Origin of the sequence: Cupriavidus agavae (assembly GCF_004217045.1) — a bacterium.
In the GTDB taxonomy this organism is placed as follows: Bacteria; Pseudomonadota; Gammaproteobacteria; order Burkholderiales; family Burkholderiaceae; genus Cupriavidus; species Cupriavidus agavae.
On record NZ_SGXM01000004.1, the window covers coordinates 1 to 57,671 of the forward strand.

At 68.2% G+C, this 57,671-nt stretch carries 47 protein-coding genes, 2 pseudogenes and 1 riboswitch (1 of these 50 running past the window's edge); of the genes and pseudogenes, 31 read left to right on the forward strand and 18 right to left on the reverse strand.

The features are described 5' to 3' along the window. Positions 1-257 precede the first annotated feature (257 nt). On the forward strand, positions 258-1,487 hold the full coding sequence (locus EV147_RS16125) for an MFS transporter (protein WP_130392240.1): 1,230 nt from the start codon (positions 258-260) through the stop codon (positions 1,485-1,487). 46 nt (positions 1,488-1,533) lie between these two features. Continuing rightward, positions 1,534-2,010, forward strand: a complete 477-nt coding sequence (locus tag EV147_RS16130; RefSeq protein ID WP_130392241.1) for a nucleoside deaminase — start codon at positions 1,534-1,536, stop codon at positions 2,008-2,010. Positions 2,011-2,047: 37 nt separating this feature from the next. On the opposite strand, the gene EV147_RS16135 is transcribed toward EV147_RS16130, so the two are convergent. From EV147_RS16135 to EV147_RS16155, 5 genes and pseudogenes are all read right to left on the reverse strand, one after another. After that, the gene (locus tag EV147_RS16135) at positions 2,048-3,001 is read right to left on the reverse strand and encodes a tripartite tricarboxylate transporter substrate binding protein (RefSeq protein ID WP_235844799.1); all 954 of its coding nucleotides are present in this window, start codon (positions 2,999-3,001) and stop codon (positions 2,048-2,050) included. Between the two features lie 226 nt (positions 3,002-3,227). Then, the gene (locus EV147_RS16140; RefSeq protein ID WP_130392243.1) at positions 3,228-4,007 is read right to left on the reverse strand and encodes a helix-turn-helix transcriptional regulator; all 780 of its coding nucleotides are present in this window, start codon (positions 4,005-4,007) and stop codon (positions 3,228-3,230) included. 193 nt (positions 4,008-4,200) lie between these two features. After that, on the reverse strand, positions 4,201-5,274 hold the full coding sequence (locus EV147_RS16145; protein WP_130392244.1) for an NAD(P)-dependent alcohol dehydrogenase: 1,074 nt from the start codon (positions 5,272-5,274) through the stop codon (positions 4,201-4,203). Between the two features lie 142 nt (positions 5,275-5,416). After that, positions 5,417-6,100 (reverse strand): annotated as a pseudogene (locus EV147_RS16150) (amidohydrolase family protein); the annotation flags it as partial. Next, positions 5,991-6,539: pseudogene (locus EV147_RS16155) on the reverse strand (solute carrier family 23 protein); the annotation flags it as partial. The pseudogenes EV147_RS16150 and EV147_RS16155, both read right to left, overlap by 110 nt. A gap of 369 nt (positions 6,540-6,908) precedes the next feature. On the opposite strand from EV147_RS16155, the gene EV147_RS16160 reads away from it, so the two are divergent. The 8 genes from EV147_RS16160 to EV147_RS16195 all read left to right on the forward strand — a co-directional run bounded on the left by EV147_RS16160 (position 6,909) and on the right by EV147_RS16195 (position 18,623). Continuing rightward, positions 6,909-7,919 carry a formylglycine-generating enzyme family protein gene (locus EV147_RS16160; protein ID WP_235844772.1) on the forward strand — a complete coding sequence of 337 codons (1,011 nt, stop codon included), beginning with the start codon at positions 6,909-6,911 and terminating at the stop codon, positions 7,917-7,919. 195 nt (positions 7,920-8,114) lie between these two features. Further along, positions 8,115-9,338, forward strand: coding sequence for an MFS transporter (locus tag EV147_RS16165; RefSeq protein WP_130392246.1), 1,224 nt, complete (start codon positions 8,115-8,117; stop codon positions 9,336-9,338). Between the two features lie 116 nt (positions 9,339-9,454). After that, the gene (gene czcI / locus EV147_RS16170; RefSeq protein WP_130392247.1) at positions 9,455-9,802 is read left to right on the forward strand and encodes a cation efflux protein, CzcI family; all 348 of its coding nucleotides are present in this window, start codon (positions 9,455-9,457) and stop codon (positions 9,800-9,802) included. 75 nt (positions 9,803-9,877) lie between these two features. After that, on the forward strand, positions 9,878-11,134 hold the full coding sequence (locus tag EV147_RS16175) for a TolC family protein (RefSeq protein ID WP_130392248.1): 1,257 nt from the start codon (positions 9,878-9,880) through the stop codon (positions 11,132-11,134). A 13-nt stretch (positions 11,135-11,147) separates the two neighbouring features. Further along, positions 11,148-12,374: an efflux RND transporter periplasmic adaptor subunit gene (locus tag EV147_RS16180; RefSeq protein ID WP_130392249.1), complete on the forward strand. Its 1,227-nt coding sequence runs from the start codon at positions 11,148-11,150 to the stop codon at positions 12,372-12,374. A gap of 15 nt (positions 12,375-12,389) precedes the next feature. Further along, positions 12,390-15,563 carry a CusA/CzcA family heavy metal efflux RND transporter gene (locus EV147_RS16185; RefSeq protein WP_130392250.1) on the forward strand — a complete coding sequence of 1,058 codons (3,174 nt, stop codon included), beginning with the start codon at positions 12,390-12,392 and terminating at the stop codon, positions 15,561-15,563. A gap of 89 nt (positions 15,564-15,652) precedes the next feature. Continuing rightward, complete coding sequence (flgB, locus tag EV147_RS16190; protein ID WP_130392251.1) at positions 15,653-16,078, forward strand: flagellar basal body rod protein FlgB; 426 nt, start codon at positions 15,653-15,655, stop codon at positions 16,076-16,078. A gap of 90 nt (positions 16,079-16,168) precedes the next feature. Further along, a riboswitch (cobalamin riboswitch) is annotated at positions 16,169-16,422 on the forward strand. Positions 16,423-16,502: 80 nt separating this feature from the next. Beyond that, entirely contained in the window at positions 16,503-18,623 is a 2,121-nt protein-coding gene (locus EV147_RS16195) for a TonB-dependent receptor (RefSeq protein ID WP_407923254.1), read from the forward strand. A 6-nt stretch (positions 18,624-18,629) separates the two neighbouring features. On the opposite strand, the gene EV147_RS16200 is transcribed toward EV147_RS16195, so the two are convergent. The 4 genes from EV147_RS16200 to EV147_RS16215 all read right to left on the reverse strand — a co-directional run bounded on the left by EV147_RS16200 (position 18,630) and on the right by EV147_RS16215 (position 22,659). After that, complete coding sequence (locus EV147_RS16200) at positions 18,630-19,367, reverse strand: anti-sigma factor (RefSeq protein WP_130392253.1); 738 nt, start codon at positions 19,365-19,367, stop codon at positions 18,630-18,632. After that, positions 19,364-19,951 (reverse strand): sigma-70 family RNA polymerase sigma factor, encoded by a 588-nt coding sequence (locus EV147_RS16205; RefSeq protein WP_130392254.1) that lies wholly within the window; start codon positions 19,949-19,951, stop codon positions 19,364-19,366. Before EV147_RS16205 ends, EV147_RS16200 begins: the two co-directional genes overlap by 4 nt. A 78-nt stretch (positions 19,952-20,029) precedes the next feature. Beyond that, positions 20,030-20,575, reverse strand: coding sequence for a DUF3455 domain-containing protein (locus tag EV147_RS16210; protein WP_130392255.1), 546 nt, complete (start codon positions 20,573-20,575; stop codon positions 20,030-20,032). Between the two features lie 137 nt (positions 20,576-20,712). After that, positions 20,713-22,659, reverse strand: a complete 1,947-nt coding sequence (locus EV147_RS16215; protein WP_130392256.1) for a kelch repeat-containing protein — start codon at positions 22,657-22,659, stop codon at positions 20,713-20,715. A 241-nt stretch (positions 22,660-22,900) separates the two neighbouring features. Between EV147_RS16215 and EV147_RS16220 the strand changes: the two genes are divergently transcribed. Next, complete coding sequence (locus EV147_RS16220) at positions 22,901-23,848, forward strand: hypothetical protein (protein ID WP_130392257.1); 948 nt, start codon at positions 22,901-22,903, stop codon at positions 23,846-23,848. 6 nt (positions 23,849-23,854) lie between these two features. Here the strand turns inward: EV147_RS16220 and EV147_RS16225 are convergent, their stop codons facing one another. From EV147_RS16225 to EV147_RS16235, 3 genes are read right to left on the reverse strand one after another with little or no spacing between them, the layout of a single operon-like run. Continuing rightward, positions 23,855-24,355 (reverse strand): hypothetical protein, encoded by a 501-nt coding sequence (locus EV147_RS16225; protein ID WP_130392258.1) that lies wholly within the window; start codon positions 24,353-24,355, stop codon positions 23,855-23,857. Between the two features lie 34 nt (positions 24,356-24,389). Then, positions 24,390-26,012 carry a GMC oxidoreductase gene (locus EV147_RS16230; protein WP_130392259.1) on the reverse strand — a complete coding sequence of 541 codons (1,623 nt, stop codon included), beginning with the start codon at positions 26,010-26,012 and terminating at the stop codon, positions 24,390-24,392. Beyond that, positions 26,009-27,952, reverse strand: a complete 1,944-nt coding sequence (locus EV147_RS16235; RefSeq protein ID WP_235844773.1) for a metallophosphoesterase — start codon at positions 27,950-27,952, stop codon at positions 26,009-26,011. Before EV147_RS16235 ends, EV147_RS16230 begins: the two co-directional genes overlap by 4 nt. A gap of 270 nt (positions 27,953-28,222) precedes the next feature. Here EV147_RS16235 and EV147_RS16240 point away from each other — a divergent pair, with 270 nt between their 5' ends. The 3 genes from EV147_RS16240 to EV147_RS16250 are packed head-to-tail and all read left to right on the forward strand — an operon-like array spanning position 28,223 to position 31,753. Then, complete coding sequence (locus tag EV147_RS16240; RefSeq protein ID WP_130392260.1) at positions 28,223-30,622, forward strand: xanthine dehydrogenase family protein molybdopterin-binding subunit; 2,400 nt, start codon at positions 28,223-28,225, stop codon at positions 30,620-30,622. Beyond that, positions 30,604-31,059, forward strand: coding sequence for a (2Fe-2S)-binding protein (locus tag EV147_RS16245; RefSeq protein ID WP_130392261.1), 456 nt, complete (start codon positions 30,604-30,606; stop codon positions 31,057-31,059). Before EV147_RS16240 ends, EV147_RS16245 begins: the two co-directional genes overlap by 19 nt. A 25-nt stretch (positions 31,060-31,084) precedes the next feature. After that, the gene (locus tag EV147_RS16250; protein ID WP_130392262.1) at positions 31,085-31,753 is read left to right on the forward strand and encodes a dihydrofolate reductase family protein; all 669 of its coding nucleotides are present in this window, start codon (positions 31,085-31,087) and stop codon (positions 31,751-31,753) included. Between the two features lie 124 nt (positions 31,754-31,877). On the opposite strand, the gene EV147_RS16255 is transcribed toward EV147_RS16250, so the two are convergent. After that, positions 31,878-32,273: a hypothetical protein gene (locus tag EV147_RS16255; RefSeq protein ID WP_130392263.1), complete on the reverse strand. Its 396-nt coding sequence runs from the start codon at positions 32,271-32,273 to the stop codon at positions 31,878-31,880. A gap of 3 nt (positions 32,274-32,276) precedes the next feature. Between EV147_RS16255 and EV147_RS16260 the strand changes: the two genes are divergently transcribed. Together EV147_RS16260 and EV147_RS16265 are read left to right on the forward strand one after the other, a co-directional pair. Beyond that, positions 32,277-33,173, forward strand: a complete 897-nt coding sequence (locus tag EV147_RS16260; protein ID WP_130392264.1) for a hypothetical protein — start codon at positions 32,277-32,279, stop codon at positions 33,171-33,173. 472 nt (positions 33,174-33,645) lie between these two features. Continuing rightward, entirely contained in the window at positions 33,646-33,894 is a 249-nt protein-coding gene (locus EV147_RS16265) for a hypothetical protein (RefSeq protein ID WP_130392265.1), read from the forward strand. Between the two features lie 116 nt (positions 33,895-34,010). Here the strand turns inward: EV147_RS16265 and EV147_RS16270 are convergent, their stop codons facing one another. Next, the gene (locus tag EV147_RS16270) at positions 34,011-35,570 is read right to left on the reverse strand and encodes a methyl-accepting chemotaxis protein (protein ID WP_130392266.1); all 1,560 of its coding nucleotides are present in this window, start codon (positions 35,568-35,570) and stop codon (positions 34,011-34,013) included. Between the two features lie 293 nt (positions 35,571-35,863). On the opposite strand from EV147_RS16270, the gene EV147_RS16275 reads away from it, so the two are divergent. From EV147_RS16275 to EV147_RS16300, 6 genes are all read left to right on the forward strand, one after another. After that, positions 35,864-36,517, forward strand: coding sequence for a PepSY-associated TM helix domain-containing protein (locus tag EV147_RS16275; protein WP_130392267.1), 654 nt, complete (start codon positions 35,864-35,866; stop codon positions 36,515-36,517). Between the two features lie 28 nt (positions 36,518-36,545). Continuing rightward, a complete protein-coding gene (locus EV147_RS16280; protein ID WP_130392268.1) occupies positions 36,546-37,067 on the forward strand; it encodes a DUF2271 domain-containing protein in 522 nt (173 codons plus the stop codon). 67 nt (positions 37,068-37,134) lie between these two features. Beyond that, positions 37,135-37,956 carry a DUF4198 domain-containing protein gene (locus tag EV147_RS16285; protein WP_130392269.1) on the forward strand — a complete coding sequence of 274 codons (822 nt, stop codon included), beginning with the start codon at positions 37,135-37,137 and terminating at the stop codon, positions 37,954-37,956. An 8-nt stretch (positions 37,957-37,964) separates the two neighbouring features. After that, the gene (locus EV147_RS16290) at positions 37,965-38,966 is read left to right on the forward strand and encodes an FAD:protein FMN transferase (protein ID WP_130392519.1); all 1,002 of its coding nucleotides are present in this window, start codon (positions 37,965-37,967) and stop codon (positions 38,964-38,966) included. Next, positions 38,963-40,555, forward strand: coding sequence for a sulfite reductase subunit alpha (locus tag EV147_RS16295; protein WP_130392270.1), 1,593 nt, complete (start codon positions 38,963-38,965; stop codon positions 40,553-40,555). The genes EV147_RS16290 and EV147_RS16295 overlap by 4 nt, the downstream gene beginning before the upstream one ends. Before the next feature lie 133 nt (positions 40,556-40,688). Further along, a complete protein-coding gene (locus tag EV147_RS16300; RefSeq protein WP_407923255.1) occupies positions 40,689-43,112 on the forward strand; it encodes a penicillin acylase family protein in 2,424 nt (807 codons plus the stop codon). 100 nt (positions 43,113-43,212) lie between these two features. Here the strand turns inward: EV147_RS16300 and EV147_RS16305 are convergent, their stop codons facing one another. Beyond that, positions 43,213-46,233 carry an FAD-binding and (Fe-S)-binding domain-containing protein gene (locus EV147_RS16305; RefSeq protein ID WP_130392272.1) on the reverse strand — a complete coding sequence of 1,007 codons (3,021 nt, stop codon included), beginning with the start codon at positions 46,231-46,233 and terminating at the stop codon, positions 43,213-43,215. Positions 46,234-46,313: 80 nt separating this feature from the next. Beyond that, entirely contained in the window at positions 46,314-47,006 is a 693-nt protein-coding gene (locus EV147_RS16310) for a GntR family transcriptional regulator (RefSeq protein ID WP_130392273.1), read from the reverse strand. Positions 47,007-47,256: 250 nt separating this feature from the next. Here EV147_RS16310 and EV147_RS16315 point away from each other — a divergent pair, with 250 nt between their 5' ends. The 4 genes from EV147_RS16315 to EV147_RS16330 all read left to right on the forward strand — a co-directional run bounded on the left by EV147_RS16315 (position 47,257) and on the right by EV147_RS16330 (position 51,809). Beyond that, complete coding sequence (locus EV147_RS16315; RefSeq protein ID WP_130392274.1) at positions 47,257-48,462, forward strand: pyridoxal-phosphate-dependent aminotransferase family protein; 1,206 nt, start codon at positions 47,257-47,259, stop codon at positions 48,460-48,462. Between the two features lie 126 nt (positions 48,463-48,588). After that, entirely contained in the window at positions 48,589-49,593 is a 1,005-nt protein-coding gene (locus EV147_RS16320) for a Bug family tripartite tricarboxylate transporter substrate binding protein (protein ID WP_130392275.1), read from the forward strand. A 175-nt stretch (positions 49,594-49,768) separates the two neighbouring features. Next, a complete protein-coding gene (locus EV147_RS16325; RefSeq protein WP_130392276.1) occupies positions 49,769-50,272 on the forward strand; it encodes a tripartite tricarboxylate transporter TctB family protein in 504 nt (167 codons plus the stop codon). 10 nt (positions 50,273-50,282) lie between these two features. Beyond that, positions 50,283-51,809 (forward strand): tripartite tricarboxylate transporter permease, encoded by a 1,527-nt coding sequence (locus EV147_RS16330; protein ID WP_130392277.1) that lies wholly within the window; start codon positions 50,283-50,285, stop codon positions 51,807-51,809. 52 nt (positions 51,810-51,861) lie between these two features. On the opposite strand, the gene trhA is transcribed toward EV147_RS16330, so the two are convergent. Further along, positions 51,862-52,479, reverse strand: a complete 618-nt coding sequence (gene trhA / locus EV147_RS16335) for a PAQR family membrane homeostasis protein TrhA (RefSeq protein ID WP_130392278.1) — start codon at positions 52,477-52,479, stop codon at positions 51,862-51,864. 85 nt (positions 52,480-52,564) lie between these two features. Further along, on the reverse strand, positions 52,565-53,263 hold the full coding sequence (locus EV147_RS16340; protein WP_130392279.1) for a dienelactone hydrolase family protein: 699 nt from the start codon (positions 53,261-53,263) through the stop codon (positions 52,565-52,567). Positions 53,264-53,612: 349 nt separating this feature from the next. On the opposite strand from EV147_RS16340, the gene EV147_RS16345 reads away from it, so the two are divergent. From EV147_RS16345 to EV147_RS26125, 5 genes are all read left to right on the forward strand, one after another. Further along, on the forward strand, positions 53,613-53,825 hold the full coding sequence (locus EV147_RS16345) for a hypothetical protein (RefSeq protein WP_235844774.1): 213 nt from the start codon (positions 53,613-53,615) through the stop codon (positions 53,823-53,825). A gap of 62 nt (positions 53,826-53,887) precedes the next feature. Further along, positions 53,888-56,083 (forward strand): phosphocholine-specific phospholipase C, encoded by a 2,196-nt coding sequence (locus EV147_RS16350; protein WP_130392280.1) that lies wholly within the window; start codon positions 53,888-53,890, stop codon positions 56,081-56,083. 105 nt (positions 56,084-56,188) lie between these two features. Next, positions 56,189-56,584: an FKBP-type peptidyl-prolyl cis-trans isomerase gene (locus EV147_RS16355; RefSeq protein ID WP_130392281.1), complete on the forward strand. Its 396-nt coding sequence runs from the start codon at positions 56,189-56,191 to the stop codon at positions 56,582-56,584. A 101-nt stretch (positions 56,585-56,685) separates the two neighbouring features. Continuing rightward, complete coding sequence (locus tag EV147_RS16360; protein ID WP_130392282.1) at positions 56,686-57,429, forward strand: sulfite exporter TauE/SafE family protein; 744 nt, start codon at positions 56,686-56,688, stop codon at positions 57,427-57,429. Positions 57,430-57,543: 114 nt separating this feature from the next. Further along, a protein-coding gene (locus tag EV147_RS26125) for a hypothetical protein (protein WP_198680273.1) crosses the window boundary here: on the forward strand, positions 57,544-57,671 show its 5' portion. The gene runs 10 nt beyond the window's last position; the window shows 128 of its 138 coding nt (coding positions 1-128); its start codon is at positions 57,544-57,546; the stop codon falls past the right edge of the window.

A 57,671-nucleotide genomic window follows, 5' to 3' on the forward strand; every position in this document is an offset into this window, starting at 1 on the left:
TAAGTTTGAGGTTTTATCGGCCAGCGCTGCGTCGTCTTGCTGTGTTTCGCTGCGTTGCTGCGCTGTCCATGGGTAGAACTATAGCGGCCGGCAGCGCGGCGAAAACAGGCTATCGGTGTCATAGTTATTCAAAATAATTGAATCGAGGAAATGCGGGGGAGACGCGGCGGCGGCGGCGCCGGATGCAGGTGCGGTGTTAAGGTAGGCGCCACAACAAGCAGCCACGCTGCAAAGACCATCGGAGGAGACACCGAGCCATGCCCATCGAATCCTCGTCGGCCGCGCCCGCGCTGGAGCGACCCGCCACGGAAGACCACCCCCTGCAGGTTGTGCTGCTGCTCAATGTCGGGCACGCGCTGGACCACCTGTTCCTGCTGATCTTCGCCACGGCGATCGGCACGATTGCGGCCGAGTTCGGCTTTGCGCGCTGGGAGGACCTGATGCCGTACGGGGTGGGGGCGTTCTTCCTGTTCGGTCTCGGCTCCGTGCCGGCGGGCCGCCTCGGAGACCTTTGGGGCCGGCGGCAGATGATGCTGGTGTTCTTCTTCGGGCTCGGTATCGCCGCCTTCGCCACCGCCTTCGCGCAGGGGCCGTGGCAGCTGGCGGCGGGGCTGTCGCTGATCGGACTGTTCGCGGCCATCTATCACCCCGTGGGTATTCCGATGCTGGTGCAGCGGTCGAGCCGGCCCGGCTCGGCCATCGGACTGAACGGGTTGGCCGGCAATCTTGGCGTGGCCGGTGCGGCGCTGCTGACGGGTCTGCTGGTGCAGTCCTGGGGCTGGCGCGCGGCGTTTGCCGTGCCGGGGGCCATCTCGATCCTGAGCGGCATCGCGTTTGCCATGCTCTGCGCGCCGCAGGGGCCGGCCCCGGGCCGCAGCCGCAAGCCGCCGCTGGTGGTGCTGCCACCCAGGATGCTGGCCCGCGCGCTGGTGGTCATGACGGCGGCTGCCGTGACGGGCAGCCTGCTGTTCAACTTCACCACCAACGGCAATCCGCAACTGCTGACCGAGCGCTTCGCCGGGCTGGTGGAAGACCCGGCGATGATCGGTCTGCTGCTGGCGGCGATCTACACGCTGGCGTCGCTCACGCAGGTGGTGGTGGGCAAGCTGATCGACCGGATGCCGCTCAAGCGGCTCTACCTCTGCCTGGTGCTGGCGCAGATTCCCTGGCTCGTGATGGCGGCGCTGGCGCAGGGCTGGTGGCTGTTCGTGGCGCTGCTCGGCGCGATGGTCTGCATCTTCGGCAGCATTCCGTTCACCGACGCAATGATCGTGCGCTATGTCGACGACAGCGTGCGCTCGCGCGTGGCGGGCATGCGGCTGGCGGTGTCATTCGGCATCAGTTCGCTGGCGGTCTGGCTGCTGGGGCCGGTGGTCAAGGCGTCGAGCTTCGCGTCGCTGTTCCTCGGCATGGCGGTCATTGCCTCGTGCACGGCGATGGTCGTGCTGCTGCTGCCGGGAGAGCGGGACGTGGGCCACGCGCGCTGAGGGTGTGGCGGGTATCATCGCCTTCCCGATGACCAGGAGAGACCTCATGACCCACGCCGAACCCTTCCTGCGCGAAGCCATCCGCCTTGCCCAGGCCAACATGGAGGCCGGCGGACGCCCGTTTGGCGCGGTGATCGTGCGCGACGGCAAGGTGCTGGCCACCGGCGTCAACGAGATCCTGGCCAGCAACGATCCCACCTCGCACGCCGAGCTCAATGCCATACGTGCTGCCAGCCAGGCGCTGGGCACGCCCAGCCTGGCCGGTTGCGCGGTCTATGCCAGCGGCCATCCGTGCCCGATGTGCATGGCCGCCATGCGGCTGGCCGGCGTGACCGAGGTGGCGTACGCCTATTCGAATGACGATGGGGAGCCGTTCGGGCTGTCGACGGCCGCGATCTATGCCGACCTCGCCCGCCCGTTTGCCGAGCAGTCGATGAAGATTGCCTACGTGCCCGTGCGGCTGGACGGCGCGGCCGATCTCTACGCGGCCTGGAAGGCGCGGCAGGACGCCGCGCAGCGCTGAAAGGCGGCCATGGCGCGCGGGCCACGGCCGCCGTGCATCAATCCAGCGTGATCTTGCCGGCCTTGACGATCTGGTCGTAGCGCGTGATGTCGCGCTCGATCAGCTTGCGGAACTCCTCCGGCGTGCTGCCCACCGGGATGAAGCCGAGTTCGGTCAGCTTCCGGGCCACGTCCGGGCTGCGCGTGGCTGCCGCAATTTCCTTCGCCATGCGGTCGATGATCGGCTGCGGCGTGCTGGCCGGTGCCAGCAGACCCGTCCACGAACTCATGACGAAGCCCGGGAAGCCCGATTCCTCCATGGTCGGGATGTTCGGCTCGCCGGGCCAGCGCTTGGCCGACGCCACCGCCAGCGCGTTGATCTTGCCGGACTTCACGTGCGGCATCGGCACGAGCAGCGGGTCGAACGCCACCGAGACTTCGCCGGAGACCAGCGCCGGAAGGATCGGTGCGCTGCCGTTGTAGGGCACGTGGGTCATGCGGACCTTCGATTCCATGACCAGCCGCTCGCCGGTCAGGTGGGCCGAGCTGCCGACGCCGCTGGAACCGAACGTCAGCGTATCGGGGTGCTTCCTGCCGTAGTCCACCAGCTCGCCCACGGTCCTGGCGGGCACCTTCTTGCTGGCGAACAGGAACAGTGGCAGTTCGGCCATTTCCGCCACGGGGGTCAGGTCCGAGGGCTTGTAGCTCAGTTTCGAGTACAGCGACATGTTGGCGCTGTACGCCGCGAGCACCGAGACGAAGGTGTAGCCATCGGGCGCCGACCGTGCGGCCAGGCCCACGCCCAGCGTGCTGTTGGCGCCGGGCTTGTTCTCGATGATGATCGGCTGGCCCAGGCTTTGCGCCACGCGCTCGAACACCACGCGCGACACGGTGTCGGTGGACCCGCCCGGCGTGTAGGGCACGATGACCTTGATCGGCTTGGCGGGCCAGGCGTCGGCGGCCATGGCCGGTGCGGCGGGCACTGCGAATACGGAAGCGATGGCAACGGCCATCCCGCACGCGGTGCGCGCGGTACTACGCTTGATACTGCTCACTGCATCTCCTTCACTGATCATTCTTGTCAGCCCGCGAGGGGCTCCAGGGCCGAGTGCGTCGGCCTTGCCGATTATCGGCGAGGAGATTTGCCGCCGTAGTCGGGGTCAGCCCCCGGTGCTGCGATGCAATGTGCGATAGCCGCACCGGTTGGCCGATGCGTACTGCCGGGCAGGACGGTTGCCGTCAGGCGGCGGCGTTGTCCACGGCGCCCGCGCCCGCCGCGCCGGTGGAGACCGCTTCGAGCCGCGCGCCTTTCTCGCGGGCCACGAACACCGCCTCGGTCTTGTTGCTGGCCGCGAGCCGGCGGTAGATCTGCAGCGTGTGGCTCTTCACGGTTGGCACCGAGATATGCAGGCGCCGGCTGATCAGCTTGATCGACATGCCTTTCGACAACAGCACCAGCACGTCGTATTGCCGCTGGGTCAGGTTGAGCAGGCGCGCTTCGGTGACGCAATCCGACACGGCGCGCCGCATCGGCTGGACCAGTGGCGTGGCGAACAGCCGGGGGTCGATCACAATGGGCTCGCCGCCCCCCTGGCAGGTTGGGCTGGCAACGTGCCCGGCGCGCAGGTCGGGCGAATCGTCCTCCGCCGGCACGCCTGCGGCGCGCAGCGAGGCGATCAGTACCCGCACCGTGTGCTCGATGGCTTCGGGGGAGGCATGTTCCGGCAGCCACGAGAGCAGCGGCGGAATCTGGCGCGGCGGCATCCATTGCACCTCGCCGGCCGGGCCCATGTAGAGCACGCAGCGCACGGCCGAGGCCGAACCCAGCAGTTCCAGCATGGCCGGACTGTAGCCCTGCAGCAGCTCGCCAACCACCAGCAGTTCAATCGAGCGCAGCGAGCTGGCGCCTCCCAGCTGCGGCGAGACCACGCTCGACGCTTCGATTTCGGCAATCCGATGCAGTACCCGCTGTATCCCGATCCCGACCAAAGGCCGGGCTTCCAAGACGGCTGCCCTCATGGTGACGCTCCCCGGTTTCTGTCTGCTTGTTGTTGTCTGTTGTGTCGTGCATCAGACAAGGGGCAAGAAGCGTTCCATGGCGGCGCGGCCCGCAGAGCCATATCCGGCCGTGGCAGGCGCGCGCCGGGGCGTTACGCGTTACGTAACGCCCCGGCCGGGAAACGAGGGGGAAACGACGGGGGGACGAGAGCGCTCAGGGCGTGATGGCCACCTTGAGCACGCCGTCGCGCTGGTGCGAGAACAGGTCGTACGCGGCTTCGATATCGGCCAGCTTGTAGCGGTGGGTGACCATCGGGGAGAGATCGATCCGCGCGGTTTCAATCACGTTCATGAGGCGCCGCATGCGCTCCTTGCCGCCGGGGCACAGCGACGTGATGATGCGGTGGTCGCCCAGGCCGGCCGCGAACGCATCGAGCGGAATGCGCAGGTCGCTCGAATAGACGCCAAGGCTCGACAGCGTGCCGCCCGGCTTGAGCACACGCAGCGCGGATTCGAATGTGGCCTGGGTGCCCAGCGCCTCGATCGAGGCATCCACGCCGCGCCCGCCGGTGAGCCGCAGGATCTCCTGGACGACATCGGTCTCACGATAGTTCAGCGTCACATCGGCGCCCATCTGGCGGGCGATGCCGAGGCGCTCGCCGATGCCATCGACGGCAATGATCGTCGAAGCCCCCCGCAGCCGCGCGCCGGCCGTGGCGCACAGTCCGATCGGACCCTGCGCGAAGACCGCCACGATGTCGCCGATCCGGATGTTGGCGTGCTCGGCGCCGGAGAAGCCCGTGGACATGATGTCCGGGCACATCAGCACCTGCTCGTCGGTAAGGCCATCGGGGATGGGGGCCAGGTTGGCCTGGGCATCGGGCACCAGCACGTACTCGGCCTGCGTGCCGTCGATGGTGTTGCCGAAGCGCCAGCCACCCATCGGCTTGTAGCCGTGCGCATGGCCCTGCCCGTCCTGCGACGCGCAGCCATCCTGGCAGGCATAGGAGTAGAAGCTCGGGCAGATGGCGCCGGCGATCACGCGCTGGCCCTCGCGGTAGCCCTGCACGCCGCTGCCGAGCTTTTCGATGATGCCGACCGGCTCGTGGCCGATGGTCAGGCCGGGCTGCACCGGGTATTCGCCCTTGAGGATGTGGACGTCGGTGCCGCAGATGGTGGTGGTGGTGATTCGGATCAGTGCATCGGTGGGGCCAACGGCGGGAATCGGCTTCTCCCGCAACGCGATCTTGCCTGGCTCCACGAAAACGGCTGCTTGCATGACTGCCATGGGCTGCCTCCTTCGGGTGGCTGACGGGTGGATCAAGAAAGTGGGTGAGGTGCGCCCCGGCGCGGTGCCGGGGACTCAGCCAGTCTAGGTCAGCGTGGCGGGAGGGTCTTGATGGCTGTCAACGTCAGTGGATGGCGGCGCCTCAGGGCAACAGGGCGGCCAGTGCCTGCGAGGCGTCGCGGCGCAGCCGCGCGATGTCGAGCCCGGCCACGGCGCCGTCACGCACCACATGCCGGCCGCGCACGAAGACGTCGCGCACGGGCGTGGGCTCGCCGGCGGCCACCGGCGCGGTGGCGATATCGTGGAAGCCCGCGAAACGCAGCCCGCTGACGTCGTAGATCGCCAGGTCGGCCGACTGCCCCGGCGCCAGCGTGCCCACGCCGGGCAGGCCCAGCACCTGCGCGCCGCCGGCCGTGCCCCAGTGGATCACCTCCTCGACACGCGTCTGGGTGGCGCCACCCAGCGCCCGGTGCACGAGCCACGCGAAATTGGCCTCGTGCACCATGCTGCCCGATTCGTTCGACGCCACGCCGTCGACGCCGATCGAGACCGGCACGCCGGCCTCGGCCATGGCCCGCACCGGGGCGATGCCGCTGCCGAGCCGCGCGTTGCTGACGGGGCAGTGCGCCATGCCGGTGCGGGTCTGGCCGAGCATCCTGATCTCTTCGGGCGACACCGTGACAAGATGCGCGAACCAGACATCGGGGCCCAGCCAGTCATGGTCGGCCACGAACTGCACCGGGGTGCAACCATGGTTCTCTGCGCAGAACTTCACGTAGTTGTCGGTTTCTGACAGGTGCGAATGCAGCCGCAGCTGCGTCGCGCGCGGGGATGCCGTTGAGCACCAGGTTCAGGAAAACGGAGACCACGCAGGCGATGATCACGCTGCTGTGGACGAACGGTTGCAGCGCGGCGGGCAGCTTGGCCAGCAGGTTGGGCATGATGACCGGCATCAGCGCGCAGGCCAGCGTGAGCGCCACCACGCTGAGATTGGCCGGCTTGCGCTCGTAGTCCACCTGCCCCAGCGTGCGGATGCCGGCCGGCACCACCACGCCGAACATCACCAGCGTGGCGCCACCCAGCGCGGCCGCGGGGATCGACGAGAACAGCGCGCCGATCTTCGGCACCAGCGCCACGCCGCACAGCATTTCCAGCTCGCGCAGCCACATGCCGGGTTCGTTCGGCGGGGTATCGGTGCCGAACACGATCTTGTCGCGCGGCAACTGGCGCGCGAATTCGACGATGCGCGACTGGAAGCACCGACCATGACGCCGAGTTCGGCGCATTTCTGCAGCGCCGGGTAACAACTGGTGTCGATGATCATTGAGATCCCCTAACGATGACTCTGGTGAAAGACAGGGAGTCGTGTCAGGGAGGTGGGACCGGCCTGGTCGAACGCGCCACTGACAGCAACTCCGTCAGTGAGCAATCTCCAGATGAACCTCGCGGCATTGCGCCGCTGCTGTTCAATCGACCGCTTCTACCCACGCAGCCGTTATATAGCTGCGGCTTGCGCGCGTCAAGCGCGGCCTGTGGTGCGGTGCACGAATAACGATAGGCGAAATGATTCGTTCGCCGCGCGGCGCCGGCTTTCTAGCATGGCGGTCTTCCCGCAATCCGATGCTCGAACACGTATGAAGACAACCGTCACGGTGGTGGTCCTGGCATTTGCCGTGGGCGCGGCGGCCGCCCTGGCCGCGCGTGCGGTGCCGCTGCACGCGGCGCCCGCGCTCGGCACGCCGGGGCAGTGCGCCGCGTATGGCGGCCTGCCGCAGGATTGGGGCAAGGCCAGGACGGCGGGCATGGCGCACGTGCGCGGCGGAGAGTATGTGCCCGGCACCACGCTGGGCTATCCGGATGAACGTCCGGCCGGCGCGGTGCGCGTGGCCGGTTTCTGGATCGACCGTACCGAAGTCACGAACGCGCAGTTCGCGGCGTTCGTGCAGGCAACCGGCTACGTGACCGACGCCGAGCGCGCTGGCGAAGCGGTGGTCTTCCACAAGCCGACCGGCGCGGAACTGCAGTCGCGGCCCTACGCGTGGTGGTCGATGGTGCGCGGGGCGGACTGGCGTCATCCCACCGGCCCGGCTTCGTCGCTCGCGGGCAGGGATAACCAGCCGGTCACGATCGTGACGCAGGCCGATGCGCGCGCCTATGCGGCATGGCTCGGCCATGACCTGCCGACCGAGGACGAATGGGAGTATGCGGCCAAGGCCGGGGCGTCGGGTCCCGCGCTCGAAACGATGCCGAACGACGCCAAGGGGGTGCCCACCGCCAATTACTGGCAGGGCATCTTTCCCACGCTGAACAGCGCGAAGGACGGCTTCGACGGGCTGGCGCCAGTGGGCTGCTACTCCGCGAACGCGTTCGGGCTGTTCGACATGATCGCCAACGCGTGGGAATGGACCGGCGACGCCTACACCGGGCCGCGCCAGTCGCATGCGAACGGAGACACCGCCTACGTGGCCGCGCAGTCGCATGGGCGGGCGGAGCCACCGGTCGCGCAGATGGCGGTGATCAAGGGCGGGTCGTTCCTGTGCGCGCCGGACTTCTGCGTGCGGTACCGCGCCTCGGCCAGGGAGCCGGCGGAACGGGACCTGCCGACATCGCATATCGGGTTCCGGACGGTATTGCGGGGCGGGTGAGCGAAAGAGGCCCCCAACGCTTTCTTGCTCCCCTCTCCCGCCTGCGGGAGAGGGGAGCAAACCTCGCAGAATCGGGACGTCCCCCCTCCGTACTGCCAGGCAACACGGCCCTGGCGTTGTCTCGAATAACACTCCGCGGCGAATTGCTGCAGAATCGTCATCTTCGATGCCTGCACCGCCCCCCGGAGTGCCCCCATGTCCCGGCTGTCTTCCCTGCGCCCCGTGCTGCCCATCCTGATCGGCGCGTCCGTCATGCTGTCTCTGGCGATGGGGCTACGGCAGAGCCTGGGCATCTTCGTGCCGCCGCTCACGCGCGACGTTGGCATCTCGGTGGGCGATTTCACGGTGGCCGTGGCCATCCAGAATCTGACGTGGGGTGTGCTGCAGCCGTTCGCGGGCGCGCTGGCCGTGCGGGTCGGCTTCCGGCCGCTGATGGTGGGCGGTTCGGTGCTGTACCTGCTGGGGCTGGCACTGCTGGCCTCGGCTCATTCCATGCTGGCCGTGGTGGTGGGCGCCGGGCTGCTGATCGGCACGGCCATGGCCACCACCGGGACGGCCATGGCGATGGCCACGGCGTCGAGCGCGGTGTCGCCGCAGGTGCGCAGCATGGTGCTTGGCTTCGTGTCGGCCTCGGGCTCGCTGGGTGCGATGCTGGCGGCGCCGATTGGCCAGGCGATCACGCAGGAGTGGGGCTGGCGCATGGGCGTGGCTGCGTTCGTGGTGCTCGCGCTGGTCATGCTGCCGGCGGCTTGGACGGCGGGGCGGGTGGACCAATCGCGCCCGCCACTCGACGCCCGGCAGGCCGAACAGAGCGGCCGGCACGCACTGATGGGCGCGCTGCGCCATCCGCCGTTCCTCGTCATGGCGCTGGCCTATACGGTTTGCGGCATGCAGCTGGTGTTCCTGACCACGCACCTGCCTTCCTACCTCGACATCTGCGGCATGGATCCGATGCTTTCCGCGCAGGCGCTCGGGCTGATCGGCGGCTTCAACGTGCTGGGGAGCCTGTTCTTCGGCTGGGCCGGCGGCCGCGTCAACAAGCTGTTGCTGCTCGGCTGCATCTACATGCTGCGCTCGCTGGGCTTCATCTGGTTCTTCCATGTCCTGCCCACGCCGGAGACGACCATGATCTTCGCCTCGGTGATGGGCTTCCTGTGGCTCGGCGTCTCGCCTCTTGTCCAGGGCTGGATTGCGCAGACATTCGGCTTGCGCTGGCAGGCGATGATCGCCGGCGTGGCGTTCTTCAGCCACCAGCTCGGCAGCTTTGTCGGGGCGTTTGGCGGCGGCTGGCTCTATGACCTGATGTCGAACTACTCGCTGGCGTGGAAGATCGGCGCCGGCCTCGGGTTGACGATGGGGGCGATCCAGATCGGCTTCGCGCTGGCCTCGCGCACGCAGGCGCCCCGGCTGGCCGTGTAGCGTATGCGGCGCCTGCCTGTTGCCATTTCGTAATGTGGCGGATGCCGGGATTGCGGTAAACTTGCGGCGGCTCCGGGCATCCCTGCGTCCGGCAGCCACCTCACCCCCCTGGCTGGATGCGTCGATTTCTCCTGATCTGCCTGCTGTTCGTCCTGCCGTTCCAGTTTTCCTGGGCGGCAGCGGCCAGCTATTGCCAGCACGAGACGACCGTCGCTTCGTGGCATCTGGGCCATCACGAGCATCGCCACCAGGCCGCGCAGGATGGCGTGGAGAAAGAGAAGATGCCCGTGGTCGATACCGACTGCGGCGTCTGCCACGCTGTGTCGGTCCCGATGGCCTGGGGTGATGTAGCGGTGGAAAGCCAGGCCCAGGGCCATGGCGCCGGTGCCAGCCGGCATGAAATGCCATTCTCCTCGCGCAACCCTTCCGCGCCCGACCGTCCCCAGTGGCAGCGTCTCGCCTGACGGCGAGACGACCCCATAGTCTAATCCCCGAGTCGTTTCGCCGAATTCCCCAGTCATTCCCTCTGGTGCAATTCGATGCGAAGAATCTACATGCCGCTAGGGCTGGCGGTTGCCTTGCTCAGCCCGTTTCCGTTTGTTGTCCCTGCCATGGCGCAGCCGCCGGTGGCTGCCGCCACGGCCGTGGAGGGCACCGGCCCGCTTGATCTCGAAGGCGCGCTGTCGCTGACCGCGGCCAGCAATTTCTCGTTGTCGGCCGCCGGCAAGGAGCTGGACTCCACCGAAGGCGGCATCATGCAGGCCCGCACGATCCCCAATCCGGAGATCGAGGCGAACATGGAGGACACGCGCCGCGCCACCCGGTCCACCACGGCGCAGGCCAATATCCCGATCGAACTGGGCGGCAAACGCTCGGCGCGCATTGGCGCCGCCGAACGCGCGCGTGACGTGGCGCAGGCCGGGTTGTCGAGCGTGCGCGCCGATATCCGGTCGCAGGTCATCGAGTCGTTCTTCGGCGTCCTGATCGCGCAGGAGCGGGTCAAGCTGGCCACCGGTTCGGCCGACATCGCCACCCGCGCGGCCCAGGCGGCGGCGCGGCGCGTGGCAGCCGGCAAGATCTCGCCGGTTGACGAGACCAAGGCGCGGGTGGAGCAAGCCAACGCCGAACTCGAACTCGCCGAGGCCACCGCCGGGCTGCTGTCGGCGCGGCAGAGGCTGACCGCGCTGTGGGGCAATACCCGTCCGCAGTTCTCCGAGGCGGTGGGCGATCCCGGCGCGCTGCCGTCGCGGCCGGCGCCCGAAGCGCTGCAGCAGGCGCTCGACGAATCGCCGCTCGTGGCGATGAGCCGCGCCGAACTCGACCGGCGCCAGGCGCTCGTCAACGTGGAGCGCAGCCGCCAGTATCCGGACCTCACGCTCAGTCTCGGCGCCAAGCGCGACAACGAGGCGAACCGCAACATGGCGGTGATTGGCGTGGCGATTCCGCTGCCGCTGTTCGACCGCAACCAGGGCAACCTGTACCAGGCGATCCGCCAGGCGGACAAGGCGCAGGACGAACACCTCGCCAACCGTATCGCGCTCTCGCGCACGCTGCTGCAGGCGTCGAACCAGCTTTCGGTGTCGCGCGATTCGGCGCGGCTGCTCAGGGAAACGGTACTGCCGGCCGCCGAACAGGCACTCAACGCCGCCACGACCGGCTTCGACGCCGGCAAGTTCAGCTACCTGGACGTGCTGGACGCCCAGCGCACGCTGTTCCAGGCGCGCATCCGCTACCTCGGCGTGCTGGCACAGACGCATCAGTCCGCGACGACGATCGATCGCATCCTCGGACGCTAAGACGGAATTCATCATGGCAATCTCCAAGAAGCAGAAAACCACCATCGTGGCGATACTCGTGGCGGGCGCGCTGGCCACCGGCGCGGCGCTGTTCCTGAAGACCGGCAAGGGCGGCTCTGCCCACGGCGACGACCATGCCCACGCGGGCGAACACAGCCACGCCGAGGAGCACGACGATGCCGGGCATCACGAGGAGGAGAAACGCGCCTCGCCCGGCAAGATCGTGCTGACGCCGGAGCAGAGAGCGAAGACCGGGGTCACGGTGCAGGTGGCCGGGCCGGCGCAGGTGTCGTCGGGCGTGGCCTTCCCCGGCGAGATCCGGTTCAACGAGGATCGCACGGCGCATGTGGTGCCACGGCTGGCCGGCGTGGTGGAGAGCGTGCCGGCCAATATCGGCCAGCAGGTCGGCAAGGGCCAGGTGCTGGCGGTGATTGCCAGCAGCACGCTGTCGGACCAGCGCAGCGAACTGCTGGCCGCGCAGCGGCGGCTCGAACTGGCGCAGGCCACGCATGACCGCGAGAAGAAGCTCTGGGAGGGCAGGATCTCGGCCGAGCAGGATTACCTCGCGGCGCGCGCCGCGCTGCAGGAAGCCCGGATCGCGGTGCAGAACGCCCGGCAGAAGCTGACGGCCGTGGGCGCCGCCACCAGCGCCACGGCGCTGAACCGCTACGAACTGCGCGCGCCGTTCGACGGCATGATCGTCGAGAAACATATCTCGCTGGGCGAGGCCGTGGCGGCGGACACCAACGTCTTTACGCTGTCGGACCTGTCGAGCGTCTGGGCCGAGTTCGTGGTGTCGGCCAAGGATCTGCAGCGCGTGCGGCTCGGCGAGAAGGTCGAGGTACGCTCGACCGCCTTCGACGGCAAGGCCCAGGGCACGGTGTCGTACGTGGGCTCGCTGCTTGGCGAGCAGACGCGCACCGCCAAGGCGCGCGTGACGCTGACCAATCCGCAGGGGGCCTGGCGGCCCGGGCTGTTCGTGACGGTCAGCGTGTTCGGCGCCACGGTCGACGTGCCGGTGGCCGTGCAGGCCGAGGCCATCCAGGAGGTGGACGGCCAGACGGTGGTCTTTCTCGAAGCGCCTGACGGCTTCGTCATGCGCGCCGTCAGGCCGGGACGCGCCAACGGCAGCGTGGTCGAGATCGTCGGGGGGCTGGAAGCCGGCGCACGCTATGCCGCCGCCAACAGCTTCGTGTTGAAGGCCGAACTGGGCAAGTCCGGCGTGGAACACAGCCACTGATACGGGAGCCGAGCCATGTTCGAACGTATCATCCGCTTCGCCATCGAGCAGCGCTGGGTCGTGCTGCTGGCCGTGCTCGGCATGGCCGCGCTGGGCATCTACAACTACTCGCGCCTGCCGATCGACGCCGTACCGGACATCACCAACGTCCAGGTGCAGGTCAACACCGCCGCGCCGGGCTACTCGCCGCTGGAAACCGAGCAGCGCGTGACGTATCCGCTGGAGGTGGTGATGGCCGGCCTGCCGGGGTTGGAGCAGACGCGCTCGCTGTCGCGCTACGGCCTGTCGCAGGTGACGGTGATTTTCCGCGACGGCACCGACATCCACTTCGCGCGGCAACTGGTCAACCAGCGGCTGCAGGAGGCGAAGTCGAACCTGCCGCCGGGCGTGGTGCCGGCCATGGGGCCGATTTCCACGGGGCTGGGCGAGATCTACTCGTGGACCGTGGAGGCCGACGACGATGCGCGCAAGCCCGACGGCTCGCGCTACACGCTGGCCGACCTGCGCGAACTGCAGGACTGGGTGGTGCGGCCCCAGTTGCGCACCGTGCCCGGCGTCACCGAGATCAATACCATCGGCGGCTTCGACAAGCAGTACCTGGTGGCGCCGAGCCTGGAGCGGCTGGCGTCGTACGGGCTGACGCTCGGCGACGTGGTCACGGCGCTGGAGCGCAACAACGACAACGTCGGCGCCGGCTATATCGAACGGCGCGGCGAGCAGTACCTGGTGCGGGCACCGGGGCAGGTCAGGTCGGAGGACGACCTGCGCAATGTGATCGTGGGTACCGCGCAGGGCCAGCCAATCCGTATCCGCGATATCGGCGATGTGGGCATCGGCAGGGAACTGCGTACCGGCGCGGCCACCGATAACGGCCGGGAGGTGGTGCTGGGCACCGTCTTCATGCTGATTGGCGAGAACAGCCGCGCCGTGTCGCGGGCCGTGGACGAGCGCGTGGCGGCGGTCAACCGCACCATGCCGGAGGGCGTGAAGATCGTCACCGTCTACGACCGCACCCAGCTCGTGGACAAGGCCATCGCCACGGTCCGGACCAACCTGCTGGAAGGCGCGGCGCTGGTCATCGTGATCCTGTTCCTGTTCCTCGGCAATGTGCGGGCGGCGCTGATCACGGCGCTTGTGATCCCGCTGTCGATGCTGTTCACGTTCACCGGCATGGTGAACTACCGGATCAGCGCCAACCTGATGAGCCTGGGTGCGCTCGATTTCGGCATCATCGTCGACGGGGCGGTGGTCATCGTCGAGAACTGCGTCCGGCGCCTGGCGCACGCGCAGGCGCGCGAGGGCCGCACGCTGACGCGCGGCGAGCGCTTCGCCGAGGTCTTTGCCGCTGCACGCGAGGCGCGCCGGCCGTTGCTGTTCGGCCAGTTGATCATCATGATCGTCTACCTGCCGATCTTTGCGCTGACCGGCGTGGAAGGCAAGATGTTCCATCCGATGGCCTTCACGGTGGTGCTGGCGCTGCTCGGCGCGATGATCCTGTCGGTGACGTTCGTGCCGGCGGCCGTGGCGCTGTGTATCGGCGGACGCGTGGCGGAGAAGGAGAACCGCCTGATGCACTGGGCCAAGGCACGCTACGCGCCGCTGCTGGAGCGTTCGCTGGCCAACGCGCCCGTGGTGCTGACGCTGGCCGCCGTGGCGGTGGTGTTCAGCCTGGCCGTGGCCACGCGGCTTGGCAGCGAGTTCATCCCCAACCTCAACGAGGGCGACATGGCCATCCAGGCGCTGCGCATCCCGGCCACGAGCCTGTCGCAGTCCGTGGAAATGCAGAAGACGCTCGAAACCACGCTCAAGGCGAAGTTTCCCGAGATCGAGCGTATCTTTGCGCGCACCGGCACGGCGGAAATTGCGTCTGACCCGATGCCGCCGAATATCTCGGACGGCTACGTCATGCTCAAGCCCGAGCGCGACTGGCCGGCACCGAAGAAGACCCATGCGGAACTGCTGGACGCCATCCGCGCCGAAGCCGACCGGATTCCGGGCAACGCCTACGAGTTCTCCCAGCCGATCCAGCTGCGCTTCAACGAACTGCTGTCGGGCGTGCGCTCGGACGTGGCCGTGAAGATCTTCGGCGACGACAACGCGGTGCTGGAGGCGTCGGCCCGCAAGGTGGCGGCGGTGCTGCAGGGCATCGCAGGGGCCGAGGAGGTCAAGGTCGAGCAGACCACCGGCCTGCCGATGCTGACCGTCAACATCGACCGCGACAAGGCGGCTCGCTACGGCCTGAACATGAGCGATGTGCAGGATGCCGTGGCGGTGGGCATCGGCGGGCGCGAGGCGGGCCTGTTCTTCCAGGGCGACCGGCGCTTCAATATCGTCGTGCGGCTGCCCGAGACGGTGCGCGGCGACGTGGAGGCCTTGCGCCGGCTGCCGATCCCGCTGCCGAAGGGCGGCGCGGAGGCGCGTACTACCTTCATTCCGTTGAGCGAGGTGGCCACGCTGGACATGGCGCCCGGCCCCAACCAGATCTCGCGCGAGGACGGCAAGCGCCGCATCGTGGTCAGCACCAACGTGCGCGGCCGCGATATCGGCTCGTTCGTGCCCGAGGCCGAGGCGGCCATCCGGAGCCAGGTGAAGCTGCCCGCCGGCTACTGGTCGTCGTGGGGCGGCACGTTCGAACAGTTGGAGTCGGCACGGCAGCGCCTGCTGGTGGTGGTGCCGGTGGCGCTGCTGCTGGTGTTCCTGCTGCTGTTTGCGATGTTCCACAACCTCAGGGACGGCCTGCTGGTGTTCACGGGCATTCCGTTCGCGCTGACCGGCGGCATCCTGGCGCTGTGGGCGCGCGGCATTCCGTTGTCGATCTCGGCGGCGGTGGGCTTCATCGCGCTGTGCGGCGTGGCCGTGCTCAACGGGCTGGTGATGCTGTCGTTCATCCGCTCGCTGCGCGAGGAAGGCCATGGGCTGGACGACGCCGTGCGCATCGGCGCACTGACCCGCCTGCGGCCGGTGCTGATGACGGCGCTGGTGGCCTCGCTCGGCTTCGTGCCGATGGCGATTGCCACGGGCACAGGCGCCGAGGTGCAGCGGCCGCTCGCCACGGTGGTGATCGGCGGCATCCTGTCGTCCACGGCGCTGACACTGCTGCTGTTGCCGGTGATGTACCGGCTGGCGCACGGCCGCGAAGCCGGGGCCCCGGCCCGGTCGGTGGAGGAACATGTCAGCCCGGTAATGTGAAACCCGCGGAAAACCGCCCCAGTTCGGCCCTCCGGAGGGCACGGTGATGCACTACGCTGTGCCCTCGATGAAGAAGCAAGAGGTACCGGATGGAAGATGACCTGCATATTCCCCGCTTCGCGCGGGGCGGGCCAAGCATTCACGAGGAGGCGTTGCGGCTGCGCACGCGGCGCTTCGAACTGCTGGCCGCCAACGTGGCCAATGCCGACACGCCCAATTACAAGGCGCGCGATATCGACTTCAGCGACGCGCTGGAAAGCGCCATGGGCACCGGGCACCGGTTCGACGGGATGACGACCACCTCGGCGGCCCATCTGCCGGCCACGCCGCGGACGCTGGAGGCAGACCTGCTATATCGGGTGCCGCTGCAGTCGAGCATGGACGGCAACACCGTGGAGATGGACACCGAGCGCGTGGCGTTTGCCGACAACGCGGTGCGAATGCAGTTCTCGATTGACCGGACCGCCAGCAAGTACCGCAACATGCTGAAGCTGTACCAGGACATGCGTCCCTGATGGCTGCACGCAACGCCGGGGACTAGTTCTTTCGTTCCACTCCCGGTCACGCGAGGTTGCGCGTAGAATGCGCACGCGGCACCCGATGGGGTGCCGTTCGTGACCGCAGGTGCCCTCCTCCCGGAGGGTTAAACGGGAAACAGGTGCGCCGCTCGATGCGGCAATGCCTGTGCTGCCCCCGCAACGGTAAGCAGGTTGGGAACCGTCATGCCGGCTCGATCCCAGGGATCGGGCCCGGCAGCCACTGCGCCGGCTTCGGCTGGCGTGGGAAGGCGACGGATCTCCCGGAAGCCCATGCGCTTTGGCCTGCCAGCCCGGATACCGGCCCGCTGTCGACATCGACTTTCTTGCGCGGGCGGGGTCGTCCGGCTTTACGATGCACTACAAACCGTTTCCGCATGCCGCCGGCCGTTCGCGCCGGCTGATGGCCGTGTCGCTTGGCACGTTCGCCAGTTTCAACCTGCCTGCCGCGTTCGCCGAAACCACGGCCGAATCGCGCGATACCACGCTTCCCGCCGTCACCGTGAGCGAGGCCGCCCAGCCCGGCCTGGCGCTGTCGCGGCCTGAGTTCACCGGCAGCCGGCTCGGCCTGACACCGCTGGAAACGCCCGCCAGCGTGGAAGTGCTGTCGGGCGAGACCATCCGCGCGCGCGGTGACCAGAGCGTGCGCGAAGCGGTGACGCGCGCCACGGGCATCACCGCCAATCCGGCGCCGGGCAACGGCGGCACGTCGCTGACGGCGCGCGGCTTCGCGGGGCAGGGTTCGGTCATGCAGCTCTATGACGGCACGCGCATGTATGTGGCGTCGGGCACGGTGACGTTCCCGTTCGACACCTGGGCGGTGGACCGCATCGAGGTGCTGCGCGGCCCGGCCTCGGTGATGTATGGCGAAGGGGCCATCGGCGGCGTGGTCAACGTGGTGCCGAAGAAGCCGACCCGTGGCCCGATCGAGAACGAACTGCAGGTCGCGGGCGGCACCCAGAAGACCGCGCGGGCGGCCTTCGACAGTGGCGGCAAGGTCAACGACAACCTCTCGTACCGCTTTGCCACGGCCTACAACCGCTCGGCGGGCTGGGTCGACCGGGGGGACGCGAACAACCTGATGGTGTCCGCGTCGGTACGGCTCGACGTGAATCCCGAGTTCAACCTGACGCTGTCGTATGACGATGGCACGCAGCATCCGCAGCAGTATTTCGGCACGCCGCTGGTCAACGGCAGCCTGGACCGCGCGCTGAAAAAGAAGAACTACAACGTCGGCGATGCCGAGGTCAGCTACCGCGACCGCTGGACGCGGCTCAACGCCGAATGGACGCCCAACGACCGCGTCACGGTGCGCAACCAGTTCTACTACCTGACCAGCCATCGCCACTGGCGCGACAGCGAGACCTACAACTTCCTGCCCGCCACGGGGCAGGTGCGGCGCAACGACTATCTGGAGATCCTGCACGACCAGGAGCAGGTGGGCAACCGCGCCGACCTGACCGTCAGGAGCCGGCTGTTCGGGCTCGACAACGCCACGACGGTGGGCTTCGACGTCAACAAGATCAACTTCACGCACTCGAACAACTCGCCGTATGGCGGCACATCGGTGGTGGACGCCTACACGTTCGATCCGGGGCTGTTCTTCAGCCCGCCGGGTATCGTCACATCGCCGCGCTTCCGCACCAACACCACCCAGTACGCGCTGTTTGGCGAGCACCGCATTGCGTTCACCGAGAAGTGGTCGGTGATTGGCGGCGTGCGCTTCGACCATGCGTCGATGACCCGCCGGGACCTCGTGGCCAGTTCCGAGTGGGACAAGACCTTCGCCAACACCACGTGGCGCGTGGGCACGGTGTACCAGTTCACGCCGTCGCTGTCGGTCTACGCGCAGTACGCCACGGCCACCGACCCGCTCGGCGCGCTGATCACCACGTCGGACGCCCAGCGCAACTTCAACCTGGCCACCGGCAAGCAGGTGGAAGTGGGCGTGAAGCAGGCGTTCTGGGGCAACCGTGGCGAGTGGACGTTCGCGGCGTACGAAATCCGCAAGAACGACCTGCTGTCGCGCGATCCGCTCAACCCGACGATCACCCAGCAGGTTGGCGAGCAGTCGTCGCGCGGGCTCGAAGCATCGGCGAGCGTCGAGGTGCTGCGCGGGCTGCGGCTCGACGTCAACGGCACGGTGCTGCGGGCGCGCTACGACGACTTCAACGAGTCGGTGGGTGGCGTGCTGGTGTCGCGTGCCGGCAATGTGCCCACCAGCGTGCCGCAGCAGGCCGCGAACGCGTGGCTGACGTGGCAGTTCCTGCCGCAGTGGTCGTTCGGCGCCGGGCTGCGCTACGTGGGCGGGCGCTATGCCGACACCGCCAACCGGGTGCGCGTGCCGAGCTACACCACGGTCGATACGTCGCTGTCGTGGCGCGTCACGAAGCAGGCGGCGCTGACACTGCGCGTCTACAACGTGTTCAACAAGTATTACGCCGAGGCGGTGTCCAACGGCGGCCAGCAATGGCTGCTCGGCCGTCCGCGTGCGGCGGAACTGCAGGCCAACTTCTACTTCTGAGGCGGCCTAGCCCACGCGGATCGCCCGCCCGATATAGAGGATCGGCCCGGTGGGCCGGCCCGTGGGCGAGCCGGCGGGCGGTTCCAGCGTGATCTCGAACAACTGGTTGGGCTGCAGCGGCGGCAGCTTGTCGATCGGGATCTCCAGCGGCTGGCCCGGACGCACGAGGCCCAGCGAGACTGGCCCCGCCCAGTCGTCGGCCTTGGTCCAGAACTGGAGGCTGCGCCCGCTCGGCGCCGCCTGCGAGGCCAGCGAGACCAGTGACAGCTTGCGGTCGGACGAGGCCTGGATCAGCCACCCCGGCGTCTTGTCGCGCGGCTCGGCCAGCACCACCACGTAGCGCAGCCCCGGCGGCGGCGCCAGTACCTGCGAGCCGAGCAGCACGGCCAGCGCGATGGTGCATGCCGTGGCGCCCAAGGCCAGGCCGCGCCACAGCGGCACGGCGCTCCACCAGTTCGATGTCCTGCCCGGCGATGCCAGTGTCTGGGTGCGAAGTCCGATGCTGGCGGCAATACGCGGCCAGAGCGCGGCCGGGGGTGTCACGGGCTCGGCGAGCGCCGTCAGCGGATGGAGGCGGGCATCCCAGTCAGCCACGCGCCGGGCAAAGCCTGGATCGGCGCGCATGCGCCAGTCCACGGCCTCGCGCTGCGCCGCCGACAGCGTGCCGAGCACGTATTCGGCGGCGAGTTGATCGAGCGCGTCGTCAGGCTCGTGGCCCGGCGGGTCCTCGGTGCCGGCATTCATTGCATGCACTCCTTCAGCGCGCGCAGGCCGCGCCGGATCCACGCCTTGACGCTGCCGAGCGGCGCGTCCAGCCGCGCGGCGATGTCGCTGTGCGAGCAGCCGTCGAGATAGGCCAGCAGGATGCTGTCGCGCTTGGGCGCATCGAGCCGGGTCAGGCAATCGCCGAGCCGGCCGGCCAGCACGCGCTGCTCGGCAGCATCGAACCCGCTGGCCGATTCGGTGTAGGCGGCCAGCGCCGCCTGCGCATCGAGCGCCGCGGCGGTGTCCTCGTCGGCGGGCACGGTACGCAGGCGGCTGCGTACCACGTTCAGCGCCTCGTGCCGTACGATCGAAAACAGCCAGCCGCGCGCCTCGCCCCGGCTGCCGTCGAAGCTGCCGGCCGCATGCCAGATCTTCAGGAAGGCGTCGTGCAAGACGTCCTCGGCGGTCTGCCGGTCACGCACGATGCGCAGCGCCACGCCCAGCAGGTAGGGCGCGGCGTGGTCGTAGAGGCGGCGCAGCGCCCCGGCGTCCCCCCGCGCGCACCCGGCCAGCGCGCCCGCGTAGTCGAACAGGTCCTGAATACGGGGCGGGCTGGCTTCCAAGGCGGCGTCCCTGACGGTGGCGATGGACGCATCATAGCCGCCCAACGGCCGTTTCAGATGCCTGTTACGTCGCAGGGCTCAGGACGCCTTCCAGAACAGGTAGTCGGCCTGATAGACCACGGTCTGCTTCGCGCCGAGATTGGCGCTGGAGCACGGCATGTTCGGCGCCACGCCGCCCTTGGTCGCCACGCGCTGGATATACGTGACGCCGGTCATGCTGCCGGTGCCCATGGCGGGGTTGGCCTTGACCAGCTGGTGCGGGATGTTGCCGTCGCCGGCGGGCGCCACGGCCACCTGCGTGGCGGTGACCTTCGAGCCGTCGCTCGATTCCCAGGTGGCCGGCGGGCCGTAGTACTTGCCGACCGTGGCGCCGTTGCGGTCCTTGAGCACGGCGGTGGGGCCCACGAAGACCCATTCGTGGTCAGCCTGGCTGTTGGCCTTCACCCGGCATTCATAGAGCAGTTGGCCGCTGCCCACGGTCTGCATGGCCATCTTGTGGCCGGCAGGCACGCGGATGGCATCGGCCACCGGGGCGGGCGGCGTCATCGCCATATTGCCGTGGTGGGAAGCGCAGGCGGAGAGCAGGACGGCGCTGGCTGCGGAGAAAAGGACGCTGCGGTGCATGGTGGACTCCCGGTAGGGTGACGAGCGGATAGGGATAAACCTCAATGCAAAGCCCGGGGCTTGCACTGGCTCTACACCGCAGCAGCGGGTTTGGATGCAGGGGAGTGAAAAGAATTTTCTCCCCCCTGCCCGCGTGCTCAGGGTACGAAGCGTTCCACGATGCCCACTTCGGCGCTGCCGTTGAATCCGCCCACCACCAGCGCCTGGCCGTTCGGCAGGGCCACCGCGGTGCCCGCTCGCCGGCCGGCGGCCATCGACGCGGCCGGTGTCCAGATGTTGGTGACCGGATCGTAGAGTTCCGCGCTGGTCAGCCCGCTGCCACCGATGGCGCCACCCGCCACCAGGACGTTGCCGTCGGACAGCAAGGTCATGGAAGGCAGTGCACGCTGCGCATTCATCGTGCTGGAGGTCCAGGTCCGGGCGACCGGATCGAGGACCCACCCGGTGGCAGCCGCGTCGTTGATGGCGAGCACGTTGCCGTTGGGGAGCCTGGCGGCCAGTGTCACGTTGCCCCCGGCACCGGGCAGCGGAACGGTCGCCGTGGGCGACACCCCATCGACCGGAAACAGCTCGGCCTGCATGACGAAGCCCGTTGTGTTCACGCCGCCGATCAGGATGACCTGGGCGCCGTCAGTGCTCAGCGCGCTGCCGTGCTGGCTACGGGCGGAGGCCATGCGCGTGGCAGCCATGGTCCAGGTATTCGTGGTGGGGTCGAAGATCTCGACCGTGTCCGAGAATAGCGTCGCGCCCGGCTGGGTATGGCCGCCCGCGATCAGCACCTTGCCATTGGGGAGCAGCGTTGCCGAGTGGCTTTCGCGTGCCTCGGCCATGTTCGCCGCCGGTGTCCATGTGTTGGTGGCCGGATTGTAGATTTCAGCGCTGGCTGTCTGGGTACTGGGGCCCTGGCTGCCGCCCGCCACCAGCACCCGACCGTCCGCCAGCAGCGTGGCGGTGTGCCCGGAACGGGGCACGGCCATCGGCGCCGTGGCGAGCCACGCATCGGCTGCGGGGTCGTACAGCGCAGCATTGGCGGTCACGCCGCCCGTCGTGTATCCGCCCGTCTGCAGAACCCGGCCATCCAGCAGGACCGTCGTCGTCAGGTAGTGGGCGGGGGTCAGCATCGGCGCAGCGGTGGTCCAGCTGCCGGGGCTGATCACGGTGATGCGCAGCGTGGCCTGCGCCGCGCCGCCGCCGTTGCGCGCGGTGATCACGTAGGGCGTCTGGGACTGGCTGGCCGCCGGTGTGCCGGAGACGGCGCCCGTGGCGGTGTTGAGGCTCAGGCCGGCGGGCAGGGCCGGGCTTACCGAATAGGTATCGGCGGCACCGCCGGTCAGGCTCGGCAGTACTGCTGTCATGGCGACGCCACGGGTCAGGCTCAGGGTCGGCGCCGGGTAGGTCAGGCTGGCCGGCGGCAGCACCGGGCGCTGGACCGAGAGCGTGAGCGTCGTGGTGACGCTGCCCGCGGCGTTCGAACCGGTCACCGTGTAGGGCGTGGCCACGCTTTCGGCGGAAGGCGTGCCGGAGATCATGCCAGTCAGCGCGTCGATGACGAGTCCGGCCGGCAGCGCCGGGCTGATCGCATAGGCCGTGATGGCGCCGCCGGTGCTGGTGGGCGCATTGGCGGGAATCGCCACGCCGAGCGTGTAGACCACCGACTGGTCGCGGTACTGGAGCGAGGCGGGTGCCACCGCGCTGGCTTTCACCGCGATCTGCAGCCTCGTGGTGGCGCTACCGGCCGCGTTCTGGGCCGTCACCACATAAGCGGCGGCGGCGCTGACCGCAGCAGGCGTTCCAGTGATGAGGCCCGTCGCCGGATCGAGCGCCAGCCCGGCCGGCAGGGCCGGGGCAACCGTGAAGCGGTCCACGGCGCCGCCGCTGGCGTTCGGCCGGTTCGGCACGATGGCCGTGCCAACCTCGTAGACGCTGTCCGGCATCGCATAGCTGAGGCCGGCGGGGGGTTGAAGGCCATCGGCGCTGTCTTCATCGCCGACGCAGGCCGCCAGCCAGAGCGTCAGGCCGATCAGGAGGAAAAGTCGGAAAAAGCTGGCGCCGCGCGAGTGCTCGCGCGAAAGGTGGTTTGGCATGGTCCGTCCCGTTCTGAAATGTGCGTCCGGCCCTTCATCGTGCGGCGCGCCGGAGCGGCGCGCGGGCCATCTATCTTTTTGAGACGCCAACTATACCGGGGCGGACGCGAGGCGGCCATAGGCGTGTTTAGGCGCCGTGGCTACCCGCCACAAGGTGGTTCAGACTTCTGACTGGTACCGGGCGTGTGATTCGTTCCCTACCCTGTGGGTTCCGCAGGGGACCGGGAACAAGGAACGCAACGTGAAGACCATTGCCGCGCCGCTCGCCACGTCATTGGCCGTCTGCATGCTTGCCGCGGGCTGCGGCAGTTCAGCGCCGAAGCCCCCGCCGCAGCCCGAGGCGCAGCCGGGCAAGCCCAAGCGGGCCGCACAGGGCTGGATCGCCGCGCACCGGGACTGGACAACTGACCGGGACCTGGCCGCGATACTGGCGCAGCCCGAGAACCGCCAGGCGCGGGTGCTGCTGGCTTCGCCGCAATGCTCGGAGCCGGCCCCGCGATCGGCCGGCAAGGCGGGCGGCACCGGGGCGCCGTTCCTGGTGGCGGCGTCGCGCGACGTGTTCGGGCTGGCGGAATCAGGCGGGCGGGCCAACGCGGGCGCCGTGCAGCGCGAAGGGCTGGACACCAGCAGCGTCGATATCGGCTTCAGCGCGCTGGGATTCCGGGGTATCCGCTGCGCGGTCTATGCGCGCTACGCCGTGGGCGACGCGCCGTCGCGGCCCGGCCTGCTGGCCGTGCTCGGCATCGAGCAGCGCTTCGAGGATGGCAAATACACCGATTTCTTCCGCTTCCGGCCGCTGCACGTGCGGGCCGGCAACACGATTGCGCGAACCACGGGCGGGGCGCCGAAGATTGCGGTGTCGTTCGCGGTCGTGGCGCGGCAACTGGTGGTGAACAGCGCGGGCGCGGCCACGTTCGCCGAACTGGGCGCGGCCACGGTGTCGGTGCCCGGCGTGCCGGTGGGCGGCGATGGCATCGCGTGCGGCCCGGCCAGTTGCGCCGGCATGTCCGCGCCGATTCCGGTGCCGGTGGCGCGCGGCACCGTGGTGCTGGCGATCGGTGTCAGCGAGGCCGGCGAGACCGGTGCCGATGTCGACCAGTCGGCGGCGGAGCAGGCCGCGCTCAAGGCGGCGCTCGGTCCGGCCGCGCCGGTGCTGCCGGCCCATCCGGGGCGCCGGCCGGAGAAGTAATGCCGCTCAGCCGCGGATCTTGCCGAAACCGCCGGCGGCCCAGCGCTCGGCGCTGTCGCGCGAGAGCCGGAAATTGGGCCGGACCGTGGTGGTGGCCAGCACGTCGCCGAAGCGGTTCAGCGCGGTCAGCGTGCCGAACGGCTCGAACTCGTCTGGGGTGATGGCCAGCCGCACTTCGAGCGGCTCGGATTCGAACTCGACCGTGACCTGCTTGTTGAGCTGGCCGTGCAGCTGCTGCTCATGCCGGCGGATCACCTCGGAGGCGGTCTTCACCAGCGTCTGGTGCGCGGTGGCATCGAGCGGCTTGGGATCGACCTTGTTGCGGCCCATCGTCCAGGGCCCGACCAGCGCTGGCTCCGCGCTGCCGTCGCGGATCATCTCGACGGCCCAGCCGTCGCCGTCTTCGTTCTTGATGACACGGGCGGTCCAGCCCTTGTCGCGCCACAGCCGGGGTTCGTGGATGCGCGCGGCATCGTCGCCGGTGTCGATATCGTCTTCGTGATTCATGTGCTTGCCGCCTGTTCATGCCAGGCGGCGCATCTTAGCCTACGCGCACCGTGTCGGCCGGTTCTTCCAGCAGCAGGGCCACGCTGCGCTCGGCCAGCGCGGCGATGGTGCGCGAGGGATTGAGCCCCAGCGCGCGCGGCACGATCGCGCCATCCATCACGTACAGCCCGGCATGGCCGAACACGCGCCCGGCCGCATCCACCACGCCGTTGGCGCTGGATGTCCCCATGTTGCACCCGCCCAGCGGATGCGGCGTGATCAGGTTGCGCAGCAGCCGCCAGGTGGGCGGCACCCATGGCTCGCCGCCCGTGGCGGCGGAGAGCCGCCGGTGCGCCTCCACCATCGCGCCAATGACCGCCTCGGAGCCCCGGGACGACCACTCCAGGTCGAGCGTGCGGCGCCACGGCGCATACCAGGTGCGGCGCAGGCGCAGCTGCCCGTCGGCCGGGTCCACGCCCTGGCCGAACCACGGCATCATGTTTTCGAGCGGGTCGCCATCGTCGATCAGGCCGCCGACTTCGCGCCACAGCGCGCGCAGCTTGCCGCGCGGCAGGCGTTTCAGCCGGCGCGCCAGGTAGTTGCGCGCGAGGTTCGGAATGCCGCCGTCCTCGACGAACAGCGCCTGGCCGTTCGGGCCGGCGCCGTCGAGCAGGTCGATCACGGCGGAGATTGTCACGCCATGCGACGGCGACACCCGACGCCCGTGATAGAACGCCGGCGTGACGAAATCGCCGTTGTGCGCCCAGCCGTGCCCGAGCCGGGGCGACAGCGCCGGCAGCGTGCGGTGTTCGTCCCGGCAGCGCAGCAGCAGTTCGGTGCTGCCGATGGAGCCCGCCGCCACGATCACGCGCGTGGCCAGCGCCTCGCCCGGCTCGCGGTGGCGGCGGGCCGGGTCGATCCGGTGGTAGCGCACGCGCCATCCGCCGGGCAGCGGTTCGAGCCGCTCCACCAGATGCAGCGGACGGATTTCGGCGCCGTGGTCGGTGGCCACGGCCAGGTAGTTGAGGTCGAGCGTGTTCCGCGCCGAGACCTGGCAGCCGAGGTCGCAGTTGCCGCAATGCACGCAGGTGCCCTGCCAGCGGCCATGGCGGTTCAGGAAGCGCTCGGAATGCCGATCGCTGTAGGGATCGGGCCGGTCGGCGCGCCAGTTCGGCGAGAAGCTCACGGCCAGCGGCAGCGTGCGGAAGCGGTCGCCCCAGCCGCAGGCTTGCGCGCCTTCGCGCACCAGCCGCGCGCGTTCGCTGAGCTGGTCCTCGGGTACCGGGGCGACGTCGAGCATCTGGCCCACGGTGTCGTAGTGCTGCTGCAGGCTGTCGCGCGTGATGCCGGGCGGCCAGCCCTGCGCAAAGGTGCCGGCCGGCGCCTCGACCGAGACGTTCGCGTAGATCAGCGAGCCGCCGCCCACGCCGGCACCGGCGATCACCCAGACATCGTCGAACGCGCGGATGTCGGCCCACCCATTGAAGCGTGTGGGCCGCTTCTGGCTCCAGAGCCACGGGTCGTGGTCGTCGCGGGGGTACGTGTCGGGGCTCCAGGCCCGGCCCCGTTCGAGCACCAGTACCCGGCGCCCGGCCAGTGCCAGCCGGCACGCCGCCACCGCGCCGCCGAAGCCGCTGCCAATCACGATCACATCGTAGCGGGGCGCGGGGGCGGTCATGGCGCGCGGCCGTCGCGGCGGATCACGATCGGCGGTTCGATCCGATGCAGGTCGTTCTGCGGCACCGGCTCGCCTGGCGACGGCACGAAGCGCGGCCCCTGCGCGGCCGGGCTGGCCCGCAGCCGCCAGCGGCGCCCGAACCTGCGCAGCATCGTCACGCCGTGGCCTGGTGACCATCGATGGCAAACCGTCTCCAGCTTCAGCGGGTGGATGGTCAGCGCATCCGCGTCGAAGCGCATCCGCAGCAGGCACTTGTAGCCGTCGATGGCCTGCGACGAGAACACTTCCTCGCGGTGCAGGCCCCACAGCCGGTTGGCCAGCACCATCCAGATGCCGAACAGCAGGCCGCCGAGCACGCCGCCGGCCACGAGGATTTCGGCCAGCAGCAGCGGCACCAGCCGCCAGTCTCCGGGGCTGATGCCGAGCACGGCCACGTTGAGCCGGGAGAAGGCCCACAGCAGCGCGAAGGCCAGCGCCACGTGCAGCAGCCCGTGCAGCGCCCCGGCCAGCCCGTCCCACGACACGATGCCGCTGGCGCCGCGCGTGGCAAGCGCCGCGAAGAATGCCAGCACGCCCAGCGCGGACAGCACCGACGCCGGGCTGTGCAGCAACGCCCGCAGCAGCACGCAGCAGACCTCCGGTACGTGCCGCACCGCGAGCGGATATTGCGCCAGCGCGCCGATCAGGCCGCCGCTGCCGGGCAGCGGTGGCGGTGCCGCGTTGGCGCTGTGCAGGATCCAGTCGAGCAGGAAGTACAGCAAGGCCACCAGCGCGCAGAAGCTGGCGTTGCGCACCGGTAGCTGCCACGCCCGGTCGCGCAGGCTGCGCGACGTGGCCGCATCGGGATAGACGGAATCGGCCAGCCGGTAGTGCTGGCGTGTGCTGCCGATGGCGATCGGCTCGGGCCGCTCGGGCAACTGATGCGTGCCGTGCAGGAACGCACCGCCGCCGCCGCAGGTGATGCGCTCGGGTCCGGGGGTGCCGGCGCGCGGCGTGTAGCGGGCGTAGTGGTGCTGATCGCCGGCCAGCACCACGGCCAGTTGGTCGCCCAGCAGCAGCTCGATGCGGCTCAGGCTGCGGAAGCGCGGCGTGCGGGTCTCGTCCGCCCGCCAGGCACGCCGCTGCGAACGCGCCAGGCGCGCCATCTCATCGATCCAGCTTGGCTCGGGCGTGCACAACACCACGCGGTCGCCGGGCGCCAGCCGCGCCTGCATGCCCCGGAAATACTCGTACTGCTGGCGGTCCATCTCCGATTCGAGTTGCAGGTCGAGCCCCCAGATCCACCAGCCATGCGGCAGTTGCAGGACGTAGTAGCTCGTGCGCTGCGCGGTGCGCCACCCGCCCACGGCGTCGCCGCTGCAGAACAGTTGCGCAAAGCCGCGCAGGCCGTCGTACCAGTCGTGGTTGCCCGGCGTGGCCACCATCAGCGGTGCGCCGGGCACCGGCACCGGCACCTCGCTGTTGGCGGCGTCGGGCGGCACCGGTGCGGGGCACGCGGCGCGGAACGGATCGAGAAAGCGCGTGCGGTAGCCGCCGTGGGCTGGCGTGGGATAGACCTGGTCGCCGCCGAGCAGCAGCACGTCGGGGCGCGGCAGCGTCACGTTGTCGCGGGACAGTGTCACCGCGTGGCTGGCGCAGAGCGCCATCGAATACGTGGAGTGCCAGCCGTCGCCGGTATCGGCCAGATAGTCGACCCAGACCGTCCCGTCGCCGCTGCCGCTGACGGGAATCGGCGGATTGGATGCGGCCGGGGTCAGCGCCGCCTGCACGGCCCGGGCGTCGACGATGGCGCCCACGGTGCGCGCCACGGTCACGCGCAGGGCCGTCCTGAGCAGTTGCGCCGGACTGAGCCAGTTGACCATCGGCTCGTGGGTATGGAGCTCGACGCGGCCAGCCGGGGCGGGCCTGGGCGGGGAATCCTGTGGCGGCATGGCAGGCATCGGGCATCTCCCCCGGAACAGCCGGTGCGAATGCGGGCGCTGGTTGCCGCGGCAGCGATGCGGCGTTCCTTTCAATCTGACTTCAACGCGGATGCAATCGGCCGTGGCTGCCGGTTCCACGCTGCAACGGCGCCTCGCGGTCCCCGGCAACATCACCTAATATAGGTGATCGAAAGACACGGTCGTGCCGGTTTTGCGCAGTGTGTGCGGATCGGCAACGCTACGGGCGGGTTGCCGGGGACATTTGGGTCATTGCGGGGGAGGCTGAGGGTGACGCTCAGTCGCAGAACCTTTCTGATTGGCGGCGCGGGGGCCGCCGCCGCCGGCACGCTGGCCGTCGGCTGGGCGTTGTTTCGCCCCGATCGCCGGCTCGACAGCCGCACCGCGCCCGCCCTGCCCGAAAGCCAGATCGCGCTGAACGGCTGGGTGCTGGTGGGCACCGACAACCGCGTCACCATCGTCATGAGCAAGGCCGAGATGGGGCAGGGCATCCATACCGGCGCGGCCATGCTGCTGGCCGAAGAGCTGGAGGCGGACTGGGCGCAGGTGCGCGTGGTGCAGTCGCCGATCGACCGCATCTACATCAACCGCGAGAACCTGGTCAACGGACTGCCCTACCGCGACGACGATCCGCGCGAGCATGTGGAGTTCGTGCGTGACTTTGCCCGCCGCACCTCGCGCTATTTCGGCTCGATGGTGACCGGTGGCTCGACCAGCATCGAGGACCTGTGGCTGCCGATGCGCGAGGCCGGCGCCTCGGCGCGCATGATGCTCTGCACGGCGGCAGCCAACCTGTGGGGCGTGCCGGTCGATGCCTGCGTGGCCAAGGCGGGGCGCGTCGCGCACGCGCCTTCGGGCCGGCAGGCCACGTTCGGCCAGCTCGTGCCGCTGGCGCGCGACCTGCCGCATCCCTACGCGCCGCCGCTCAAGACGCCGGGGCAGTACACGCTGGTGGGCACCAGCCCGAAGCGCCTCGAAGGCAAGGCCAAGCTCGACGGCAGCCTGCGCTTCGGCATCGACGTGCTGCCGGCCGACCTGCCGCGCCAGTCGCCGGACAGCCCGCCCACCGCACTGCTCTACGCCAGCGTGCTGATGTGCCCGACGCTCGGCGGCAAGGCCGCTTCGCGCGAGGTGTCCGTGCAGGGTCTGGCCGGCGTGCATCGCGGCTTTGCCGTGGATGGCTACAACGGGGGCACGGGCGGCGTGGCAGTGATCGCCGACAATCCGTTCATCGCCATGCGCGCGCTGTGCGGGTTGCGGGTGGACTGGGACCACGGGCCGGCCGCGAAGCTCAGCAGTGCCGACATCATGCAGACGCTGGAGCGCGCCATCGAGGACAGTTCGCGCCAGACCTACTACGAGGCGGGCGATGCCGGGGCGGCGCTCAGGCGCGGCCGCGCCCGGCACATGCGCTACGAGGTGCCGTACCTCGCCCACGGGGCGCTGGAGCCGGTCAACTGCACCGCGCTCGTGAACGGCGGCCGGGCGACGGTCTGGGTGTCCACGCAGGTGCCGCAGGCCGCGCGCCAGGCCGTGGCCGATGCGCTGGGGTTGGGTGCGGACGATGTCACGGTGCACCAGGCCTATCTGGGCGGCGCGTTCGGTCGGCGGCTCGAAGTCGACTATGTGGCGCAGGCCGCCGTGATCGCGGCGCAGATGCCGGGCAAGGCCGTGCAGACGATCTGGTCGCGCCCGCAGGACATGACGCACGATTTCTACCGCCCCGCGTGCGTGGCCAAGTTCAGCGGTGCGCTCGATGGCGACGGCAACCTCGTCGCATGGCAGGCGGACTCGGCCAGCCAGTCCGTGACCGCGCAGGTGCTGCCGCGCACCTACGGCGTGCCGGCTTTCGCGGCGCGTCTGATGCCGGACGGCACGATGGCCGAGGGCAGCTTCGACACGCCCTACGAGTGCCCCAACGTGACCGTCCGCCATACGCGCGTGGATCTGCCGATTCCGGTGGGGTACTGGCGCTCGGTAGGCCATTCGCACCAGGCGTTCTTCGTCGAGAGCTTTATCGACGAGATGGCGACGGCGGCGGGAAAGGACCCGATCGCGTTCCGGCTCGCGCTGCTGAAGCGCCCGGAACATCAGCGCCATGCGGCAGTGCTGCGCGCGTTGGCCGAGTTCTCCGGCTGGCGCCAGCCGGCCAGATGGAAGGAGCGCGGCACCGAGTTCGCACGCGGCATGGCGCTGCACGAATCGTTCGGCAGCATCGTGGGGCAGGTGGCCGAGGTGCGCCGTGACGGGCGCGGTGGCTATCGCGTGACGCGCGTGTTCTGCGTGGTCGACTGCGGACTGGCGATCCACCCTGACATGGTGGTGCAGCAAATGGAGAGCGGCATCGTGTTCGGGCTGTCGGCGGTGCTCGAACAGGCCGTCACGATCCGCAACGGGCAGGTGGACCAGCACTATTTCAGCGAGGTGCCGCTGATCGACATGGAGACCTGCCCCGAGATCCGCACGCGCGTGATGGCCAGCAGCGGGCCCGCGCCTCATGGCGTTGGCGAGGCCGGCACGCCGCCGATTGCGCCTGCCGTTGCCAACGCTGTGGCGGCGCTGACCGGCGCGCGCCCCTACAGACTGCCGCTGCGGCAACCGCCCGCGTTGCCGGAAGCCGAACGGGCATGGCCCGGAGACAGGTGGTGCCAATGGTCCAGCTCACTGTAAACGGCAAGCCCGTCACCGTCAGCGCGGCGCCCGAAACGCCGCTGCTGTGGGTCCTGCGCTGCGAACTGGGGCTGACCGGCACCAAGTTTGGCTGCGGCATCGGCGTCTGCGGCGCCTGCACGGTACTGGTCGGCAAGGAGATCCGGCAGGCGTGCCGGGAACCGGTCAAGACGCTCGCCGCCGCGCGCGTGACGACGATCGAGGGCTTGTCCGGGCCCATCGCCGACGCCCTGCGCCGCGCCTGGACCGACTGCGATGTCGTGCAGTGCGGCTACTGCCAGAGCGCGCAGCTGATCGCGGCGGCGGCGCTGCTGACACGCCGCCGCGCGCCCAGCGATGCCGAGATCGACGCGGCCATGAAGGACATCGCCTGCCGCTGCGGCACCTTCCCGCGCATCCGGCGCGCCATCCACATGGCCGCCGCCGCGCTGCGCTAGCGTTACGAACCCACGGAGACCACTGATGAGAAAGCTGATTGCGTCCACCTTCGTCTCGCTCGACGGCGTCATGCAGGCGCCCGGCGGCCCCGGCGAAGACCCGACCGGCGGCTTCGCGCTCGGCGGCTGGACGTTCCCCTACTGGGACGAGGTCATGGGCCGCTCGATGAAGGGCCTCGACGGCAAGGACCGCGAACTGCTGCTGGGCCGCCGCACCTACGAGATCTTCGACGCCTACTGGCCCTATCAGCCCGCCGACAGCGAGATCGCGCAGACACTCAACGCCGCCCGCAAGCACGTGGCATCGCGCACGTTGCAGCAGCTTGGCTGGCAGAACTCGACGCTGCTGCGCGGCGACGTCGCGCAGGCCGTGACCGCGCTGAAATCCGAGGCGGGCCTGGACCTGCAGATCATCGGCAGCGGCAACCTGATCCAGACGCTGGAAGCCGCCGGCCTGATCGACGAATACAACGTCTGGACCTTTCCGGTGGTGCTCGGACGCGGCAAGCGCCTGTTCGAGGCCGACGCACGCCCCATGGCGCTGCGGCTCGTCGACACCCAGGCTTCCACCACCGGCGTGGTGCTGAGCACCTACGAACCTGCCGGCGAAGTGCCAACCGGCACGTTCGAGACCATCGAACCCAGCGCGAAGGAAAAGGCGCGGCGGGAGAGGATGGCGCGGGGAGAAGATTGACCGCCCGTAAATAGTATCGGGCCGACTTGTTCGGTGTGTTTGATGTTCGTTGAATGCAACGCGACCTGGCGTTCTCAGTCCGGTGGGAACGGGGTAAGGTCAGCGCGCAGCTTTGCCAGGAATCTCAGCGCGAACGACGAACATGACAGATCGGCCTTCCCAAGCCCCGGATACCCGCGTCAGACAACTTCGGTTTTCCTTTCCGTTCTTCAAGAAGGCCCCAGACGAGGCGATAGTTACCCAGTTCACCGATGAACGCGAGTTTCACGCGCTTCTGAGAAGGGAGTGTTCGGGCACCTTTCCCGTCAGTGCCTCTGGCATGTTTCATGGCGGAATCCACATATCGGAGGCCGGGGCTGGCGGCGGGTTGGATCTCAAGCGCGGCGTCCGCTGCATGGCGGACGGCGAGGTTGTCGCCTTCCGTATCGATCGCGCATATCCATGCAGCCAGTTGACTTCGCAGGGAGACGGAGTCGGGCGCCAGGCTCTCTACAGTACGGGATTCGTCCTGGTGCGGCATGGCATGGAATTTCCCAAGGACAACAAGCTGACCTTCTTCAGCTTGTACATGCATCTGCAGGACCTCGCGGGGTATGAAAACGACAAGACGCTGCCCAGGCCCGCACATTGGAAGCCTGATTTCAGGGTGACGCCGTACGCAAATGATCGGCCGATGAAACGCGGCGAGCGCGCCGCAGCCGTCGATGTCGATCAGGTCGGGCTCCGCGTTCGGGCCACACCTCAGCACGGTGCGCCGCGATGCATTCTTCCGCGCGGCGCTCAATTCAGCGTAGGCACCAGGGCGGGCGACTGGGGGCAAATTACTGCAACTCACGGTGCGGGACTGATCCCGCCGCGCGTTGGAGACTACGTGGCGCCTACGGATGCCATCGATGGCTGGGTGTTTCTGGGGGAAGAGGGCGGCCGTCCTGTAGTAGAAGAAGTATGGCCGGACGCCATGTTCGACCGTGTAGTCACACTGGAACGGCCCATTCCGGTAAGGGCCGGTGCCCTTGTGGGCCATCCTGGGCGATACGACTCGCTGGCTCGGCAGACCGAAGACCGCATGGTCCACCTGGAGGTGTTCTGCGACGAAGGTATCGACGATTTCATTCAACAAGGCAGGAACTGGGTTCGCAGTCATGGATATCGTCCCGGCGCCTGGCTGGCACTCGGACTTGCGAGCGAGCCGACCCTGCTGCGGATAGCCAGGCGAACGCGGCTCTGGAAAGCCCCCCTGAGGGAAGGCGGCGATGCTCCAACGACCGATGTCGACTATCTCGCCGCCCTCGCGGAACTAGCCAGAAACCCAGAGGACAAGTACGACGAAACCCCGGCCGACGCTGATACGAAGAGGCGCCCATGGTGGCGGGTGCGCAGTGCAGATATGCTCGGCCGGGGCCGTACTACGTCGCAATGATCGCGCTTCAGATTGGTTCGGAGCGGGGTACAGCGTTATTTCGAATAAAGAAGGATGGACTGGAAGGTATTCCTACCTGACGCGGGAGGATGTCGCGCGCGCCACAGAATCTCCTTTTGCGTCTTTCATGCATCGGGACAGCAGAATCCCGGTTCGGCTCAAAGCCGGAAGCTACGTTCTTGCAGCGGGAGTGATCACTGAGAAGATAACCGGTTATCTCAACAAAGGGCACCGCGCGACGGTTACCGGGGTCAGCGCCGGATGGTGCAGGGTGGGAGATTCCGGCGCAGCGACAGTCGACGAAATGTGGTTGATGTGCGATGTACTCCAGACAGAGCAGCCCGGTAATTCCGGACGCCCGGCAGGTTAAGGGAAAGCCGATCCATTCGATCCTGAGGAAAATAATCTCCTTGCGCCACCCGATCCCCGCTATGCTGAAGATGCAGTTTCCGCTAACCCCAAGGAGACAGGCATGACCAGGACGATCAAGAACAAGGCGGAATTAAAGGCGATGATTCGTGCCGAGCAGGAAAAGCTTCCGGTTTGCAAGGGGACCTGCTTCGGCGATGTGTGCTGGCATGCACCGGACGACAGCGGTTGTAACTGGCAGCTCTCGAAGATGGAAGGCGAGAACAGTTCGGCGTGCCTCGAGGCGATCGGCGCGCACGTCAGCAAGCTCCAGGCGGAATTCAATATCCCTGAGGAGGCGCAGCGCGGCTGAGGTTTCGACTCGTCGGGTATCAGGATAAAAAAAGGGCGATACCTTCCGGCATCGCCCGTTGACCCCCCGGTCTTCCCGTCCTGCGGGTTATCTACCCGCTTCTGCTTCGCTTTTGCCTATATCGCGCCGGCCAGGCGGAACTGGCCCACTGCACGGTGCAGCGCATCGGCCTGGTCTTCGAGCGAGGCGGCAGCGGCCGTGGCTTCCTCCACCAGCGCGGCGTTCTGCTGTGCCATCTGGTCCATCTGCGAGACCGCCTGGTTGACTTGCTCGATGCCGCCGGTTTGTTCCTCGGTGGCGGCGCGCATCTCGCCCATCAGGTCGGTCACGCGCTTGACCGCTTCCACGATCTCTTCCATCGCGCGGCCGGCGCCTTCCACCAGTACCGAGCCGTCTTCCACGCGCTGCGCGGAGTTGTCGATCAGCGACTTGATCTCCTTGGCGGCCGTGGCCGAGCGCTGGGCGAGGCTGCGCACCTCGCCGGCCACCACGGCGAAGCCGCGTCCCTGTTCGCCGGCGCGGGCCGCTTCCACCGCCGCGTTGAGCGCCAGGATATTGGTCTGGAACGCGATGCCCTCGATCACGGCGATGATGTCCACCACCTTGCCGGACGCCGCCTTGATCTCGCCCATCGTGCCCACGACCTGATGCACGATCGCGCCGCCGCGCGTGGCGATATCGGACGCGCCCTCGGCCAGCCGCGCCGCCTGGCGCGCGTTGTCGGCACTCTGGCGGACCGTGCTGGTCAGTTCTTCCATGCTGGCGGCGGTTTCCTGCAGCGACGCGGCCTGTTCCTCGCTGCGGCGCGAGAGGTCGACGTTGCCGGCGGAGATCTGGCGTGCCGCGCCGGCGATGGAATCGGCCGAGCCGCGGATCTGGCCGATGGCACCGGTCAGCCTGGCCTGCATCTGCTGCATGTTGAACAGCACGCTGTCGCGGTCGTTGGGCTTCACGTCGACGTGCGTGGCGAGGTCGCCTTCGGCGATGCGGGCGGCAATCTGCGATGTCACGGCCGGCTCGCCGCCCAGTTGCTTCTGCAGGCTCATGGAGACCCGCACCATGACGAGGCTCATCAACGCGCCCACGCCCACCAGCCAGCCAAGCGCCGTCCAGAGCGAGGCGCGGAATTCGGCGTGGATGTCGTCCAGGTAGAGACCGGCGATGAAATCCCAGTCCCACGGCTTGAAGTTCAGCACGTAGCTGAGCTTGGGCTGCGGCGCCTCGGCGCCCGGCTTGGGCCACAGGTATTCGATGAAGCCCTTGCCGTGGGTCTTGCCGATCTGGGCGATGTCGCGGAACAGGTAGACGCCGTTGGCGTCCTTCATGCCCGACATGTCCTTGCCGTTCAGTTCGGACTTGATCGGGTGCATCAGCACCACGGCGTCGGAGCGCATCAGCGTGAAGTAGCCATCGGCGCCGAAGCGCATGGCCTTCACGCGTTCAAGGGCCTGCTTCTGGGCTTCCTCGGTGCTCAGCTTGCCCGCCCGGGCCAGCGCTTCGTATTCAGCGACCACTGAATTGGCCGTGTCGGTCACCTGTTCGAGGGCCACCTTGCGGTCGGCCATGCGCAGCTCCCGCATTTGCCAGGCGTTCCACAAGGTGATCGCCAGCAGGCATACCCAGCTCAATACCAGGGGCAGCATGAGCTTCTTTTTCAGACTCAGGTTTTGCAGCATCCGTCTCCTCCGTTTCTCGATGAATATCGTCGGGACGCTTCTGACGTCGTCCTCATCTGCGGCGCTAACGGCGCGGCCATCGGGAAACTTGATCGAGGATTACTACCAATGGAGTAGTAGTGGCGAACGTGTCACTTGCCGGGGGCAATGATCGCCACTTTTCCGCGCGCCGTAATGAACCGTAATCAAAACGCGCCGGGGAGCCGCCGCCGTTCGTTGCCGTTTTAAATGAGAACCATTATCATCGTGCGGCTTTGCGACGCCGTCCGGCGCCGTTTCCTCTTCAACACCGAATGACCGATTCCCCGCCAGCCACCGGCCAGCAGCGCCGCGCGTTCTGGCTCAAGCATCTTCACCAGTGGCACTGGATCAGTTCCGCGATCTGCCTGATCGGGATGCTGTTGTTCGCCATCACCGGCTTCACGCTGAACCATGCGGGGCAGATCGAGGCCCGGCCGTCGGTGGTTACGCGTCACGGCACCGTACCGGCCGATGTGCTCGATGTGCTACACCGCGCGGCGCCTGGCACGACTTCCGGCAAGAACGCCAGAAGCCCCGTGCCCGCCGCGCTGGCCGAGTGGCTTGGCAAGTCGATGGACGTCGATGCTTCCGGGCGCGAGGCCGAATGGTCCGCCGACGAGATCTACATCGGGCTGCCCCGGCCGGGCGGCGACGCCTGGGCCAGCGTGGCGCTCGACTCCGGCGAGGTGCAGGTGGAATCCACCTCGCGCGGCTGGATTTCCTACCTGAACGACCTGCACAAGGGCCGCAATACCGGCCGCGCGTGGAGCCTGTTCCTCGATATCTTCGCCGCCGCCTGCCTGGTCTTCAGTGTCACGGGGCTGTTCCTGCTCAAGCTGCATGCGGGCGGGCGGCTGGCCACGTGGCCGTTGGTGGGTGCGGGCCTCGTGGTGCCGCTGCTGCTGGCCATCCTGTTCATCCATTGACCGATTCTTCGAGAGAGATTCTTCCGACATGCGCCGACTCCTGACCGTCACCATGACCGGCCTCGCCGCCGCGCCGCTGGCCCCCGCCATGGCCGCCAGCCTGAACGTCAAGGTGGAGATTCCCCGGCTGAACGTGGCCGAGTACCACCGCCCGTATGTGGCGGTGTGGGTCGAGCGTGCCGACCAGAGCCCGGTGACCACGCTGGCCGTGCTGTACGACGCGAAGAACAAGGAGGGCGAGGGCACCAAGTGGCTCAAGGACATGCGGCAGTGGTGGCGCAAGACCGGCCGCGACATGCAGATGCCGGCCGATGGGGTATCGGGCGCCACGCGCGCACCGGGCGAGCACACGCTGACGTTTGCCGAGGGCAAGGCGCCGCTGGGCAAGCTGCCGGCCGGCGAGTACCAGCTCGTGGTGGAAGCCGCCCGCGAGGTAGGTGGGCGCGAACTGGTCCGCGTGCCGTTTGCGTGGCCGCCGAAGGCCGCGCAGACCACGCAGGCGAAGGGCGAGCACGAACTTGGCGGCGTGACCGTCGACGTGAAACCCTGAGCGCCCCGCGATCGCGCCCCACACGCCCCACGCCATTCCGAACCGATCCCATGACTGGAGCCTGACGATGACCAAGACCGCCCGCCTTCCTGCCCGCCTCGCCATCCTTGCCCTCGCTGCCCTGGCCCCGCTGGCCGCCCACGCGCACCGCCAGTGGCTGCTGCCGTCCGCCACGGTGCTGTCCGAGAAAGACGCCTGGGTGACGGTGGACGCCGCCGTGTCCAACGACCTGTTCTACTTCGAGCACGTGCCGATGCGGCTCGACAACCTCGCCGTGACCGGGCCTGACGGCAAGCCCGTGCAGCCCGAGAACGCCTCCAAGGGCAAGTACCGCAGCACGTTCGACCTGCATCTGACACAGCCCGGCACGTATCGGGTGGCCGTGGTGAACCAGGGCGTGTTCGCCAGTTGGAAGGAGAACGGCCAGACCAAACGCTGGCGCGGCGCCGCCAGTGCGCTGGCGGCCAACGTGCCGGCCGGCGCGCAGGACCTGCAGGTGACCGAGCAGGCCGGGCGGGTGGAGTCTTACGTGACCAACGGCCGGCCCAGCAAGCAGGTGCTGACGACCACGGGCAGGGGTCTGGAACTGGCGCCGATCACCCATCCGAACGACCTGATTGCCGGCGAAACCGCCAGCTTCCGGCTGCTGCTCGACGGCAAGCCGTTCGCCAACCAGAAGGTGTCGGTGGTGCCCGGCGGCATCCGCTACCGCGACCGCCTGAACGAGATCGAGGCCAGCACCGACTCGGACGGCAAGTTCAGCATCAAGTACCCGTCGGCCGGCATGTGGTGGATGGAAGCCGAGACGCGCGACGACAAGACCTCGATCAAGGAAGCCAGGGCGCGCCGCGCCAGCTACGCGGTGACGGTCGAAGTGCTGCCGCAGTAAGCGTGCCGATGCAGCGGGTGCTGGTTCCGGTCTCGCTCGACGCGCCGCCGCCGGTGGTGCCGGAGGGGGCAGTGCGGCAATGGCGCGGCCAGGCCATGGGTACGACCTGGAGCGTCAGCGCCGTGGTGCGGGCCGGGCACGACGACGACGGCGTTGCCGGGGGCATCGGCACGGTGCTGGACCGCATCATCGCCGAGATGAGCAACTGGTCCGAATCCTCGGACCTGTCGCGCTTCAACCGTGCGGCCGCCGACCGATGGGTGACGCTGCCCGCCGACGCCTTCACGGTGCTGCAGGCCGCGTTGCAGCTGGCGCGCGACAGCGGCGGCGCCTACGACCCCTCGGCCGGTCCGCTGGTGGACCTGTGGGGCTTCGGCCCCGGCGGCGAACGGGCCGCCGTGCCGACACCGGACGAGGTTGCGCGCGTGCGCGAGCGTTGTGGCTGGCAGCGGATCGAGATCGATGCGGCGCGGCACCGGGTGCGGCAGCCGGGCGGCACCTCGCTGGATTTGTGCGCGATTGCCAAGGGCTTCGCGGTCGATGCCGTGTCGCGCCACCTGGCGGAGACCGGCCTGGCGCATCATCTGGTCGAGATCGGTGGCGAACTGCGCGGCAAGGGGCTCAAGCCCGATGGCATGCCGTGGTGGGTCGAACTCGAAACGCCGCCCGGCAACGATGCGTCGGCCCGGCGCACACTCGTGGCGCTGCTCGGCCTGTCGGTGGCCACCTCGGGCGACTATCGGCGCTATTTCGAGGCGGACGGCCGGCGCTACGCGCACACGATCGATCCGCGCACCGGCTATCCCGCCGCGCACGCGCTGGCGTCGGTCACGGTGCTGCACCGTGACTGCATGATGGCCGATGCGCTGTCCACGGCGCTGACGGTACTCGGCCCGCTTGCCGCGCTCGCCTTCGCGCAACGCCACGCGCTGGCCGCACGCCTGCTGGTGCGCACGCCCGATGGTTTCGATGAACTGACTACACCGGCGTTCGACGCCATGCTTTCATGATTCGCAAGGTCTGCTGGATCGTCTTCCTCGCAGGCGTGGCGCTCGCCATGCTCGCCCACGGCCGGCTGGCGATGGCGGCGGGCGTGGTCATGGCCTATGCCGGTTTCTGCGCGGCGATCGTCCTCGCGCATCGGCGCCGGCGCGCCGCACGGCTGGCGGCGCTGGGCGTCGTCGCGGACAAGGGCGAGCGGCCCACGCTCGTGGCGTATGCCACCCAGACCGGGTTTGCCGAACAACTGGCCGAACAGACTGCCCGCGCGTTGCGCGGTGCCGGCATGCCGGTGCAGCTGGTGTCGTTTGCCGAACTGGACGGCACCCGGCTGGCCGCGTGCGGGCAGGCCCTGTTCGTGGTCAGCACCACGGGCGAGGGCGATGCGCCGGACAGCGCGTCCGGTTTCGCGCGGCGGCTGCTGTCTGGCACCACGCCCGAGGCGCTGCAGCAACTGCGCTACGGCGTGCTCGCGCTCGGCGACAGCAGCTATGCGGGCTTCTGCGCGTTCGGCCATGCGCTGTCGGGCTGGCTGCAGCAACATCGCGCGCAGCCGCTGTTCGACATGGTGCAGGTGGACAACGGCGATGCCGGTGCGCTGCGCCACTGGCAGAACCACCTGTCCGCGCTGAGCGGCGGCGCCGAGATTGCAGACTGGGAACGGCCCCGCTATGGTCGCTGGCAGCTGGTCGAGCGCCAGTTGCTGAACCCGGGCAGCCAGGGACTGCCTGCCTTCCACCTGGCGCTGGTGCCCGACGATCCGGCGGCGCTGGACTGGCAGGCCGGCGACATCGCCGAGGTCGGCCCGCGCCAGGCCCCCGATACCGTGGCGCGGCTGCTCGCGGCGCTGTCGCTCGACGGCACGGCGCTGGTGCGCTGCGACACCCGCCCGATGCCGCTGGCCGAGGCACTCGCCACGCGGCTCCACCTGCCCGACGCGCACCGCGACACGATGGCGGGGCTGTCGCCGCAGCAACTGGTCGATGCCCTGCCGCCGCTGCCGCACCGCGAGTACTCGATTGCCTCGCTACCGGCGGACGGCAAGCTCGAACTGCTGGTCCGGCTGACACGGCACGCCGATGGCACCCCGGGGCTGGCCTCGGGCTGGCTGACCGATTACGCGCAGATCGGCGCCCGGGTGGCGCTGCGCGTGCGCACCAACCGCGGTTTCCATCCGCCCGCCGATGACCGGCCGCTGATCCTGATCGGCAACGGCACCGGGCTGGCCGGCCTGCGCGCGCTGCTCAAGGCGCGGGCGGCGGCGGGCCAGCGGCGCAACTGGCTGCTGTTCGGCGAGCGCTCGGCCGCCCATGACGATTTCCATGGGGCAGAACTGCGCGCCTGGGTCGAGCAGGGGGTGCTGCAATGCGTGGATCGGGCGTGGTCGCGCGACGGCGGCGCCCGGCGGTACGTGCAGGACGCGGTGCGGGCCAACGCCGCACGCGTGGTGGAGTGGGTCGGGGAGGGCGCGTCGATCTATGTATGTGGCAGCCTGCAGGGCATGGCCGGTGGGGTTCATGAGGCGCTGGCCGGGATCCTCGGCGCGGAACGGCTGCGGGAGATGACGGAATCGGGGCGCTACCGGCGCGATGTTTACTAGAGCGACCGCCTCCGCTATGCGCTGAGGCAAGCGACCCGATGCCGCAACGCACGATGTCCCGCCCGTCCACATTGGGCTATTCTCGCAAGTCAGCCACTGACGAGGAGACACGATGCTGCCCGATGCCCGTCCCATGCGTGCCCTGGCACGCGCCGCCATGGCGGCTTGCCTGGCCACCGCCACGCTTGCCGCGCAGGCCGCGGCGCCCGAGAAATTCGCGGTAACCGGCCTGGAGAAGCCGGCCACGGTGCTCGTGGATCGATGGGGGGTGCCGCACATCTACGCCAACACGCTCTATGACGCGTTCTACGTGCAGGGCTTCATGGCCGCGCGCGACCGGCTCTGGCAGATCGATCTCTGGCGCAAGCGCGGCCTCGGCGAGATGGCGAAGGATTTCGGGGCCGCCTATGTCGATGGTGACCGCATGGCGCGCGCGGTGCTGTTCCGGGGCGACATGTCGCGGGAGTGGCTGGCCTACGGTTCCGATGCCAAGCGCGTGGCCGAAGCGTTCGTGGCCGGCATCAACGCCTACGTAGGGCAGGTGGAGGCGCGGCCGGAACTGCTGCCGCCCGAGTTCAAGGTGCTCAACTACAAGCCCGCGCGCTGGCGTGCGGAAGACATCGTGCGCATCCGCCACCATGGCCTGACGCTGAACTTCACCGGAGAAATCGACCGCGCGCAGATCTTCTGCTACGCGAAGCCGAACGCCGTGCGCGCCGACTGGGTACGCCGCGAACTCGATCCGCCCGTGGAGCCCAAGGTGCCCGAAGGGCTCGATACCTGCGGCATTCCGGCCGCCGAACTGCGCCGCGCCTACGAACTGGCCACGGCCGCGCCGCGCTTTCCGAAGGAGTGGTGGTCGCAGCCCGCCGCGCGCCTGCAGGACATTCCGGTCGAGCAGCTCTACGCCACGCTGGACCCGTCGAGCGATACGGCGCGCAGCCTGGGCTCGAACAACTGGGTCATTGCCGGCAGCCGCACGACCACGGGCCGCCCGATCCTCGCCAACGATCCGCACCGCGCGCACGGCGCCCCGAGCCTGCGCTACATCAGCCACCTCAACGCGCCCGGCCTGTCGGTGATCGGCGCCGGGGAGCCGTTCCTGCCCGGCATCTCGATCGGCCACAACGGCACCATTGCGTTCGGGCTGACACGGTTCTACATGGACCAGGAAGACCTGTACGTGTACGAGACCAACCCGGCGCAGCCGCACGAATACCGCTACAAGGGCCGCTGGGAGCCGATGGAGACGATCACCGAGCAGATCGCCGTGCGGGGCGAGCCCACGCCGCGCAAGGTGACGATCGACTACACGCGCCACGGGCCGGTACTGGTGGCCGACGGCAAGACCAACCGCGCCTATGCGCTGCGCGCGGCGTGGCTCGATCTCGGCATGGCGCCGTACTTCGGGTCGATGGACTACATGCGGGCCCAGAGCTGGGACCAGTTCCGCGCGGCCATGAACCGCTGGGGCGCGCCGGGCGAGAACCAGGTCTTCGCGGACCGCACCGGCAACATCGGCTGGATTCCGGGCGGGCTCACGGTCAATCGTCCCAACTGGGATGGGCTGATGCCGGTGCCCGGCGACGGCCGCTACGAATGGGCGGGCTACCGCAACATGGACGAACTGCCCTGGGCCTTCAATCCGGCGCCCGGCTATGTGGTGACGGCCAACGAGAACAATATCCCGGCCAATCATCCGGCCGCGAAGATCGGCGTGGGCTACGAATGGAGCGACAGTTCGCGTGCGCGGCGCCTCAAGTCGGTGGTCGGCGCCAATCCGCGCAGCTCGCTGGAGGATTCGATGGCGTGGCAGAACGACACGGTCTCGCTGCCCGCGCAGCGGCTGGTGGCGCTGGTCCGGCCGCTCAACAGCAGCGATGCGCAGGTGCAGCGTGGGCTCGACCTGCTGCGCAACTGGGATGGCAACGAGCGCGCCGACAGCGCCGCTGCTGCGCTGTTCGAGGTCTGGTTCAGCAAGCACCTGCGGCCGGCCGTGGTGCGCGCGGCGCTGCCGCCCGACGCGGCGCGCCTGGTGGGCGCCGGCGACGCCAGCCGCGTGATTGCGGTGCTGGAGCGTCCCGACACGTGGATGACAGTGGACAAGCGCAACGAGGTCATGACGACCACGCTGAAGGCGGCCATGGGCGAGATCGAGAAGAAGCTGGGGCCCGATCCCAAGGTCTGGCAATGGGGCAAGCTGCATACCGCGGTGTTCAATCACCCGCTCAACGCGATTCTCGACCAGAACGCGCGGGCGCAGTACGACGTCAACGCCGGCCCGATCGGCGGCTCGTCGTTCACGCCGATGAACACGAGCTATCGCAACAGCGACTTCCAGCTGACCGCTGGCGCGTCGTTCCGCATGGTGCTCGACGTCGGCAACTGGGACGCCTCGCGTGCGATCAACACGCCCGGACAGTCAGGCAACCCGGCCAGCCCGCACTACCGCGACCTGGCGCCGCTGTGGGCCAAGGGCGAGTATTTCCCGCTGGTGTACACGAGGAAGGCGGTGGAGAAGGAAAGCCGGGAGCGGGTGGAGTTGGTGCCGCAGTGAGCGGGTGAACCTGCTGCAGGTCTGCGCCCCTCTCCCGCCATGCGGGAGAGGGGCGAGAAAAACGCGGGAGAGGGGAGCAAGCCCAGTGGCAAGCAAAGACCTACAGCGCCATCTCCAGCACCCTCGCCACGTGCAGTGCTTCCCTGCCCGCACCATCATGAATCTGGTGCCGGCAGCTGGTTCCATCGGCCACCACCAGCGTCTGCGCATCGGCCTTGCGCACGGCTGGCAACAGCGACAATTCGCCCATCTGCATCGATACCTCGTGGTGCTCGGCCTCGTAGCCGAAGCTGCCTGCCATGCCGCAGCATGACGATTCGATCAGCGATGTCCTGAGGTCGGGAATCCAGCCGAGCACCTGTTCCACGGGCCGTACCGCGTCGAACGCCTTCTGGTGGCAATGGCCGTGCAGCAGCGCCTGGGCGTGGCCGATGGGCTTCAGCGCCGGCGCGAAGCGTCCGGCGGCGCGCTCGCGCACCAGGAACTCCTCGAACAGGAAGGCGTTGTCGGCGAGTTGCCGCGCGGCGTCGCCGTAGCCGTACTGCAGGAACTCGTCGCGCATCGACAGCAGGCAGGATGGCTCCAGGCCCACCACCGCCACGCCGCGTGCCACGAATGGCAGCAGCGCGTCGAGCGCGCGGCGGGCTTCGGCCCGGGCTTCGTCCACTAGGCCGGCCGCCAGGAAGGTGCGGCCGCAGCACAGGGGGCGCTCGCCGGGCACGCCCGAGAGGTGCACGGTGTAGCCGGCGGCCTCCAGCACGCGCTGGGCGGCGCGGGCGTTCTCGGGCTCCATGTGGTTGTTGAACGTATCGACGAACAGCACGACTTCCTTGCCGCCGGTGGGCCGCGCCGTGTAGTTGTCGCGCAGGAAGGCCGGTTGCCAGCGCGGCAGCGAGCGGCGCGCCGACAGGCCGAGCAGGCGCTCGCCAAGCTGCGGCAGGCCCGGTACGCGGTCGCGCAGGTTGAACAGCCACGGCAGGCGGCTGGCGACCCCGGCGTAGCGCGGCAGGAAGGCCACGAGCCGGTCGCGCATGCGGAGCCGGCCGGCCCGCGCATTGGCGGCGCGCACCTCGATCTTCATCCTGGCCATGTCGATGCCGGTGGGGCAATCGCGCTTGCAGCCCTTGCACGAGACGCAGAGGTCGAGCGTCTGCCTGACGGCCGGCTCCAGCAGCCCCTGCTCGCCAAGCTGGCCCGACAGCGCGAGCCGCAGTGTGTTGGCGCGGCCGCGCGTCAGGTGTTGCTCGTCGCGCGTGACGCGGTAGCTCGGGCACATCGTGCCAGCGTCGAACTTGCGGCAGTGGCCGTTGTTGTTGCACATCTCCACGGCGGCCGCCAGCCCGAGGGCCGGGTCGCGGCCCGTGCCCGGCGCGCTCTCGGCCTCCGTGACGGGATCGCGCGTGACGTTCCAGGCCGACCAGTCGAGCGCCGGCGTGAATGGCTTGACCGTGTACGAGGGCGGAAAGCGGAACAGCGACGTGTCGTCCATCTTCGGCGTGCGCACGATCTTGCCGGGGTTGCAGCGGTTCTCGGGATCGAACAGCGCCTTGACCTCGGCGAATGCGTTGGCCAGCGACGGGCCGAACTGCCACGCCACCCACTCGCCGCGGCACAGGCCGTCGCCGTGCTCGCCCGAGTAGGCGCCCTTGTACTCGCGCACCATCGCGGCGGCTTCCTCGGCGATCGCGCGCATCTTCGCCGCGCCGTCCCGGCGCATGTCGAGGATCGGCCGCACGTGGAGCGTGCCCACGCTGGCGTGGGCGTACCACGTGCCGCGCGTGCCGTGCTTGTGGAAGACCTCGGTCAGCCGCGAGGTGTACTCGGCCAGGTGTTCGAGCGGCACCGCGCAATCCTCGATGAACGATACCGGCTTGCCGTCGCCCTTCATGCTCATCATGATGTTCAGGCCGGCCTTGCGTACCTCCCAGAGCGCCTTCTGCGGGCCGGGATCGGGCATTTCCACGACCGAGCCGGGCAGGCCGAGATCGGCCATCAGTTCCACCAGCCGTTGCAGGCCGCGCAGCGTGGTGTCGCGATCCTCGCCGGCGAACTCGACCAGCAGGATCGCGTCTGGCTCGCCGACCAGCGCCTTCTCGATCACGGGGCGGAAGGCCGGGTTGTTGCGCGCCAGCTCGATCATCGTGCGGTCCACCAGTTCCACGGCCGCCGGCCTGAGCGCCACGATATGGCGCGTCATGTCCATCGACTGGTAGAACGTGGGGAAGTTGACCACGCCAAGCGTCTTGTGCGTGGGCAGCGGTGCCAGTTGCAGCGTGATCTGCCGGAAATACGCGAGCGTGCCTTCGGAACCCACCAGCAGATGGGCCAGGTTGACACTGCCATCGGCGGTATAGGGGCGTTCGTTCTGCGGCGCGAACAGGTCGAGGTTGTAGCCACCCACGCGGCGCAGCACCTTGGGGTACATCTGCGCGATGGCCTCGCGCTCACGCTCGGCGATGCGGCGCACGCCATCGGCAATTGCGCGGTGCGCGGCGCCATCGGCCGGCCAGCCGGCATCGAAGCGGACTTCCTCGCCGCTCGCCAGGATGGCGTCGATACCCAGCACGTTGTGCACCATGTTGCCGTACTCGATCGAGCGCGAGCCGCACGAGTTGTTGCCGGTCATGCCGCCGATCGTGCACTGGGCCGCGGTGGAGACGTCCACCGGGAACCAGAGTCCGTGCGGCTTGAGCCAGGCGTTCAGGTGATCGAGCACGATGCCGGGCTGCACGGTGACGGTACGCGCCACGGGGTCGAAATCGATGACCTGGTTCAGGTGCCGGCTGTTGTCGATGACCAGCGCCTCGCCAATGGTCTGGCCGCACTGGCTCGTGCCCCCGCCGCGTGGCAGCAGCGGCGCCTTGAAGTCGCGGGCGATGTCGAGCGCGAGGCGGGCGTCGGCCTCGTCGCGCGGCACTACCACGCCGATCGGCATGATCTGGTAGATCGACGCGTCGGTGGCGTAGCGCCCCCGGCTGGCGGTGTCGAACAGCACGTCGCCGCGCAGTTCGGCGGCCAGGCGCCGCTGCAGCGGCGATTGCACGCCGGGCGCGGAAGCTGCATTCGGCATGAAGCGCAGCGGCTGCACGCCGGGCGGCGTGGGAGTGGTGGGCAGGGCCATGGGCGGGGATGTCTCCGTATTGCGGGCACTCGGACACCGCCGCCATGGCCGGCCACGCGCGCGGGGCGCGTGGCCGGGGGTCAGGCGGCGGCGTCCTGTGCGCGTTCTAGTTCGGCGATCAGCGCATCGTGCTTGTGCTGCAGATGCGCGCGCAGGATCTCACGCAGCGCCGCGCCGTCGCGCTTCGTCAACGCATCGAGCATGGCGCCGTGCTCGCGCACCGCCAGGTCCCATTTGTCGTGGTCGAAGTTCGAGCGGAAGCGCAGCGCCTGGATACGCAGGTTGATGCGTCGATAGGTCTCCTCGAGGATCGGATTGCGTGCGGCGGCGTTGATGGCGTCGTGAATCCGCCGGTTCAGCGCGTAGTAGTTCGGCAGGTCGCGCCGTGCGTGGCAGGCCAGCATCTCGAAATGCAGCGCGCGGATCTCGTTGAGCTCGGCCTCGGTGATGCGCTGGCAGGCCAGGTCGCCGGACATCGCTTCGAGCGCGCCCATCATTTCGAACAGGTGGTTGATCGTCTCGTGCGACAGCACCACCACCTCGGCGCCACGGTTCGGCAACAGCGTGACGAGGCCATCGGCGGCCAGCACCTTGAATGCTTCCCGGAGTGGCGTACGAGACACCTGCAAAAGGTCGCACAGCACGCGCTCGTTCAGACGGGTGCCGGGCGCGAGATCGCCTTCCATGATCATGGTGCGCAGGCGTTGGGCCACGGCCACATGCAGGATCTGGCGGTCTACGGCTTGGGAAGAGGCGGTCGGTAGCGTACTCATCAGGGATCGCTTGGCTTGACAGTATTGTATTCAAAAACTACTCTGGGGCAAGCACGAACCGAAAAACAGTGCGGCGGCGCAGTACCAGAAGCCGCCCACAATCACGGTTCAAGGCCGTCAGGCGTTGATTTACAAGGATTTATCGCGGCGCGGCCGGCTGTGTTGCCCGCCAACATTATCCCGCATGCCGGACCTGCAGTGCGCACCTGTTTTTTGAATACAAAATTCAAACATAAGGATTCGAGGCGACATGATCCGACTGAACTCCCATCCCAGCGGCCGGCACTTCCTGCAGATTCCGGGGCCCACCAACGTGCCCGACCGCGTGTTGCGGGCAATGGACTATCCGACCATCGACCACCGCGGCCCCGAGTTCCAGCAGCTCGGCAAGAAGGTGCTCGCCGATATCCGCAAGGTGTTCCAGACCAACCAGCCGGTAGTGATCTATCCGGCATCCGGCACCGGTGCCTGGGAGGCTGCGCTGGTCAACACGCTGTCGCCCGGCGACAAGGTGCTGATGTTCGAGACCGGCCATTTTGCTTCGCTGTGGAAGAAGATGGCCGACAAGCTCGGGCTCGACCCCGAATTCATCGTCGGCGACTGGCGCCACGGCGTGGATGCCGCCGCCATCGGTGCCCGGCTCGCCGAGGACCGCAACCACGAGATCAAGGCGGTCTGCGTGGTGCACAACGAGACCTCGACCGGCGTGACCTCCGACATCGCGGCCGTGCGCCGTGCCATCGACGGTGCCAATCACCCGGCGCTGCTGCTGGTGGACACGATCTCGTCGCTCGGCTCGGTCGACTACCGCCATGACGAGTGGGGCGTGGATGTGACGGTATCCGGCTCGCAGAAGGGACTGATGCTGCCGCCGGGCATCTCGTTCAACGCGGTCAGCCAGAAGGCCGTGGCGGCCTCGGCCGGGGCAAAGTTGCCGAAGGCGTTCTGGGGCTGGGACGAGATCCTCGAATCGAACAAGAACGGCTTCTGGCCGTACACGCCGGCCACGAACCTGCTCTACGGTCTGTCCGAGGCGTGCGACATGCTGTTCGAGGAAGGGTTGCCGAACGTGTTCGCGCGCCACCACCGCCACGCCGAGGCCACGCGCGCCTGCGTGACGGCCTGGGGCCTGGAGATCCTGTGCCAGAACCCGGCCGAGTACAGCCCCGCGCTGACCGCCGTGGTCATGCCCGAAGGCCACAGCGCCGACGCATTCCGCAAGGTGGTGCTCGAAAACTTCAACATGTCGTTGGGACAGGGCCTGTCGAAGCTGTCGGGCAAGGTGTTCCGGATCGGCCATCTCGGCGACTTCAATGACCTGACGCTGATGGGCACGCTGTCGGGCGTGGAGATGGGCCTCGGGCTGGCCGGCGTGCCGCACAAGGCGGGCGGCGTGCTGGCGGCGATGGAGAGCTTGAAGAAGGCGGCATCGGCACCGGCGCTGAAGGTGGCTTAGTTGGCTTGAACCGCTTCTGGTGTTCTCCCCTCTCCCGCATGCGGGAGAGGGGCGCAAGAAAAGCAAAAAAACCAAAACCGAGGCCGCCCTTCAGAGGCGTCCCGCCATCACCCTAGGAGACAGATCATGACGTTGCGTTATGCCGCACGCGCGCTAGCGTGTGCTTCGCTGTTTGGTGTGACCTGGGCCGCCCCGGCCCTGGCGTGGGAACCGACCAAGCCGGTCGAGCTGGTGGTGCCGTTCAGTGCGGGCGGAGCGTCGGACCAGATGGCGCGGTCGATCCAGGGCATCATCGCCAAGCACAAGCTGATGGGCCAGCCGATGATCGTGGTGAACAAGGCGGGCGCCAGCGGGGCCGAGGGCCTGATGGACGCCAAGGCGGCCAAGGGTGACGCGCACAAGCTGCTCGTCACCTCGTCGGCGCTGTACACGGTGCCGATGATCAGCCAGTTGCCGTTCAACTGGCGCGACCTGACGCCGGTGGCGATGGTGGCGCAGGACGAATTCGTGCTGTGGACCAACGCCGAGGCGCCGTACAAGAGCCCGGCCGACTACCTGGCGGAGGTCAGGAAGAGCCCGGCCAAGTTCAAGATGGGCGGCACCAGCTCCAAGCGCGAAGACCAGATCATCACCGCCCAGACCGAGCGCAAGGCGGGTGTGCGCTTCATCTACATCCCGTACAAGGGCGGCGGCGAGGCGGCCACGCAACTGTCGGGCAAGCACATCGACTCGAACGTCAACAACCCCTCGGAATCGATCGGGCAGTGGCGCGCCGGCGAACACCGCGCCCTGTGCGTGTTCGCGCCCGAGCGCATGCACTACTCCGCCAAGATCACGGGCACCCAGAGCTGGGGCGACATCCCCACCTGCAAGGAGCAGGGCCTCGACGTGCAGTACCAGATGCTGCGCGTGTTCATGCTGCCCGGCGGCGTCACGCCGGACCAGCAGAAGTTCTATGTCGAGCTGATGCAGAAGGTGGTGGCCACGCCCGAGTGGAAGGAGTACCTCGAAAAGAACGCGCTCAAGAACGATTTCCTCACCGGAGCCAAGCTGACGGAGTTCCTGACCGCCGACGAGACACGGCACAAGGACATCATCAAGGAAGCAGGGTTCGTGGCGGCCGCGAAGTAGTTCGTCGCACGCCTATGGTGTTCTCCCCTCTCCCGTATGCGGGAGAGGGGCGGGGGAGAGGGGCGGCAGTTCAATTTGCCACCTGTTCGGCAAGCAGAACCTCCAGCCCTCTCCCCCAACCCCTCTCCCACCGCATGGGAGAGGGGAGCGAAACCAGAACGGGGAGACAAGTTCCATGAGCAACGAAACACACGACACCGCGCCGGCGGCGATCTCGGTGCGGGCGGCGGAAATCGCCGTGGCCGTGCTGATCGCCATCGGCGCGGTGGTGGTGATGGTCACGAATTACCAGATCGGCGCCGGCTGGGCGCCCGACGGCCCCGAGGCGGGCTATTTTCCGATGCGCATCGGCGCACTGATTTTCCTCTCCTGCCTGGTCGTGCTCTGGCAGGCGCTGCGCATGACCGGCGACGCCGTGTTCGTCACGGTGCCACAGCTCAAACAGGTGGCCGTGATCCTGGTGCCGCTGACGGCCTACGTCGGGCTGATCGCCTGGCTCGGCATCTATGTGGCCTCGACGATCTTCATCGCTGGCTTCATGCGCGCCATCGGCAAGTTCGCGTGGTGGCGCTCGGTGCTGACCGGCGTAGCCATCAATGCGGTGCTGTTCTGGGTGTTCGAGATGCAGTTCCGCGTACCGCTGCCGAAGGGCCCGCTCGAAGCGGCGCTCGGGTTCTGAGGGGGCCGACATGGAAGAACTCAATTCGCTGATGGGCGGCTTTGCCGTGGCGATGTCGTGGCACAACGTCGGCCTGATGCTCGTGGGCATCCTGCTCGGCATCGTGGTGGGCGTGCTGCCGGGGCTGGGCGGGCCGAACGGCGTGGCCATCCTGCTACCGCTGACGTTCTCGATGGAGCCTACGTCGGCCGTGATCATGCTGTCGTGCATCTACTGGGGCGCGCTGTTTGGCGGGGCCATCACGTCGATCCTGTTCAACATTCCCGGCGAGGCGTGGTCGGTGGCCACCACGTTCGACGGCTACCCGCTCGCGCAGCAGGGCGAGGCGGGCCGCGCGCTGACTTCGGCGTTCACGGGATCGTTCCTCGGCGCGCTGGCCGGCGTGCTGCTGATCACGTTCCTGGCGCCGCTGGTGGCCAAGTTTGCGCTGCGCTTCGGGCCGCCTGAATTCTTCGCGGTCTACTTCCTGACGTTCTGCAGCTTCATCGGCATGGGCAAGGAGCCCAAGGCCAAGATCGTCATTGCCATGTGCATCGGCTTTGCGCTGGCGGCGGTGGGCATGGATACGGTCTCGGGCACGCTGCGGATGACGTTTGGCTCTACCGAGCTGCTGCGTGGCTTCGACTTCCTCGTGGTGGTGATCGGCCTGTTCGGCATCAGCGAGATCCTGATGACGATGGAGGAAGGCGTCGCCTTCCGCGGCAAGCGCGCCAATATCGACCTCAAGGTGGTCCTGAAGACCTGGGCCGAGCTGCCGCGCTACTGGATGACGCTGATCCGGTCCTCGGTCATCGGTTGCTGGCTCGGCGTGACGCCGGGCGGCGCCACGGCGGCGTCGTTCATGGGCTACGGCGTGGCCAAGCGCTTCTCGCGCCAGAAGGACACGTTCGGCAAGGGCAACGTCGAAGGCGTGATCGCGCCCGAGTGCGCGGCGCACGCGGCTGGTACCAGCGCGCTGCTGCCGATGCTGGCGCTGGGCATCCCGGGCTCGGCCACGGCGGCCGTGCTGCTGGGCGGGCTGATGATCTGGGGCCTGCAGCCAGGGCCGCTGCTGTTCGCCGAGCAGAAGACCTTCGTCTGGGGGCTGATCGCCAGCATGTACCTCGGCAACCTGGCGGGGCTGATCGTGGTGCTCTCGACGGTGCCGCTGTTCGCGGCCATCCTGCGCATCCCGTTTGCCATCATCGCGCCGCTGATCCTGGTGGTCTGTGCGATTGGCGCCTTCACGGTGCACAACGCGATGTTCGACGTCTGGCTGATGCTGATCTTCGGCGTGATCGGCTACGTGCTCAAGAAGCTCGACTATCCGCTGGCGCCGCTGGTGCTGGCGCTGGTGCTGGGCGACCGGGCGGAGGACGCGTTCCGCCAGACCATGCTGATGTCGCAGGGCCAGATGAGCGTGTTCTGGTCGAACGGGCTGGTGGGTACGATCATGGCGCTGGCCGTGGTGATCCTGGTCTGGCCGGTGGTGGGCGGCCTTCTGGAGAAAACACGACGCCGCAAGATGGTGTCGGCGCACGAAGGCGCCGGGGAATGAAAGACGGCCCAGGGGAAACCTGGGCCGTTTTCTCTTGTGGCGCGCCGGAGGGTCAGTCGACGTAGAAGAAGATGCTGATGAACTGGCAGATGCTGCCACCGAGCACGAACAGGTGCCAGATGCCGTGGAAGTGCCTGACCTTCTCGTCGAACAGGAAGAAGCCGATGCCGGCGGTGTAGATCGCCCCGCCCGCCACGAGCCAGTAGAGCCCTGCCGGCGGCAGCGCGGCCATCAGCGGCTGGAAGGCTATCAGCACCAGCCAGCCCATGATCACGTAGATCGACAGCGACAGGACCCGCGTGCGATGGCCGATCCACAGTTCCTGGATGATGCCGATGGTGGCCAGCCCCCAGTTGATGCCGAACAATGTCCAGCCCCACGGGCCGCGCAGGGTGACGAGCGCGAATGGCGTATAGCTGCCGGCGATCAGCAGGTAGATCGCGCAGTAGTCGAGCCGGCGGAAGATGTCCTTGGCCGGGCCGCGCACGCTGTGGTAGACGGTGGAGATCGTGTAGAGCAGGACCAGTGTGGTCCCGTAGACGATGGAGCTGACCACCTTCCAGGCGTCGTGGTAGAGCGCCGAGTAGGTGATCAGCACCGCCATGCCGGCGGCGGACAGCACTGCGCCCGCCAGATGGCTGTAACCATTGAACCGTTCGCCGCGATACATCCCGAATGCTCCGTTTGCGAGTTCGATCAAGCGGGCATTTTGGCATGAATCGCGGAGTTCAAGGATATAGCCGGGAGTTGCGGGGCTATTTCATGGCCTGAAAATGTTTCAACGTGCGGGCGTTGGCGGCCTTCGCCGCGTCGTCGACATAGTGGATTCCTTGAATTCGGGCGAAGGCGTGCTGGCAGCCCGGGTAGGTATGAATTTCCACCTGCGGGTTGCCCTGCAAGGCGCCGATGATCTTCTGGCGGGCTTCGGGCGGCACGAATTCGTCCTCGTCGGCGATATGCATCAATAGCGGTTTGCTGATTTTCGATGCTTCGCCCAGGTGTTTGTCCATGCCGACGCCGTAATACGACACCGCCGCATCGGCACCGGTGCGGGTGGCGGTCAGGTAGGCCAGCAGGCCCCCGAGGCAGTACCCCACGGTGCCCACCCCGCCGTTCACGCCCGGCTGCTGCCGCACGGCGCCGATCGTGGCGTCGATGTCGGCCACGCCCTTGTCCACATCGAACGCGTTGTAAAGCGCCAGCGCCTTCTGCCATTCGGCCTCGGTCTTGTCGGTCAACTCGACGTTGGGCTCCTGCCGCCAGTACAGATCTGGACAAATTGCTACGAAACCTTCGCGGGCGAAGTTGTCGCAGGTCTCGCGCATGTCTGCGTTGATGCCAAAGATTTCCTGGATCACGACGATGGCCGTGCCCCGGGCATTAGTGCCCTGGGGGGTGGCGAGATACGCGTCGAAGCTGCCGTCGGGCACGGTGATGGTGATGGTCTGGGACATCGGGGGTGGCTCCTTGGTGGATGGGCATCGTGGGACAGCCAGACAAGCTTAGTCAAAGTCTGCGCCGGTTTGCCAGCCGATTTCGCGCACGCCGCCGGCGCGCCATCACACCTTTCCCGGCATGTTCATTCGCAACAACAGGTCATTCAAACGCGCGAAGCGTCGGGTTATGGTCACATCGTTGACATATCAAGCGCACAGACTGCCGGTCTCGCACAGGGCATGCCCCTCGTGCGGAGGGTGCCCCCCGCCCCACAAGACTCTGGAAGACGAACGCGGCCGAGAACGCGTCACGGGGCACTGGTTCGTTGATGCCCGGCCCGCCCCTTTGGACTATTCGACTCGACACATGACAACCACAAAACCTGTTCATTCGCGCATGGCCAGGCCGGTGCTGGGTGCCGCCCTGCTTTGCCTGACCCTGCTGCTCGGCGCCTGCGGCGGCGACGACAACAACAACCCGGCGCCGCCGGCCACGGGCGGCGGCAATGGCGGCAATGGCGGTAACGGCGGCACGCCGCCGGCGGCCTGCACCACGGCGCACTGCGCGCCGGCCCCCTGACCGGCGCCGCATCGAACCCGCCTGAAACCGACAGTCCCACACAACAACCCTCCGGACCCGGCATGACATTCAACCCAAGCAAGCGCAAGTTCCTGCGCAACACGGTCGGCACCGCTGCGGCCGCCGCCACGCTGGCCTCGTTCCCGCCGAGCATCCGCCGCGCGCTGGCCATCGAGGCCAACAACGCCACCGGCACGATCAACGACGTCAAGCACGTGGTGCTGCTGATGCTGGAGAACCGCTCGTTCGACAGCTATTTCGGCACGTTCAAGGGCGTGCGCGGCTATGGCGACCGCTTTGCGATCCCGCTGGCCAACGGCAAGAACGCGTTTTTCCAGACCGACGCCACCAACGCCACCATCACGCCGTACCGCCTCGACGCCACGCTCGGCAATGCCCAGCGCGCCGGCAGCACCCCGCACACCTGGCCCAATGGCCAGGCGGCGTGGGATCACGGCCGCATGAACCGCTGGCCGGTGGCCAAGAACCGCCTGTCGATGTCGTACTACGAGACCGCCGAAGTGCCGTTCCAGCGCGCGCTGGCCGACGCCTTCACGCTCTGCGACGCCTACCATTGCTCGATGCACACGGGCACGATCCCGAACCGGCTCTATTACTGGACGGGCACCAATGGCCCGAGCGGCAGCGGTGTCTCGGCCATGATCAACGAGTTCAATGGCGGCAACGACGTGGGCCCGTCCACCGCAGGCTGGGACTGGAAGACGTATGCCGACCGCCTGGTCGATGCCGGCGTGAGCTGGAAGGTGTACCAGAGCCTGGCCGACAACTACGGCTGCAACGAGATGATGGGCTTCAGGCACTGGCGCGCGGCGATGGAATCCATGCCGGCGGCGCGCCGTCCGGTAGCGTTGCCGGCGGTGTCGCCGGCCTACGATCCGGCCATCGACGACGCGCTGAGCCCGCTGGCCCGGGGCTTCGGCAACACGATGCCCGACGGGCTGCTGCAAAGCTTCCGCGACGATATCGCCAACGGCACGCTGCCGGAAATCTCGTGGATCATCCCGCCGTCGACGTACAGCGAGCACCCGGGGCCGTCGAGCCCGGCGCAGGGCGGCTGGTATGTGCAGCAGGTGCTGGACGCGCTGACGGCCAACCCCGAGGTCTTCAGCAAGACCGTGCTGCTGATCAACTACGACGAGAACGACGGCTTCTTCGACCATATGCCGCCCCCGTCAGCCCCGTCGCGCAACACCGATGGCTCGCTGGCGGGCGCCAGCACGCTGGCCGATGCCGACATGGCTTTCGAGTACCACACGTTTCCGCCGGCCACGGCCAACCAGAACAGCCAGGCCCCGATCGACGGCAAGCCGTTCGGGCCGGGACCGCGCGTGCCGATGTGGATCGTGTCGCCATGGAGCCGGGGCGGTTTCGTGAACTCGCAGGTGTTCGACCACACCTCGACGCTGCTTTTCCTGGAAAAGCGCTTCGGGGTGAAGGAGCCGCAGATCGGCGCCTATCGTCGCGCGGTCTGCGGCGACCTGACTTCGGCGTTCAACTTCGTCAACCCGAACACGCAGGCGCTGCCGACGCTGGCCGGACGCAGCACGAAGGTGACCGTGGACAACCTCGCCACGTCGCAGGCGGCCATGGCCGCCATTCCGGTGCCGGTGACGCCGGTCACGCCGGTGCAGGCCACCGGCACGCGTCCGGCGCGTGCGCTGCCCTACGAGCTGCACACTACGTCGCGCGTCGATGCCGGCGCGAAGACCGTGACGCTGAGCTTCGCCAACGGCGGCACGGCCGGCGCGGTGTTCCACGTCTACGACAAGCTGCATCTGGACGCCATTCCGCGCCGCTATGTGGTGGAGGCCGGCAAGACGCTCGATGGCGCATGGAGCGTGGCCGCAGATAACGGCAAGTACGACCTCTGGGTCATCGGACCGAACGGCTACCACCGCGAGTTCGTCGGCGACGCGAGCGAGGCGGCCACTGCCGAGATCCAGGTCTGCTACGAGCTGTGCGATCCCCCGCAACTGCAGGTCAAGCTCTACAACCGCGGCAGCCAGCCGTGCACGTTCAGCGCGGTGGCCAGGACCTATCGCACCGATGGTCCGTGGAGCAAGACCGTGGCACCCGGTGCCGTGGGCGAACTGGCCTGGGCACTGGGCGACAGCGGCAACTGGTACGACTTCGAGATTGCCTGCGATGTCGCGCCGTCGCTGCGTCGCCGTATTGCCGGCCACATCGAGAACGGCAAGGACTCGGTGAGCGATCCGGCCATGGGCCAGGTGTCGTAAGCGGACGCACCGGGGGGAGGGCACCGGCCGGCGTGGCGTGTACACTTGCCGGCTGGTGTCCGGCCACGGCCGGGCGCTCTCCCAACCTCCGACACGACAGATTCCATGAAAACTCTCGCGCTGATTGTTGCCGCCGTGGCCCTGGCCGCCTCGGGCGTGGCCGCCGCCGAAACGCTGCCTTCGGGCGTGGTCATCGAGACCATCACCAAGGGCACGGGCGCGTCGCCCAAGGCCTCCGATACGGTCAAGGTCCATTACCGTGGCACGCTGACCAACGGCACCGAGTTCGACAGCTCGTACAAGCGCGGCCAGCCGATCTCGTTCCCGCTCAACGGCGTGATCCCGTGCTGGACCGAAGGCGTGCAGAAGATGCAGGTCGGCGGCAAGGCCAGGCTGACCTGCCCGGCCTCCACCGCCTACGGCGCACGCGGCGTGCCGGGTACGATCCCGCCGAACTCGACACTGAATTTCGAAGTGGAGCTGCTGGGAATCGGGAAGTAACCGCGCTTTCGTTCCCTGCTTGTTTTCTCCCCTCTCCCGCAACGCGGGAGAGGGGTTGGGGGAGAGGGGAGCAACCCCTCGGCCCCAATCATCATCCCCCCATGGACTCCCTCTTTCTCATCGTCGCCCTGGGTGCCGCTGTAGCCGGCTTTGTTCAAGGCCTGTCAGGGTTTGCCTTCGGCATGGTGGCGATGTCGTTCTGGGCGTGGGGCGTCGAGCCGCACATGGCGGCGGCGATGTCGGTGTTCGGCTCGCTGACCGGCCAGTTGCTCGCGGCCGTCACGGTACGCCGCAAGTTCCATCTCGGCACGGTGCTGCCGTTCCTGCTGGGCGGCGTTGTCGGCATTCCCATCGGCGTGAGCCTGCTGCCAAGCCTCGACGTCAACCTGTTCAAGCTCTGCCTCGGCAGCGTGCTCGTGGTGTTCTGCCCGATCATGCTGTTCGCCAGCCGCCTCCCGCGCATCCACCATGGCGGCCGCATCGCGGATGGCATCGTTGGCGCGGTCGGCGGCATCATGGGTGGCATCGGTGGCTTCACCGGCATCGTGCCCACGCTCTGGTGCACGCTGCGCGGCTTCGACAAGGACCGCCAGCGCGTGGTGATCCAGAACTTCAACCTTGGCGCGCTGATCGTGACGATGGGATTCTATATAGGCACCGGCCTGATCACGCGCGACATGCTGCCGATGTTCGCCATCGTCGCCCCGGCCATGCTGATCCCGACGCTGATCGGCACGCGCGTCTATATCGGTATCAGCGAACTGACTTTCCGCCGCATCGTCCTGACGCTGCTGAGTGCCTCGGGCGTGGCCATGCTTGTGGCATCGGTGCCGAAAGTCCTCTAGCGGCGGTGCCTGATGCGGCACTTCGACAGAAACTGCGCTGGACGTCCGGATATCAGGGTTTATACTTAGCCCGATCTCCCGCCACCGCTCCCGTGGCAGCCGTCTCCCCGCATCATGAACAAGCGTTTCCTCCTCTTCTGCGCCACCTCGTGGAGCGCCGCCGCCATCCTGATTCTCGGCAACGGCGCGATGTCCATGGACGTCCTGAGCGGCGTCGTACTGCTGGCCGGCTTCGACCTGTT

Coding starts and splice junctions, on each gene's coding strand:
- EV147_RS16125 (WP_130392240.1), top strand. CDS start 258: ATGCCCATCGAATCCTCGTCGGCCGCGCCCGCGCTGGAGCGACCCGCC.
- EV147_RS16130 (WP_130392241.1), top strand. CDS start 1,534: ATGACCCACGCCGAACCCTTCCTGCGCGAAGCCATCCGCCTTGCCCAG.
- EV147_RS16135 (WP_235844799.1), bottom strand. CDS start 3,001: ATGGCCGTTGCCATCGCTTCCGTATTCGCAGTGCCCGCCGCACCGGCC.
- EV147_RS16140 (WP_130392243.1), bottom strand. CDS start 4,007: ATGAGGGCAGCCGTCTTGGAAGCCCGGCCTTTGGTCGGGATCGGGATA.
- EV147_RS16145 (WP_130392244.1), bottom strand. CDS start 5,274: ATGGCAGTCATGCAAGCAGCCGTTTTCGTGGAGCCAGGCAAGATCGCG.
- EV147_RS16160 (WP_235844772.1), top strand. CDS start 6,909: ATGAAGACAACCGTCACGGTGGTGGTCCTGGCATTTGCCGTGGGCGCG.
- EV147_RS16165 (WP_130392246.1), top strand. CDS start 8,115: ATGTCCCGGCTGTCTTCCCTGCGCCCCGTGCTGCCCATCCTGATCGGC.
- czcI (WP_130392247.1), top strand. CDS start 9,455: ATGCGTCGATTTCTCCTGATCTGCCTGCTGTTCGTCCTGCCGTTCCAG.
- EV147_RS16175 (WP_130392248.1), top strand. CDS start 9,878: ATGCGAAGAATCTACATGCCGCTAGGGCTGGCGGTTGCCTTGCTCAGC.
- EV147_RS16180 (WP_130392249.1), top strand. CDS start 11,148: ATGGCAATCTCCAAGAAGCAGAAAACCACCATCGTGGCGATACTCGTG.
- EV147_RS16185 (WP_130392250.1), top strand. CDS start 12,390: ATGTTCGAACGTATCATCCGCTTCGCCATCGAGCAGCGCTGGGTCGTG.
- flgB (WP_130392251.1), top strand. CDS start 15,653: ATGGAAGATGACCTGCATATTCCCCGCTTCGCGCGGGGCGGGCCAAGC.
- EV147_RS16195 (WP_407923254.1), top strand. CDS start 16,503: ATGGCCGTGTCGCTTGGCACGTTCGCCAGTTTCAACCTGCCTGCCGCG.
- EV147_RS16200 (WP_130392253.1), bottom strand. CDS start 19,367: ATGAATGCCGGCACCGAGGACCCGCCGGGCCACGAGCCTGACGACGCG.
- EV147_RS16210 (WP_130392255.1), bottom strand. CDS start 20,575: ATGCACCGCAGCGTCCTTTTCTCCGCAGCCAGCGCCGTCCTGCTCTCC.
- EV147_RS16215 (WP_130392256.1), bottom strand. CDS start 22,659: ATGCCAAACCACCTTTCGCGCGAGCACTCGCGCGGCGCCAGCTTTTTC.
- EV147_RS16225 (WP_130392258.1), bottom strand. CDS start 24,355: ATGAATCACGAAGACGATATCGACACCGGCGACGATGCCGCGCGCATC.
- EV147_RS16230 (WP_130392259.1), bottom strand. CDS start 26,012: ATGACCGCCCCCGCGCCCCGCTACGATGTGATCGTGATTGGCAGCGGC.
- EV147_RS16235 (WP_235844773.1), bottom strand. CDS start 27,952: ATGCCTGCCATGCCGCCACAGGATTCCCCGCCCAGGCCCGCCCCGGCT.
- EV147_RS16245 (WP_130392261.1), top strand. CDS start 30,604: ATGGTCCAGCTCACTGTAAACGGCAAGCCCGTCACCGTCAGCGCGGCG.
- EV147_RS16250 (WP_130392262.1), top strand. CDS start 31,085: ATGAGAAAGCTGATTGCGTCCACCTTCGTCTCGCTCGACGGCGTCATG.
- EV147_RS16255 (WP_130392263.1), bottom strand. CDS start 32,273: ATGCCGCACCAGGACGAATCCCGTACTGTAGAGAGCCTGGCGCCCGAC.
- EV147_RS16260 (WP_130392264.1), top strand. CDS start 32,277: ATGGAATTTCCCAAGGACAACAAGCTGACCTTCTTCAGCTTGTACATG.
- EV147_RS16265 (WP_130392265.1), top strand. CDS start 33,646: ATGACCAGGACGATCAAGAACAAGGCGGAATTAAAGGCGATGATTCGT.
- EV147_RS16270 (WP_130392266.1), bottom strand. CDS start 35,570: ATGCTGCAAAACCTGAGTCTGAAAAAGAAGCTCATGCTGCCCCTGGTA.
- EV147_RS16275 (WP_130392267.1), top strand. CDS start 35,864: ATGACCGATTCCCCGCCAGCCACCGGCCAGCAGCGCCGCGCGTTCTGG.
- EV147_RS16280 (WP_130392268.1), top strand. CDS start 36,546: ATGCGCCGACTCCTGACCGTCACCATGACCGGCCTCGCCGCCGCGCCG.
- EV147_RS16285 (WP_130392269.1), top strand. CDS start 37,135: ATGACCAAGACCGCCCGCCTTCCTGCCCGCCTCGCCATCCTTGCCCTC.
- EV147_RS16290 (WP_130392519.1), top strand. CDS start 37,965: ATGCAGCGGGTGCTGGTTCCGGTCTCGCTCGACGCGCCGCCGCCGGTG.
- EV147_RS16295 (WP_130392270.1), top strand. CDS start 38,963: ATGATTCGCAAGGTCTGCTGGATCGTCTTCCTCGCAGGCGTGGCGCTC.
- EV147_RS16300 (WP_407923255.1), top strand. CDS start 40,689: ATGCGTGCCCTGGCACGCGCCGCCATGGCGGCTTGCCTGGCCACCGCC.
- EV147_RS16305 (WP_130392272.1), bottom strand. CDS start 46,233: ATGGCCCTGCCCACCACTCCCACGCCGCCCGGCGTGCAGCCGCTGCGC.
- EV147_RS16310 (WP_130392273.1), bottom strand. CDS start 47,006: ATGAGTACGCTACCGACCGCCTCTTCCCAAGCCGTAGACCGCCAGATC.
- EV147_RS16315 (WP_130392274.1), top strand. CDS start 47,257: ATGATCCGACTGAACTCCCATCCCAGCGGCCGGCACTTCCTGCAGATT.
- EV147_RS16320 (WP_130392275.1), top strand. CDS start 48,589: ATGACGTTGCGTTATGCCGCACGCGCGCTAGCGTGTGCTTCGCTGTTT.
- EV147_RS16325 (WP_130392276.1), top strand. CDS start 49,769: ATGAGCAACGAAACACACGACACCGCGCCGGCGGCGATCTCGGTGCGG.
- EV147_RS16330 (WP_130392277.1), top strand. CDS start 50,283: ATGGAAGAACTCAATTCGCTGATGGGCGGCTTTGCCGTGGCGATGTCG.
- trhA (WP_130392278.1), bottom strand. CDS start 52,479: ATGTATCGCGGCGAACGGTTCAATGGTTACAGCCATCTGGCGGGCGCA.
- EV147_RS16340 (WP_130392279.1), bottom strand. CDS start 53,263: ATGTCCCAGACCATCACCATCACCGTGCCCGACGGCAGCTTCGACGCG.
- EV147_RS16345 (WP_235844774.1), top strand. CDS start 53,613: ATGACAACCACAAAACCTGTTCATTCGCGCATGGCCAGGCCGGTGCTG.
- EV147_RS16350 (WP_130392280.1), top strand. CDS start 53,888: ATGACATTCAACCCAAGCAAGCGCAAGTTCCTGCGCAACACGGTCGGC.
- EV147_RS16355 (WP_130392281.1), top strand. CDS start 56,189: ATGAAAACTCTCGCGCTGATTGTTGCCGCCGTGGCCCTGGCCGCCTCG.
- EV147_RS16360 (WP_130392282.1), top strand. CDS start 56,686: ATGGACTCCCTCTTTCTCATCGTCGCCCTGGGTGCCGCTGTAGCCGGC.